At 64.0% G+C, this 57211-nt stretch carries 53 protein-coding genes (2 of these 53 running past the window's edge); 31 read left to right on the forward strand and 22 right to left on the reverse strand.

Features of this window, described 5'->3' with window-relative positions:
- On the reverse strand, positions 1-477 hold the 5' portion of the coding sequence (locus V5279_RS17010; RefSeq protein ID WP_338699219.1) for a hypothetical protein. It extends 330 nt beyond the left edge of the window; the window shows 477 of its 807 coding nt (coding positions 1-477); the start codon lies at positions 475-477; its stop codon lies beyond the left edge, outside the window.
- Positions 478-1351: 874 nt separating this feature from the next.
- Between V5279_RS17010 and V5279_RS17015 the strand changes: the two genes are divergently transcribed.
- A complete protein-coding gene (locus V5279_RS17015; RefSeq protein WP_338699221.1) occupies positions 1352-1888 on the forward strand; it encodes a cupin domain-containing protein in 537 nt (178 codons plus the stop codon).
- 646 nt (positions 1889-2534) lie between these two features.
- Here the strand turns inward: V5279_RS17015 and V5279_RS17020 are convergent.
- From V5279_RS17020 to V5279_RS17030, 3 genes are all read right to left on the reverse strand, one after another.
- Entirely contained in the window at positions 2535-3122 is a 588-nt protein-coding gene (locus V5279_RS17020) for a DUF6647 family protein (RefSeq protein WP_338699223.1), read from the reverse strand.
- A gap of 684 nt (positions 3123-3806) precedes the next feature.
- The gene (locus V5279_RS17025) at positions 3807-4874 is read right to left on the reverse strand and encodes a hypothetical protein (RefSeq protein WP_338699225.1); all 1068 of its coding nucleotides are present in this window, start codon (positions 4872-4874) and stop codon (positions 3807-3809) included.
- A gap of 240 nt (positions 4875-5114) precedes the next feature.
- Positions 5115-5240, reverse strand: a complete 126-nt coding sequence (locus tag V5279_RS17030; RefSeq protein WP_338699227.1) for a hypothetical protein — start codon at positions 5238-5240, stop codon at positions 5115-5117.
- A 15-nt stretch (positions 5241-5255) separates the two neighbouring features.
- Here V5279_RS17030 and dinB point away from each other — a divergent pair, with 15 nt between their 5' ends.
- The 6 genes from dinB to V5279_RS17060 all read left to right on the forward strand — a co-directional run bounded on the left by dinB (position 5256) and on the right by V5279_RS17060 (position 11637).
- The gene (gene dinB / locus V5279_RS17035) at positions 5256-6854 is read left to right on the forward strand and encodes a DNA polymerase IV (protein WP_338699229.1); all 1599 of its coding nucleotides are present in this window, start codon (positions 5256-5258) and stop codon (positions 6852-6854) included.
- Between the two features lie 112 nt (positions 6855-6966).
- Complete coding sequence (locus tag V5279_RS17040) at positions 6967-7176, forward strand: hypothetical protein (protein WP_165123139.1); 210 nt, start codon at positions 6967-6969, stop codon at positions 7174-7176.
- A 627-nt stretch (positions 7177-7803) separates the two neighbouring features.
- Positions 7804-8802, forward strand: coding sequence for a sugar ABC transporter ATP-binding protein (locus V5279_RS17045; RefSeq protein WP_338699235.1), 999 nt, complete (start codon positions 7804-7806; stop codon positions 8800-8802).
- Positions 8803-8826: 24 nt separating this feature from the next.
- Positions 8827-9393, forward strand: coding sequence for an ATP-binding cassette domain-containing protein (locus tag V5279_RS17050; protein ID WP_338701232.1), 567 nt, complete (start codon positions 8827-8829; stop codon positions 9391-9393).
- A complete protein-coding gene (locus tag V5279_RS17055) occupies positions 9390-10382 on the forward strand; it encodes an ABC transporter permease (RefSeq protein ID WP_338699237.1) in 993 nt (330 codons plus the stop codon). The genes V5279_RS17050 and V5279_RS17055 overlap by 4 nt, the downstream gene beginning before the upstream one ends.
- 103 nt (positions 10383-10485) lie before the next feature.
- Positions 10486-11637, forward strand: a complete 1152-nt coding sequence (locus V5279_RS17060; protein WP_338699239.1) for a substrate-binding domain-containing protein — start codon at positions 10486-10488, stop codon at positions 11635-11637.
- 80 nt (positions 11638-11717) lie between these two features.
- Here V5279_RS17060 and V5279_RS17065 read toward each other — a convergent pair whose 3' ends face one another.
- Positions 11718-12512 (reverse strand): DeoR/GlpR family DNA-binding transcription regulator, encoded by a 795-nt coding sequence (locus tag V5279_RS17065; protein ID WP_338699241.1) that lies wholly within the window; start codon positions 12510-12512, stop codon positions 11718-11720.
- Between the two features lie 348 nt (positions 12513-12860).
- On the opposite strand from V5279_RS17065, the gene deoC reads away from it, so the two are divergent.
- From deoC to V5279_RS17105, 8 genes are all read left to right on the forward strand, one after another.
- The gene (gene deoC / locus V5279_RS17070) at positions 12861-13778 is read left to right on the forward strand and encodes a deoxyribose-phosphate aldolase (protein WP_338701234.1); all 918 of its coding nucleotides are present in this window, start codon (positions 12861-12863) and stop codon (positions 13776-13778) included.
- Positions 13779-13780: 2 nt separating this feature from the next.
- Positions 13781-16168 (forward strand): aldehyde dehydrogenase family protein, encoded by a 2388-nt coding sequence (locus V5279_RS17075; protein ID WP_338699243.1) that lies wholly within the window; start codon positions 13781-13783, stop codon positions 16166-16168.
- An 81-nt stretch (positions 16169-16249) separates the two neighbouring features.
- Positions 16250-16705 carry an RbsD/FucU family protein gene (locus V5279_RS17080; RefSeq protein ID WP_338699245.1) on the forward strand — a complete coding sequence of 152 codons (456 nt, stop codon included), beginning with the start codon at positions 16250-16252 and terminating at the stop codon, positions 16703-16705.
- A 5-nt stretch (positions 16706-16710) separates the two neighbouring features.
- Positions 16711-17634, forward strand: coding sequence for a ribokinase (gene rbsK / locus V5279_RS17085; RefSeq protein ID WP_338699247.1), 924 nt, complete (start codon positions 16711-16713; stop codon positions 17632-17634).
- A gap of 7 nt (positions 17635-17641) precedes the next feature.
- Positions 17642-18517: a sugar ABC transporter permease gene (locus V5279_RS17090; protein ID WP_338699249.1), complete on the forward strand. Its 876-nt coding sequence runs from the start codon at positions 17642-17644 to the stop codon at positions 18515-18517.
- Positions 18514-19551: a carbohydrate ABC transporter permease gene (locus V5279_RS17095; protein WP_338699251.1), complete on the forward strand. Its 1038-nt coding sequence runs from the start codon at positions 18514-18516 to the stop codon at positions 19549-19551. The genes V5279_RS17090 and V5279_RS17095 overlap by 4 nt, the downstream gene beginning before the upstream one ends.
- 23 nt (positions 19552-19574) lie before the next feature.
- A complete protein-coding gene (locus tag V5279_RS17100; protein WP_166294530.1) occupies positions 19575-21035 on the forward strand; it encodes an extracellular solute-binding protein in 1461 nt (486 codons plus the stop codon).
- Positions 21036-21115: 80 nt separating this feature from the next.
- Positions 21116-22210, forward strand: coding sequence for a sn-glycerol-3-phosphate ABC transporter ATP-binding protein UgpC (locus tag V5279_RS17105; RefSeq protein ID WP_338699253.1), 1095 nt, complete (start codon positions 21116-21118; stop codon positions 22208-22210).
- 55 nt (positions 22211-22265) lie between these two features.
- Here the strand turns inward: V5279_RS17105 and V5279_RS17110 are convergent, their stop codons facing one another.
- The 3 genes from V5279_RS17110 to V5279_RS17120 are packed head-to-tail and all read right to left on the reverse strand — an operon-like array spanning position 22266 to position 25452.
- Entirely contained in the window at positions 22266-23294 is a 1029-nt protein-coding gene (locus tag V5279_RS17110) for a class II aldolase/adducin family protein (protein WP_338699255.1), read from the reverse strand.
- 11 nt (positions 23295-23305) lie between these two features.
- Positions 23306-24175, reverse strand: a complete 870-nt coding sequence (locus tag V5279_RS17115; protein WP_338699257.1) for a TIGR01459 family HAD-type hydrolase — start codon at positions 24173-24175, stop codon at positions 23306-23308.
- Positions 24172-25452 (reverse strand): FGGY-family carbohydrate kinase, encoded by a 1281-nt coding sequence (locus V5279_RS17120; RefSeq protein WP_338699259.1) that lies wholly within the window; start codon positions 25450-25452, stop codon positions 24172-24174. Before V5279_RS17120 ends, V5279_RS17115 begins: the two co-directional genes overlap by 4 nt.
- Positions 25453-25586: 134 nt before the next feature.
- On the opposite strand from V5279_RS17120, the gene V5279_RS17125 reads away from it, so the two are divergent.
- The 10 genes from V5279_RS17125 (at position 25587) to V5279_RS17170 (ending at position 37095) form a co-directional block, all read left to right on the forward strand.
- Positions 25587-26603, forward strand: a complete 1017-nt coding sequence (locus tag V5279_RS17125) for a sugar-binding transcriptional regulator (protein WP_338699261.1) — start codon at positions 25587-25589, stop codon at positions 26601-26603.
- 26 nt (positions 26604-26629) lie between these two features.
- Positions 26630-28069 carry an extracellular solute-binding protein gene (locus V5279_RS17130; RefSeq protein WP_338699263.1) on the forward strand — a complete coding sequence of 480 codons (1440 nt, stop codon included), beginning with the start codon at positions 26630-26632 and terminating at the stop codon, positions 28067-28069.
- A 120-nt stretch (positions 28070-28189) separates the two neighbouring features.
- Positions 28190-29119: a sugar ABC transporter permease gene (locus V5279_RS17135; protein ID WP_338701237.1), complete on the forward strand. Its 930-nt coding sequence runs from the start codon at positions 28190-28192 to the stop codon at positions 29117-29119.
- 14 nt (positions 29120-29133) lie between these two features.
- On the forward strand, positions 29134-29991 hold the full coding sequence (locus tag V5279_RS17140) for a carbohydrate ABC transporter permease (RefSeq protein WP_166294546.1): 858 nt from the start codon (positions 29134-29136) through the stop codon (positions 29989-29991).
- Between the two features lie 4 nt (positions 29992-29995).
- Positions 29996-31099, forward strand: coding sequence for an ABC transporter ATP-binding protein (locus V5279_RS17145; RefSeq protein WP_338699266.1), 1104 nt, complete (start codon positions 29996-29998; stop codon positions 31097-31099).
- Positions 31100-31111: 12 nt separating this feature from the next.
- Positions 31112-32227 (forward strand): ABC transporter ATP-binding protein, encoded by a 1116-nt coding sequence (locus V5279_RS17150; RefSeq protein WP_414645724.1) that lies wholly within the window; start codon positions 31112-31114, stop codon positions 32225-32227.
- A gap of 2 nt (positions 32228-32229) precedes the next feature.
- Positions 32230-33810: an FGGY-family carbohydrate kinase gene (locus V5279_RS17155; RefSeq protein ID WP_338699268.1), complete on the forward strand. Its 1581-nt coding sequence runs from the start codon at positions 32230-32232 to the stop codon at positions 33808-33810.
- Complete coding sequence (locus V5279_RS17160; protein WP_338699270.1) at positions 33803-34843, forward strand: 2-hydroxyacid dehydrogenase; 1041 nt, start codon at positions 33803-33805, stop codon at positions 34841-34843. Before V5279_RS17155 ends, V5279_RS17160 begins: the two co-directional genes overlap by 8 nt.
- Before the next feature lie 18 nt (positions 34844-34861).
- Positions 34862-35590, forward strand: coding sequence for a class II aldolase/adducin family protein (locus V5279_RS17165; RefSeq protein ID WP_338699272.1), 729 nt, complete (start codon positions 34862-34864; stop codon positions 35588-35590).
- On the forward strand, positions 35587-37095 hold the full coding sequence (locus V5279_RS17170) for a glycerol-3-phosphate dehydrogenase (RefSeq protein ID WP_338699274.1): 1509 nt from the start codon (positions 35587-35589) through the stop codon (positions 37093-37095). The genes V5279_RS17165 and V5279_RS17170 overlap by 4 nt, the downstream gene beginning before the upstream one ends.
- Before the next feature lie 52 nt (positions 37096-37147).
- Here V5279_RS17170 and V5279_RS17175 read toward each other — a convergent pair whose 3' ends face one another.
- The 5 genes from V5279_RS17175 to V5279_RS17195 all read right to left on the reverse strand — a co-directional run bounded on the left by V5279_RS17175 (position 37148) and on the right by V5279_RS17195 (position 41794).
- Entirely contained in the window at positions 37148-38032 is an 885-nt protein-coding gene (locus V5279_RS17175) for an ABC transporter ATP-binding protein (RefSeq protein WP_414645725.1), read from the reverse strand.
- The gene (locus V5279_RS17180; protein WP_338699277.1) at positions 38017-38919 is read right to left on the reverse strand and encodes an ABC transporter permease; all 903 of its coding nucleotides are present in this window, start codon (positions 38917-38919) and stop codon (positions 38017-38019) included. The genes V5279_RS17175 and V5279_RS17180 overlap by 16 nt, the downstream gene beginning before the upstream one ends.
- Positions 38916-40337 carry an ABC transporter substrate-binding protein gene (locus tag V5279_RS17185; RefSeq protein ID WP_338699279.1) on the reverse strand — a complete coding sequence of 474 codons (1422 nt, stop codon included), beginning with the start codon at positions 40335-40337 and terminating at the stop codon, positions 38916-38918. The genes V5279_RS17180 and V5279_RS17185 overlap by 4 nt, the downstream gene beginning before the upstream one ends.
- A 165-nt stretch (positions 40338-40502) precedes the next feature.
- Positions 40503-41279 carry a Crp/Fnr family transcriptional regulator gene (locus V5279_RS17190; protein ID WP_338699281.1) on the reverse strand — a complete coding sequence of 259 codons (777 nt, stop codon included), beginning with the start codon at positions 41277-41279 and terminating at the stop codon, positions 40503-40505.
- Between the two features lie 209 nt (positions 41280-41488).
- On the reverse strand, positions 41489-41794 hold the full coding sequence (locus V5279_RS17195; protein ID WP_338699283.1) for a gamma-butyrobetaine hydroxylase-like domain-containing protein: 306 nt from the start codon (positions 41792-41794) through the stop codon (positions 41489-41491).
- A 221-nt stretch (positions 41795-42015) separates the two neighbouring features.
- Here V5279_RS17195 and V5279_RS17200 point away from each other — a divergent pair, with 221 nt between their 5' ends.
- From V5279_RS17200 to V5279_RS17215, 4 genes are all read left to right on the forward strand, one after another.
- A complete protein-coding gene (locus V5279_RS17200; protein WP_338699285.1) occupies positions 42016-42789 on the forward strand; it encodes a ferredoxin--NADP reductase in 774 nt (257 codons plus the stop codon).
- Positions 42790-42893: 104 nt separating this feature from the next.
- Positions 42894-44636 (forward strand): fumarate reductase/succinate dehydrogenase flavoprotein subunit, encoded by a 1743-nt coding sequence (locus V5279_RS17205; protein ID WP_338699287.1) that lies wholly within the window; start codon positions 42894-42896, stop codon positions 44634-44636.
- Positions 44637-44722: 86 nt separating this feature from the next.
- On the forward strand, positions 44723-44956 hold the full coding sequence (locus V5279_RS17210) for a 4Fe-4S dicluster domain-containing protein (protein WP_029078433.1): 234 nt from the start codon (positions 44723-44725) through the stop codon (positions 44954-44956).
- A 2-nt stretch (positions 44957-44958) separates the two neighbouring features.
- Positions 44959-45936 (forward strand): HEAT repeat domain-containing protein, encoded by a 978-nt coding sequence (locus V5279_RS17215; protein WP_338699290.1) that lies wholly within the window; start codon positions 44959-44961, stop codon positions 45934-45936.
- Positions 45937-45954: 18 nt separating this feature from the next.
- Here V5279_RS17215 and V5279_RS17220 read toward each other — a convergent pair whose 3' ends face one another.
- The 8 genes from V5279_RS17220 to V5279_RS17255 form a co-directional block, all read right to left on the reverse strand.
- Complete coding sequence (locus V5279_RS17220; protein WP_338699292.1) at positions 45955-47229, reverse strand: aspartate aminotransferase family protein; 1275 nt, start codon at positions 47227-47229, stop codon at positions 45955-45957.
- 4 nt (positions 47230-47233) lie between these two features.
- On the reverse strand, positions 47234-48301 hold the full coding sequence (locus V5279_RS17225) for a phosphotransferase (protein ID WP_338699294.1): 1068 nt from the start codon (positions 48299-48301) through the stop codon (positions 47234-47236).
- A gap of 20 nt (positions 48302-48321) precedes the next feature.
- Positions 48322-49200, reverse strand: coding sequence for a glyoxylate/hydroxypyruvate reductase A (locus V5279_RS17230; protein WP_338699296.1), 879 nt, complete (start codon positions 49198-49200; stop codon positions 48322-48324).
- A 60-nt stretch (positions 49201-49260) separates the two neighbouring features.
- Positions 49261-50880, reverse strand: coding sequence for an ABC transporter ATP-binding protein (locus tag V5279_RS17235; protein WP_338699298.1), 1620 nt, complete (start codon positions 50878-50880; stop codon positions 49261-49263).
- A gap of 3 nt (positions 50881-50883) precedes the next feature.
- Complete coding sequence (locus tag V5279_RS17240; protein ID WP_338699300.1) at positions 50884-51723, reverse strand: ABC transporter permease; 840 nt, start codon at positions 51721-51723, stop codon at positions 50884-50886.
- Positions 51720-52691 carry an ABC transporter permease gene (locus V5279_RS17245; protein ID WP_338699302.1) on the reverse strand — a complete coding sequence of 324 codons (972 nt, stop codon included), beginning with the start codon at positions 52689-52691 and terminating at the stop codon, positions 51720-51722. The genes V5279_RS17240 and V5279_RS17245 overlap by 4 nt, the downstream gene beginning before the upstream one ends.
- 79 nt (positions 52692-52770) lie before the next feature.
- Positions 52771-54321, reverse strand: a complete 1551-nt coding sequence (locus V5279_RS17250) for an ABC transporter substrate-binding protein (protein WP_166204094.1) — start codon at positions 54319-54321, stop codon at positions 52771-52773.
- A gap of 59 nt (positions 54322-54380) precedes the next feature.
- Positions 54381-55154, reverse strand: a complete 774-nt coding sequence (locus tag V5279_RS17255) for a class II aldolase/adducin family protein (RefSeq protein WP_338699307.1) — start codon at positions 55152-55154, stop codon at positions 54381-54383.
- A gap of 157 nt (positions 55155-55311) precedes the next feature.
- On the opposite strand from V5279_RS17255, the gene V5279_RS17260 reads away from it, so the two are divergent.
- On the forward strand, positions 55312-56007 hold the full coding sequence (locus V5279_RS17260; protein WP_338699309.1) for a GntR family transcriptional regulator: 696 nt from the start codon (positions 55312-55314) through the stop codon (positions 56005-56007).
- 43 nt (positions 56008-56050) lie between these two features.
- The gene (locus V5279_RS17265; RefSeq protein ID WP_338699311.1) at positions 56051-57076 is read left to right on the forward strand and encodes a histone deacetylase family protein; all 1026 of its coding nucleotides are present in this window, start codon (positions 56051-56053) and stop codon (positions 57074-57076) included.
- A gap of 41 nt (positions 57077-57117) precedes the next feature.
- Here the strand turns inward: V5279_RS17265 and V5279_RS17270 are convergent, their stop codons facing one another.
- Positions 57118-57211, reverse strand: the 3' end of a protein-coding gene (locus V5279_RS17270; RefSeq protein WP_338699313.1) for a transglycosylase SLT domain-containing protein. Its footprint extends 620 nt past the window's final position; 94 of the gene's 714 nt are visible here — the last part of the coding sequence; its start codon lies off the right edge, out of view — the gene reads right to left on this strand; the stop codon is at positions 57118-57120.

Below are 57211 nucleotides of genomic sequence, written 5' to 3' on the forward strand. Positions count from 1 at the left end.
GACGGCGGCGCCAAAACCGCTGTCATCCCTGAACGGAGGATCGCGCGACCAGTTATCCGCCAACAGGGCGAGTCCTCGGAGCGTAAAGGCTTCTACCAGCGACTCCTCCAGCCATTGGCTGGGTGCTGCAGGTTTGGCATCCGGTCGCCATGAGTTGGATGTAACGTGTCCCAACTCGTGACCAAACTGATAGGCGAGCCTCGACCAATCCCGTTCCCCAATGTCGACGACAATCCAGGCAAAGTCGGTTGTGTCCTTGTGAAGCCAGATCGCGGGAGGGCCGCTGGTGCGCTCCTCAACGCGCAAGCGGTCGGGTTGGTCGTTTGAAACAAGCCGAAAACCATCAAGGCAAGCAGCACGCATCCGCTCAACAACTTGCAGAGCCGCATGCGGGATCATGCGACCCCAATCGCCCGCGAGTTCGATTGGAGCGGCGCGGAGGCCTGCACCTGCACCATGATCGGCTGTCGAAAACATGGAGCACTATCCTTCGGGCTATCACAACTTCAGCACCTGGCGCTGATTACACAATGATATTGTGATCAGAGCAATGCGCAATATCGTCCCGCTCGCGCGGCGGCGTGGAATCAGCGCCCAAGCCCGCGAGGCTGGCGCGGGTGCGTAATTTGAGGTCCGTCGACGCCTGCTTTTAGTGTTCGGCCTGTTCTCACGTTCAACCCATGTCCGCTATCCGGCGTATTGCAGACCCAAACCGGACTGGCCATGTGTGAAAGTCGGTTGTCGGCCTCGGCTTACTTCGTCTCTGGAGGGCAGGCCATATTGCTCGGCGCGTGCCTCTGCCAATTTCCTGTATGCCGCGGCCTGTTTTAGCAGCTCTGCTTTGAACGCTTCGTTGTGCTCCGAGGCCGCGAGTTTCTCAAACTCAACGGCGCGCTCCCGTCGGACCGGCAGCAATCGGGTCAGGTCAACCCTGGCAATCGGCCGATGATCCGCCTTCGGAGCCCGGTGTGTCAATTACATCGGCTGCACGTCGTGACGCGAATGATGGACAACGCGACATTCCGTTCTGAATCTGCCCAGGTGATTGCCAGGCGCGCCTTGGGATCGCAAATCGGTCCGGTCAGACCAGCCCGTTTGCGCGAATTAGCAGTGAGCCGATCATGTCGTCGGAGGGCCTTCGAAGTGCGCCAATCCGCTTAGCGAGATCAGCAGTTAGGACAACACCGTTGCCACTTAGTGCACAAAATGTCGCACGGACTGCGCATCGGGTGTAAACAGTGGCCCAGTACAAATGAGGTTGTGCTTAATGAACTAGACTAGAGGATCGCTCCGTGATTTGGGAGCGTTCTGATTGCGTTCGTACACCGTCACATATCCAGGTGAGGTTGCCATGCACGCCAAACTCTTGAAAGCGCGTTTCGGCCTTCTTTATTCCCTTATTGCCACCGTTGTTCTGCCCTCAACTCAAGTCTCCGCGGGTGACGAGGCATTCATCGTCCTGCCCGGCGAGCCGACTCGCTATAGCGGACAGCAAGGTCGAGAGGGGGATTTCACCGAACTATTGGCCACGGCTGATAAAACTGGGGGGCAGCTCGGCTATTTTCGTCAGACCATCGCACCCAAGAGCGGTCCCCCTACACACCTGCACGAAATGGAAGCTGAGTTTTGTTACGTTGTGAGCGGTCAGTTCAACTTTAAACTGGGCGAACGCATTGTGAGCGCGCCCGCCGGCGCCTTTGTGTTCATTCCTCATCACACTCCGCACACGTTCCAAAACGTCGGGACGGAGCCCGGTGTATTGCTGTTTGGTGTGACGCCCGGTGGATTCGAGAAGATGTTGGCGGAGCGGCAAGGTGTCGATGCCGAAACGAACCAAAAGCTGATGGCGATGCACCACATGAAAGTCGTGGGTCCGCCTCTTAGGTAAGCGCCCACCATTGAGTGTTCCCCCCGTGAGGCCGCAAGCCGCGTGGTTAGACCAGGGCGTTTGCGCATATCAGCAGTTGGTTGACCTGCTCGCGAAGAGATCGACGACCGCGATCATGTGCTCGACCAGCGGATCAGCTCGCCGGATCTCGGTCGTGAGATCCCATCCTCCTGGACGGCAGCGTCCGCGGCGATCTCGGCCTTGACCGCGGCCCAATTGCCGCGTCTCGTCAGAGGCGCGTTTAAGGCCGAGCGTGGTGGCGGCGAAATAGCCTCGGTGAGCGGGCGCTCACGCCCGCTCTGGCGTCGGCTAAGGGTGGTCAAAAGACGACATCGGCGTGCGCCGCGTTTGTCCTCTCTGGGCCACGAGCGGACCTGGGCGCCATCGGCTGAGTGGATGAATCCGTCACCTTGCGAGAACTCAGGGAACAAGCACCGCTGGCAGTGGTCCTGTTGGCTGCGGTACAAACTGATTCTGCTGCGCCCGAGCCACCGCCAGGATCGCCAATGCAATTGCGAGGACCGCCAAGAGTCTGGCCATCAATCAAATCCGCTGAAAATCTTGTTGGTACGTGCGAGATGATCGTAGCTTTGCGCTCCTTTGGAACGGCCATCGTTCGATGGCGACTAGGATCGACCGGTCCCAATCAATGCATACAGGCTGAAGAAATCAGCACTGTGAACATGTCGACGTCGAACTCGTTCTCCAAACTCTTTCCGAACCGCCTTAGCCATTTATCCTGGGCCAGGTAGGCCAACTTCTCGCGGGCCTGTGGGCAATCAAATTTGAGGTTTCCAAGATTCTGAAGGTGATGGACCATTTCGTGTACCAGGACCGATTGGTCCGCCGGCGAAGTGCCGCCCCAATCATCAGGAAGCAGGATCGTTCTCGTTTGGTTGTCGTACAGTGCGACAACCTCGCGCTGAGTTAGTTGCCCATCGTTCATGAAGCGTTGCGAAGAAGCACGGTCCGTTGCACGCAACCTCGCAAGTTCCATCTTCGACGCAAATTCAACAACGGGACGTTCTTTGATGGCAGGCAGATCGAAATTCGATGAGAGCCAACTCACAATGTCATCCAACAAGTCTTCCGTAGGTTGAGCTGCATCAGAATGCAACGAAGCCGAACGCGATTCGGTGGGCGCGCTGCGCTCCAAAGCATATTCGCAATGGGCTCTAGAGGATGTGGCTAACAGGGAGGCTATCGCCGCGACCAAGAGGAATTGTTTGAACATGACCCTCTCCTCGGAGGCTGTTCGAAAAACAAACTCTTCAAAAAATCAGTCGGCAGTTGAACGGCTGGAAACATAGCATTTCGCTTGGCGACGCCGTTGTGAGCTCATTCACACCCAAAGGAGGCACAACGCCGGTCACCGAATATGCTGGCGAGCGGCGTGCCTTGTACCTTACCGGGACACCGTCCGGCCGTTCAGCAGACGACGTAGCCGCCCACGCATTCCGGGAGCTTCGCCGCGCTACTTGGGAGGAATGGCGCCCAGAGGGTCCGATCGAAATTGATTGCGTGGAAACCATCATTCTTTGCCAATGGACGGCCTCATAGATCGTAATTTGCGTCGCTTGTTTTCGCTGCAGGCGCAGAAAAAGCTTGATCGCGAAGCGAAGGCGAAGGCGAAGGTCGCTAACACCAAGGTCACCTGAAGCAGTCTACTTTCGAACATGAGGGCGCGAGGCGAAATACAATCTAAGATAGAACACGAAAGGGACCTAACAAATTGCATTTTGTCCAGTTGCAACGAATGAGGGTGTTTTGACGAAATGAGTATATCAAGCGACTGAAATTGTTGTGATATCGACCGTCCCAGCGCGGCGCATTTGGACGCTGCCCGACTCTGATCAGATTATTTAACCGCTCGTTTCGGCAGGAATAGACGCGGCCCGCGCGTGCCTAAGCTATTCTTCTAGTTCGCCGTCAGCACTGCATCGACGCGGCGGCTGTTTCGTGCGCTGATGATGATCGCGCCGTTGCGGGTCGCAAATTTCGCACCGACGAGCCGCGGCACTTTCTCCGTCAGCGATGACGGCAGCGGAATCATTCCGCCGGTGATGGGATCGCCGACGTTGACCGGCGGCCCGCCAGCGCTGGCCGAAGGCGCCGCCTTGATGTACTCCCTGACCAACTGAATCTCTTCCCGCGAGAGGTTGAGCGCGGCCTGTTGGGCGGCGGCGTCAAGCGCCTTCCTTTCTGCCTCCGCCTTGTCTTGCGCGGCTTCCTGCTGGGCGGCGTCGCGCTTCGCGGTTTCGATCTGTTCGAGTCTTGCGAGCCGTTCCCGCAGCGGAACCAATTCCCGGCGCAGCGTGGCAACGTCCGACTTCAGGGTGGAGCTCTGACCGAGCGCAATCGCTGCGGCAACGCAGGCAACGACCGCGATTACGCTGAGACAGGCGACGGCGAACCCTGTCACGCCAACCCGATCGCCGGCCTTGCGATCTGCCATGCCGTCCGAGGAACGCCGACGCCGCCGGCGAGCGAACTTCGGCATGCTGCTGGCGAGCAATCCGACGAGTCGCGATAGCCGGGAATCGCTTCGGGTCGTCTCGTGAATCGAGCCAAAGGCCGGCTCGAATACGATTGGAACATCGGCGCGTGGTTCGGGTGCGGGATCAATGTCGTCGGTCCGGTCGACGACAGCACTGCTTAGCGCATCGTGCGTGTCGGCAACAACGGTGTCCGGGCGCTCTTGCCGTTCATTGGATTCTTGCTCGATGCGCTGCCGTTCGCCACGTGAAGCTTCGAGCGAGTGCCATAGCGAGAGGCCGGAGTCGGTGATCTGCAGACCGGCGTCATTGATCGAAGCCAATCCGGCTTCGAAGACGTCAGCGTCGCCCAGCTCGGACGATCGCCTCACCTGCGCAGCTCCATCGCCGCCTGCGATCATGCGCTTGACCTCGCGGCTGACCTCCTCAAGTGGGATCCGTTGCTCGGGCCTTGCGGCCAGCACGCTCAGGATCGCCAGATTGAACTTCATGCGGCGCCTCTCGATGCCTCATCAACCGGTCGCGCAGCCGTTGCTCTCCCGTGCGGGCGATTTGCGAGCGCCAGCGAACGTCGAAGCGGATAGTCAATGCCGGCATCGACGTCCATCAGTCAGAGAGTCGGGCGAGTGTAACGGCTCGCGCATAGGCAAACAATCCGCCGTCAAGCATGCAACAGACGGATAAGTCCGCCTAGGGAGGGGCGGGGCAGGTTCGCGTGGCCGAAGCACGCCTCAGAGAAATTCGCGCAGCCTGGAGAGCTCGAGCACATGCTCCGGCGACAGCACCTCGGGGACGAGGGGAGGCTGCGACTTGGTCCGGATCTCATAGAGGTGTCGCGTCTTCTCAGGCTTGTCCATGAAATCGCGAATGCATTGGTCGAGCGTCCCGTTGACGACCATATAGGGTACCCGATCCTCTCGCTTGGCATTGTTGAGAGACGGCCACTTGTAAAGCGAGGCCGTGGCCTGAAAGTCCACCTGATGAGCGTGATCGTTCATTTGAGGATATCAACCCCAAAGAGCTTGTCCGTCAATGAACGGAGGCCGACAGACGCGCCGATACGCGAACGATCGACAAGGCGCATTGACGGACTGACATCCGTCATGCCGCACGCCAGCACAATCATAAATTCCGGATACATATTGTTCTTGTTTTGTTCTGGTGTCAATCTTCGCATCTGGGGTCGACCAATTTCGGTCGGGGGCCGGGGTGAACGGCTTGAGATGGCAACGGCAGCGACGATCCTTCACGCCGACCTCGATGCATTTTACGCGTCGGTCGAGCAGCTGCTTGAGCCTATGCTGAGAGGCAGGCCGGTCGCCGTCGGGGGCGGGGTTGTGCTTGCCGCGTCCTACGAGGCCAAGGCCTTCGGCGTGCGTGGCGGCATGTCGGGACGGGAAGCGCGCGAACTGTGCCCGCAGCTCATTTTTGTCGGCGGGCATTTCAGCGACTACCAGCGGCTGGGTGATGCGGCCATCAAGGTGATCGGCGATTTCACACCGCTCGTCGAGCGCATTTCGATCGATGAGGCGTTCGCCGACGTTGCCGGCTGCACGCACCTGTTCGGAACGCCCGCCGAGATCGCCGCGGCGATCCGGCGGCGCGTACGCACTGAGCTCGGTTTGCCGATCTCGGTGGGCGTCGCACGCACCAAGCATCTGGCAAAGGTCGCCTCGCAAGTCGCAAAACCCGACGGGCTTGTCGTGGTTGATCCCGACGCCGAGCTGAAATTCCTTCACGAATTGCCGGTTGAACTGATGTGGGGTGTGGGGCCGGTCACCCGGACGCGGCTGGCGGCGATCGGTGTTTCGACAATCGGACAGCTTGCCAAATTGTCCGAACGGTCGTTGGCAAGGTTGCTCGGTCCCGCGGCGGGCGAGAAGCTCGCAGCCCTGGCCTGGAATCGCGATCCACGACAACTCAAGCCGCACCGCCGTGCGCGCTCGGCAGGAGCACAATCGGCGCTTGGCCGAAAGCCGGCGATCGAGCAAGTCATTCGGCCAACGCTGCTTCATCTCGCCGACCGCGTCGCCACGCGGCTTCGGGCAAAATCCCGGCCTGGACGTACCGTGACGGTGCGCGTTCGTTTCGCCGACCTGAAGTCGGTGACACGGTCGATGACGCTCGATGCGCCGGTGTGCACGACAATGATCCTCGCCCGCCTCGCCGGAAGTCTGGTACGCGCTGCGCTTGCTGACCACCCGGGCGAGAAGATCATCTCGCTTCTGGCTATCTCGGTGTCGCACCTCGAGGAACACTGGGATCTTGCTCTCGACCTCCCGCTCGGACTGGCCGATGAAGCACTTCGCCCTGGAAGTCCGCCGGGGATGGCCCGCTGGGCGGCAGACTGTGCCATCGACAGGATCCGCGATCGCTTTGGCTGGGACGCGATCGGATACGGTTCGGCGGCGCTGGAGGCTGTTCGTTCGGTCCCCGATGAATTTCGCAAGCTTGCCGAGAAAGACCTCTAGAATTCGTGATTCACTTTCTCGTCAGTCCATTAACAAAAGGCAATTTGGAATCGCGCCCTTGTGAGTGGTGACCTCGCGCACTCGGCCTATTCTGGGGATGCGGAGGACAGCCATGAAGCACAGCGCCGAACTGATCCAGACCATGCGCGATGCGTTGGACACGGTCATGGCCAGCGTTCCTGCGGATCAATCCGTTTTCGGTCTCAAGGCGGCCGTTGCTGAATGCATCCTGAGAGCCGCCGCTCACGGCCAGACGTCGTTCGACGGACTTGTCACCTCAGCGTCCAATCAGCTGCAATCGATCATCTCGATGCTGACCTAGGAGATCAGGTCGCGGCCAGGCCGTCCGGAGAAATAGCTCGAAGGGCAGGGGATCGCACCGCCGAGAAACTGATCTAGCTAGCCGCAAGCAGTCTACAACCTTGATGTCGACGCGGTGACTGAACCTGATCGGCTTTCGTCGCGGCCCGCGGTTGTGCTGCCTTGTAGCGATCGATATCGCGCTCAGCGTCGGGCACGCCTGGCCTGCGCCGTCGTTGTGCTGGCCGGGCGTGGCGGCCGAGCAGTCGTTCATCCGGCCCATCTGGATTCGTCGGCTCCCGGATGATCGCGTGACCTGCACCAGCATGTCGAGCGCGCGCCGGCCATGGCCCTGCCTTGGGGGGCGCTCGCCGTGAGGCCAAGCGGCCCGGCTCGTACGATCCACGACACGCGGCAGCAAGGCGTCGCGCGTGGCACTGCCCGGGATTCCGCTCCATTGCGCGGCCTCAGCCCCAAGCCCCATCGGGTCTCCGAGGAGCGGGGCACGTCCTGCGGAGCTGAAAACCCCCGTCCAACCGCGAAGCCATCCGTTGACAATCGACCCGGATGGTAGAATTATAACATAAATAGTTCGGAAAATAACACGATGTCACCATCGTAGCAGCGATGGGCGGAGTGGGAGGAGAAGGTGGAGCCGTCTGGTTCGGTTGCAGCACAACCGACGCCGCCGCTTGTGCTGGTCAACGGCATCAACAAGCGCTTTGGCGGCGTGCGCGCGCTGCGCGACGTCAGCCTCGAGGTGCGGGCCGGCGAGGTGCATGCGCTGCTGGGCGAGAACGGCGCCGGAAAATCCACGCTGATCAAGATTCTCAGCGGTGTTCATACCTTCGACAGCGGCTCAATCGAGATTGCGGGCCGGCGGGTGGCATTCGACAGTCCAGCAAAGTCGCGCGAGGCGGGGATCGCCGTCGTCTATCAGGACCTCAGCCTTGTTGAGTCCTTGAGCGTAGCCGACAATCTGCTGCTCGGTCGTGAACCACGCACCCGTTTCGGCTTCGTCAGGAAGCGCGAATTGATGGCACAGGCCGAGGCGTTCCTGACGCAGCTTGGCATCCCCCTCGATATCAAGGCCACCGTCGGCTCGCTGCCGTTTGCCTATCGCCAGATGACGGAGATCGCGAAGGCGCTGATGGGCGAGGTGCGGCTGCTCATTCTCGATGAGCCGACGTCCTCGCTGACATCGGACGAGGTCCGCATCCTGTTCGAAGCGATCGGCAAGGTGACGCGCCGCGGCGTCGGCGTGATCTATGTGACGCACCGGCTGAATGAAGTCTTCGAGATTTCGCAGCGCGTGACCGTGCTGCGCGACGGCGCCAATGCCGGCACCTTCGTCGCCGCCGATACTGACATGAAGCGGCTGGTCAATGCCATCGTCGGCATCGATCGGGCGTTGCCGGTGACGACGAGGACCGAGCCGCAAGCTGCCCGCGCCTTCGAAGCGGCTCCGGTTCTGTCGCTGTCGAATGTCTCCAATGACCGGATGCGTGCTGTCGACCTGTCGGTCCTGAAAGGCGAAATTCACGGGCTGGCCGGATTGATCGGCAGCGGGCGTACCGAGATTCTCGAGACGATCTTTGGGCTCCGTGCCGTCGAGCATGGCACGTTGCAGATCGACGGCCGCGATTGACTGCCAAAGAACCCGGCGGATGCGATCGATCGCGGAGTAGCCCTGGTGCCGGAGGATCGCCACGTCCAGGGCCTGGTGCTCGACCATTCGATCGAGCGCAACGTCACCCTGTCGCGGCTGCCTTACTTCTCGCGTTGGGGCTGGATGCAGCAGGCCGCAGCTTCCAGGCGCGTGGAGACCGCGATTAGCAGGCTTGCAGTGAAGGCGCCGGGCGCGTCGAGCCTGGTCAGGACGCTCTCCGGCGGCAATCAGCAGAAGGTGGTGTTCGGCAAGTGGAATGATCCGAGGCCGCGCATCCTGCTGCTGGACGAACCCACGGTCGGCGTCGACGTCGGCGCGCGCGAGGAGATCTATGCCGTGATCCGGCACGCCGCTCGCGACGGCACCGCTGTGCTGGTCGTGTCGTCCGATCTGGTCGAATTGATCGAGCTCTGCGACCGCACCTCGGTGATCGTTGACGGCTGCGTCGCCCGCACGCTTGTACGCGGCGAGATCGACGACGCCGAAGAGCTCCACCATCTGCTTCAACTGTACCAGGCGTCCGGCCAAGGCGTTTTTGACAAAGCCGCATTGCACGAGTTGCCCGCATGACCGAACTGACTGCCCCCAACGTCGTCGCATCGCCGACGAGATCCGACCGCCGCCGCAAGCTGCTGCAGAACCTGTTGCGCGGCGAGCGGCCCTACATGCTCTACATCGCCTTCGTGATCCTGCTGGTCGTGTTCAGCCTGTCATCGCCCTGGTTCCTGTCGGTCCAGAATTTCCTGAATATCGGACGGCAGACGACGCTGGTGTCGATTATCGCGGTCGGCATGACCTTCATCATCATCGCGCGCCAGATCGATCTGTCGGTGGCATCGACGCTGGCCCTGTCGGGGATGGCGGCTGCGCTCGCGATGAGCCAGATCAGCAACAGCTGGATCGTCGGCGCCGCCGCCGGGCTCGGCACCGGTGCGCTGGTCGGGTTGCTCAACGGCATCCTGACCACGCAGCTTCAGATCCCGTCCTTCCTGGTGACGCTTGGCACCCTGAGCATGGCGCGCGGACTGGCGATGATGGTCACCAACACCAAGCCGGTCATCATCACCAACGAGACCTATTTTGCGATCTTCGGCGAGGGGTCTTTTCTCGGCATCCCCGTGCCGATTGCCTGGACGCTGGCGGCGATGATCGTCGGCATCCTGCTGCTGCACTACAACGTGTTCGGGCGGAGGATCTACGCCGTCGGCGGCAACCCGACCGCGGCATTGTATTCCGGCATCAACACCAAATGGGTGACGACGGCGGCCTTTGTTCTCACCGGCACGCTGGCCGGCCTCGCAGCGCTGGTGCTCTCCGCGCGTTCGCATGCCGCGCGGCCCGATGTCGTGCAAGGCATGGAGCTCGACGTCATCGCAGCCGTCATCCTCGGCGGCTGCAGCCTGTTCGGCGGACGCGGCTACATCCTGGGGACGCTGTTCGGCAGCCTGATCATCGGCACGCTCAACAACGGTCTCGTGCTGCTCGGTGTCAGTTCGCCGATGCAGCTCGTGATCAAGGGCGCAATCATCGTGGCCGCGGTGGCCTTCACCAAACGCTAGTCGAGGTCGAACGCAGCGCATGAGGCTCGGAATCATCGCGATGCACGGGTAGGGGCAAGGTCGCCGGCCCTCGGTCAATCGGCGACCAAAATGGGAGGAAACAATGAAGCCAATCTTGCGACAAAGTGTGCCGCTGACCATGCTGATTGCTGCGACGGCCATCTCGATCGCTTCCTCGGCCCGCGCCGAAGTCCCCGCAACCTGCGTCAAGGGTGTTGACCTCGCGACGCTCGGGCCGAAATCGATCGTCGGCCAGGGACCGCATGGCGAGAAGGCCGCCTCACCCGAAGTGCTCGCGCTGTCGGACGCCGATGCTGCCAAGATCAAGGAGAAGCATTTCAAGGTCGGCATCTCCATGCAGACTGTCAACCTGGACTGGTCGCAGCTCCAGATTCAGGGCATCACCGACACGCTGAAGAAATACGGCGTGACGGTGACGGGCGTCGCCTCCGCCGAATATCAGGTCGACAAGCAGATCGCCGATATCGAGAATACGATCCAGCAGCATCCGGACGGCATCATCTCGATCCCGGTCGACTTCACCGCGACCGCGCCGACCTACAAGAAGATCGCCAAGGCCGGCATCAAGCTGGTGTTGATGGACAGCATCCCGACCGGCCTGAAACATCCCGAGGAATATGCCGCGATGGTCTCGGCAGACAGCCAGGGCAACGGGCTGATCGCAGCCCAGATCCTTGCGTCCTGCGTTGCGCAGGGCGGCACCATCGGCCTGGTCAATTTCGGTGTCGACTATTTCAGCACCAACGAGCGCACCAAGGGCGTGCGCGAGTGGATGAAGGCGAACCGGCCGGACATCAAGCTGAAGCAGGTCGATTTCACCGACCCGCCGAAGGTCTCGCAGATCGCCGGCGACTTCCTTACCGGCAACCCTGATATCAAGGGCCTGTTCGCGGTCTGGGATCAGCCGGCGCTGGATACGCTGAGTTCGATGCGCGCTCAGAGCATCAACATCCCGGTCACGACCGTTGACCTCGGCCTGCAATCGGCGATCGAGATCGCCAAGGGCGGTCCGTTGAAGGCGACCGGCTCGCAGCGTCCCTATGATCAGGGCGTCGCCGAGGCACTGGCGATGATGAATGCGCTGCTCGGCAAGGAAACGCCCGGCTGGATCGGCGTGCAGTCGCTGCCGGTGACGCAGTCGAACGTGCTGGAGTCCTACAAGACGGTGTTCAAGAAGGAGCCGCCGCCCGAACTGATGGATGCCTGCAACAAGGCCAAGCCTGCCTGCAACTGAGCCTTGACCCGCGATGCGCGGTTTTGCGAGGCCACGCATCGCCGACCAGCCTGATCCGGGCGAGCCAGCCCCCGTTCGGATCAGGTTGCGCTCGTCACATACTCGACAGGAAGGCTGCGGAAGTGCTTGCGCATGTCTGACGGCACCGAGCCGCCGACGATGATCCGCGAAAACGCGCTGACGTCCGAGAAGAAGGCGGGCTTGAGACTGCCGAGCTTGCTGGCATCGACGACCAGAATGCTTTCCATCGCGGTGGCGATCGCAGCCTGCTTGATCGCGACCTCGTGAAAATTGGAGCAGCTCGAGCCGCGGGTCCAGTGCAGGCCTCCGGCGGAGATGAAGGCCTTGTTGATCCCGAGCCGCCGCAGATAGGACAGCCCGTCGTCGGACGAGAACGACTGCGATGACGGATGATAGAGCCCGCCCATCAGCATCACCTGCGTGGCCGGTCGCCGCGTGACGATCGTCGCCACATTCATCGAATAGCAGATCACCGAGAGCGGCAGATCCTCGGGCAGGCAGTCCGCCAGCGACTGCATCGTGGTGCCGCAGTCGATGAAGATCGTGTCGCCTTCCTTGATCGATGCCGCCGCCGACCGGCAGGCGAGCAGCTTGTCCTGGGTGTGCTGATCGATCTCCTGCTCGAACGTGTACTTGATGCCGGTCGGAGACGCCGCGTTCACGACGTAGCCGCCGAGCAGGGCGAGCGCAGCCTCCGGTCCGGCGAGGTCGCGCCGCACCGTCATCTCGGACACCTTGAGCAGCTCCGCGGCATCCTTCAGGTGCAGCGCGCCGCTGCTTTCGACAGCGCGGCGCAGCCGCTGCAGGCGCTGAACGCGTGTCTCGCTGGGTCGTGCGTTCGGTGTTTCAGCCATTTTGCTCACCGAGCTTGCTTATCCGGTTGACAATGATCTTACAATGATGTGAGTTTAGCAACGACAATATGTTGCAATAATAACATCGAGGGCTGGCGGCCAATCCGCGGTCTGACGATGTCATGCATCGGCGGGCTGCGGCTCCGGCGGGCAAGGTCTGGGAGGATCCCATGTTGCAATGGACACATTCAGTCTATCTGCCGATCTGCTCGATTCGCTAGAACCGCGGGCGTTGCGATGGTGCAGAGCGTGCTCATGCCAAACCCTTCCGCGGTGCCGGTGCAGCCCCGTGCGCAGGGCGATGGCGATCTCTATCCGGTCGCGCGCAACAGCGGCCGACCGCTCGAGATGGATTGGGTCGACGACATCAGGATCAATCTGTCCGCCGCCGAGCGGCGCGTGGCGAGCTTGCCGGGCCGGCGTACTGTCAAGAAGGACGCGCAGGCCGCCTGGCTGCTCAAGGCGATCACCTGCATCGATCTGACGACGCTCAATGGCGACGACACCGCGGAGCGGGTGAAGCGACTCTGTGCCAAGGCGAAGGCGCCGGTCCGCAGCGACCTGCTCGAGGCGCTCGGCTTTGCCGGGCGCGATCTGCACACTGGCGCGATCTGCGTCTATCACCGTTTCGTCGCCACGGCGGTCGAGGCGCTCGACGGATCCCGTATCCCTGTCGCCGCGGTGTCGACCGGATTTCCGGCTGGCCTTGTGCCGCACGACATTAAGCTCAAGGAAATCGAGGCGTCGGTCCGCGACGGCGCGCAGGAGATCGACATCGTCATCACCCGCGAGCATGTGCTGACCGGCGATTGGCGTGCGCTTTATACGGAGGTCAGGGATTTTCGCGCGGCTTGCGGCGAGGCGCATCTGAAGACGATCCTGGCCACCGGCGACCTCAAGACATTGCGCAACGTCGCCAAGGCTTCGATGGTTTGCATGATGGCCGGCGCGGACTTCATCAAGACCTCCACCGGCAAGGAAGGCGTCAATGCAACGCTGCCCGTGACGCTCGCAATGCTGCGGATGATCCGCCTTTACCAGGAGCGCACCGGCTACAGGATCGGCTTCAAGCCGGCCGGGGGAATTTCGACCGCCAAGGACGTGCTCAACTATCAATTCCTGATGAAGGAGGAATTGGGCCGCGACTGGCTCGAGCCGGATCTTTTCCGCATCGGCGCCTCCAGCCTGCTCGCCGACATCGAGCGCCAGCTCGAGCATCACGTCACCGGCCGCTACTCGGCCTTCAACCGTCATCCCGTGGGCTGAGCATGAGCGTCGCACAATACTACGAGACCATGGACTATGGTCCCGCGCCCGAGGCCGACGGCGAGGCGCGCGCCTGGCTGAAGCGGCACGACGCGACTTTCGGACATTGCATCGGCGGCAAGTTTGTCGCGCCGCAATCCGGCAAGCACCTCACGACGATCGAGCCGGCCACCGGCAAGACATTGGCGAAGATCGCGCAGGGCGTTTCCGCCGATGTCGAGGCTGCGGTCGGCGCCGCGCGGTCAGCGCAACCACTTTGGGCCAAGCTCGGCGGCCACGGCCGCGCCCGCCATCTCTATGCACTGGCGCGCATGCTGCAGCGTCACGCGCGGTTGTTCGCGGTGCTGGAGGCGATCGACAATGGCAAGCCGATCCGGGAAACCCGCGATCTCGACCTGCCGCTCGCCGCGCGCCATTTCTTGTATCACGCCGGCTGGGCCCAGCTGCAGGAGCGCGAGTTCGCCGATCAGGTGCCGATCGGCGTGATCGGACAAATCATTCCCTGGAATTTCCCGCTGCTGATGCTGGCGTGGAAGATCGCGCCTGCGCTGGCCGCAGGCAATACGGTGGTGCTCAAGCCCGCGGAATTTACTTCGCTCACGGCACTTTTGTTCGCCGAGCTTGCGGCGGAGGCCGGTCTGCCGCCGGGCGTGCTGAACGTCGTGACCGGTGATGGCGCGACGGGTGCGTTGCTTGTCGAGAATCCGGGCGTCGACAAGATCGCATTCACAGGATCGACCGAGGTCGGCCGGCTGATCCGCCAGTCGACCGCGGGCACCGGGAAGTCGCTGACGCTCGAGCTCGGCGGCAAATCGCCCTTCATCGTCTTCGATGACGCCGACATCGACGGCGCCGTCGAGGGCGTGGTCGATGCGATCTGGTTCAACCAGGGGCAGGTCTGCTGCGCCGGTTCGCGGCTCTTGCTGCAGGAAGGTATCGCGGAGACGTTTCGCCGGCGGCTGATCCGGCGCATGGAGACGCTTCGCGTCGGCCCGCCGCTCGACAAGGCGATCGACATGGGGGCGGTGGTCGCGCCTGTGCAGCTTGAGCGGATCAAGTCGCTGGTCGAGACCGGGGTGAAGGAGGGCGCCGAGAAATATCAGGCGCCGGGCGCGCTGCCGGCGGAGGGCTGCTTCTATCCGCCGACCCTGCTCTGGAATGTGCATCCGGCTTCGACGGTGGCGATCGAGGAGATTTTTGGGCCGGTGCTGGTGGCGATGACATTCCGCACGCCCGACGAGGCGGTGATGCTCGCCAACAACACGCGCTATGGGCTTGCCGCAAGCATATGGAGCGAGACGATCGGGCTGGCGCTGGATATCGCGCCGAAGCTTTTGGCCGGCGTCGTCTGGATCAACGCGACCAATTTGTTCGATGCCAGCGTCGGCTTTGGCGGTTACCGCGAGTCCGGCTTCGGCCGCGAGGGCGGCCGCGAGGGCATGTACGAGTATCTGAAGCCGAAGGCGTGGAGCGGGCGCAAGGCGCGCGTGGAGGCGTTGCCGCCACCGGCGCCTGTCGCTGATGATGGCGGGTATGGCGTGCCGGCGATCGATCGCACGGCAAAACTGTTTGTCGGCGGCAAGCAGGTTCGTCCCGACGGCAATTATTCGCGCGCGGTGCTTTCGCCGAAGGGGCGGCATCTCGGCGAGGCCGGCGAGGGCAACCGCAAGGACATCCGCAATGCCGTGGCCGCGGCGCGCTCCGCCGAAGCCTGGGCGCGGGCGACGGCGCATAATCGCGCCCAAATCCTTTATTACCTTGCCGAGAATCTGTCCGCGCGCAGTGACGAATTCGCCAGGCGTATCACCGACATGACGGGCATAACGGCCGCCAAGGCGCGTGCCGAGGTCAACACGAGCATCGAGCGGCTGTTCAGCTATGGGGCCTGGGCCGACAAATTCGAAGGAACTGTCCACGCGCCGCCATTGCGCGGCGTGGCGCTCGCGATGCATGAGCCGATCGGAGTCGTCGGTGCGGCCTGCCCGGACGAGGCGCCGCTGCTCGGTTTCGTCAGTCTGGTGGCGCCGTTGATAGCAATGGGCAATCGCGTCGTCGTCGTGCCGAGCGAGCGGCATCCGCTCGCCGCGACCGATTTCTACCAGGTCCTGGAGACATCGGATGTGCCGGCGGGCGTCGTCAATATCGTCACGGGCGATCGCGACGGTTTGGTGAAGGTCCTCGCCGAGCACGATGATGTCGACGCGCTCTGGGCGTTCGGATCGCAGGAGGCGTCGGCGGCGGCGGAACGGCTGTCGATCGGCAATCTCAAGCGCACGCTCGTCGATCACGGTCTGTTGCTCGATTGGTACGACAGGGCTGCATGTGAAGGCACGATCCTGCTGCGCCACGCCGTGCAGGTGAAGAACATCTGGATCCCCTATGGTGACTAGGGGCGACGCGTCACCGTAGCGAACAGGGGATCCGAACCGCCAGAGTTCGGACGATTTCGAGGATCAAGGAGGGAAGGCAACATGCTGAAGGGCATCGATCCATTGCTCAATGCCGATGTGCTCTATGCGCTGCGCGTCATGGGGCATGGTGACCGTCTGGTCGTTTGCGATACCAACTTTCCAGCCGATTCCATCGCGCGCCAGACGGTGTTCGGCCGGCTGCTGCGTATCGACAATGTCAGCACCGCGAGGGCGATCGAGGCCATTCTCTCCGTCATGCCGCTCGATACCTTCGTCGACGATGCGGCCATCCGGATGGAGATCGTCGGCCAGCCGCAGGAGGTGCCGCCTGTGCAGCGCGAGGTGCAGGCCGCGATCGATCGCGCGGAAGGGCGATCCTGGCCGCTGGTCGGCGTCGAGCGCCACGCCTTCTATGAGAAAGCCAAGTCCGCCTATTGCGTGATCGCAACCGGCGAGCGCCGCTTCTACGGCTGCTTCCTGTTCAGCAAGGGCGTGGTCGCCCCGGACGGAGAATGATTCCCATGAGCAGGAATGGCGTCGCCGTCCTCGGCGTGTTCGTCGTTGATCTCGCGTTCCGTGCGGGCAATATGCCCGCGATCGGCGAGACGATCGCCGGGTCAGGATTTGCGATGGGACCCGGCGGCAAGGGCTCCAATCAGGCGGTCGCGGCCGCGCGTGCGGGCGCTGCCGTGACCTTTATCTCCAGGATCGGCAGCGACGCCTTCGGCGAACTTGCGATCAAGACCTGGGAGGCCGAGGGAATCCGGCCGCGTGTGGCCAGGACGGCGGAAGCGCCGACCGGCGCGGCGTTCATTTATGTCCACGAGACGCGCGGCGATAACGCGATCATCGTGGTGCCGGGTGCTGCGGGCGGTATCAGTCCAGCCGATATCGACGCGGTGGCGGGTGCCATTCGCGACAGCCGCGTGTTCGTGACGCAACTCGAGCAGCCGGTCGACGCGGCGTTCAGGGGGCTTGAAATTGCGCGCGCGGCCGGCAGCATCACGGTGTTCAATCCGGCACCGGCGATCAAGTTCGACAGCAGCCTGTTTGCGCTGTGCGACTATGTCGTCCCCAACGAGACTGAGGCCGAAGCGTTGACCGGGATCGCGGTGGGCGATCTCGACGGCGCTCGCCGCGCCGGCGACGCGCTGCTGGCCAAGGGGGCGGGGACCGCGCTGATCACGCTCGGCGAGCGCGGCGCCCTGTTCCATGCGCGGGACCGCTCGTTGCACGTGCCGCCCTTCGCGGCCGGCAAGGTGGTTGAGACCACCGGCGCGGGCGACGCCTTCGTCGGCGGCTTCGCGGCGGCGCTCGCGGATGGCGTCGATCCGCTGGAGGCTGCGCGCTTCGGTTCGGCCACGGCGGGAATCTCGGTGACGCGACCGGGGACGGCGCCGGCGATGCCGCGGCGTGCGGAGATCGAAGCGCTGCTGAAGGGCTGATCCTCCGATGATGCGGAATGATCCGATCAAGCACGTCTTCATCTGGCCAGCGGTGCTCGTCGTGCTGGCGATCTCGATCTTTCCGCTGATCTATTCGCTGACCACCAGCTTCCTCAGCTACCGCCTGATTCCGCCGATCCCGCCGCGGGTGGTCTGGCTGGGCAATTATGCCGCGCTGCTGCAGGAGCCGCGGTTCTGGAATGCGATCTTCACCACGACGCTGATCGCCTTCATCGCCGTGGGCCTGCAATATGCGATCGGATTTGGGGTGGCGCTCGCGCTCAATGCGCGCGTGCCGGGCGAACGGCTGTTTCGCGTCGCGTTGCTGCTGCCGATGCTGCTCGCGCCGGTCGCGGTTGCGCTGGTCGCGCGCATGATCTTCAACCCGACCATGGGACCGCTCAATCAGCTCTTGGGCAAGTTCGGCCTGGTCAATTTGCCGTTCCTCACCAATGGACACTGGGCGCTCGCCTGCATCATCGCGGTCGAGGTCTGGCAGTGGACGCCCTTTATCATCCTGATGATGCTGGCCGGCCTGCAGACGCTGCCCGAGGACGTTTACGAGGCCGCCGAGCTCGAGAACGCCAGCGCCTGGCAGCAGTTTTGGGGCATCACCTTTCCGATGCTGCTGCCGATCTCGGCCGCGGTGGTCTTCATTCGCCTGATCGAGAGCTACAAGATCATGGACACCGTGTTCGTGATGACGGGCGGCGGGCCTGGAGTCGATACCGAGACCCTGACCCTGTTCGCCTATCAGGAGGGCTTCAAGAAGTTCAATCTCGGCTACACGTCGGCGCTCAGCTTCCTGTTCTTGATCGCCATCACGATCATCGGCGTCACCTATCTGGCGCTGCTCCGGCCGCATCTGGAGAAGCGCCGATGAGCGGGCAGGGCTTGACCGGATTGTCGCCTTGGAGCCGCCGGCTGGTCGCCGCGGGTGTTCTCGTCTGGTGCCTGATCACGGTGTTTCCGCTCTATTGGGTGGTCGTGACCGCGTTCAAGACGCCGCCCGGCGTGGTCGGCGGCCCGACCTATCTGCCGTTCATCGACTTCACGCCGACCCTGCAGCCCTTCATCGACCTCTATCAGGGCATCCGCGGCGAGTTCTTCCGGACCTTCCTGAACTCGACCATCGTGGGCCTGTCGGCAGCCGCGATCGCCACCGCGATCGGCGCGATGGCCGCCTATGCGCTGGTGCGGTTCGAATTCAGGGTCCGGCTCGGTGCGGGCCTTGCCTTCTTCCTGCTCGCACTCGGCGGTTACCTCGTCTTCAATAATAATTTTGGATTCACCCGACCGCAGGCGCTGCTGCTCGCGTTCCCGATCGCGCTGGCCGTTGCGATCATTGCCAACCGCCTGCCGCTGCCCGGGCCGATCCTCGGTAACGAGGACATTCTGTTCTGGTTCGTCAGCCAGCGCATGTTCCCGCCGATCGTCACGGCCTTTGCACTCTATCTGCTCTACAGCGAGATCGGCCGGCTCGGCTTCCAGCTGATCGACAGCTATATCGGCCTGACGCTGTGTTACGTCGCCTTCTCGCTTCCGATCGTGGTCTGGCTGATGCGCGACTTCTTCGAGGCGATCCCGATCGAGGTCGAGGAAGCCGCGATGGTCGACAACGTGCCGAGCTGGCGCATCTTCGTCGGCATCGTGGTGCCGATGTCGATGAACGGGTTGCTCGCCACGTTCATGATCACGCTGGCCTTTGTCTGGAACGAGTTCCTGTTTGCGCTGTTCCTGACCAATTCGCGATGGCAGACGCTTCCGATCCTGGTGGCGGGGCAGAACAGCCAGCGCGGCGACGAATGGTGGGCGATCTCGGCGGCGGCGCTCGTCGCCATCGTTCCGATGATGATCATGGCAGGTTTGCTCAGCCGGATGATGCGGTCGGGCCTGCTGCTCGGAGCTATCAAGTAAGAAAACCTAGGGAGGACAAAATAATGTTGCGACGAACGTTCCTGATGCTTGCCACTTCGCTGGCGACAGTTTGCGGCGTGGGCGAGGCGAGCGCTGCCTGCAGCCCGGACTATACCGGCGTCACCCTGACGGTGGCGTCGCAGACCGGCCCCTATATCGCGTCCGCGCTCAAGCTCGGCGCCGACGAATGGGCGAAGAAGACTTGCGGCAAGGTCAACGTCGTCGAGTTTCCATGGTCGGAGCTCTATCCGAAGATCGCGACCTCGCTCACGGCATCGGACGCGACATTCGATCTCGTCAGCTTCGCGCCGGCCTGGCTGCCGGATTTCGTGCCCTATCTCAGCGAGATGCCGAAAGAGATGCAGTCCGGCAAGGACTGGGATGACATCGAGCCGGCCTACCGCGAGCGCCTGATGGTGTGGGAAGGCAAGATCTATTCGCAGTCGATGGACGGCGACGTCCACACCTACACCTACCGCACCGATCTGTTCAGCGATCCCAAGGAGAAGGAGGCGTTCAAGGCCAAATACGGCTATGACCTCGCGCCGCCAAAGACCTGGAAACAGTATCTCGACATCGCCGAGTTCTTCCAGCGCCCGGACAAGGGATTGTGGGGAACGGCGGAGGCATTCCGCCGCGGTGGCCAGCAGTTCTGGTTCTTCTTCAGCCATGCTGCGGCCTACACCAACAATCCGAACTATCCGGGCGCGATGTTCTTCGATCCCGAGACGATGGATGCGCAGATCAACAATCCGGGCTGGGTGAAGGGACTGGAGGAGTATATCCGGGCCTCCAAACTCGGTCCGCCCAACGCGCTGAACTTCTCGTTCGGCGAGGTGAACGCGGCGGTGGCCGGCGGTCAGGTGGCCGAGTCGATCGGCTGGGGCGACACCGGCGTCATCGCCGCCGATCCCAAGCAATCGAAGATCTCCGGCAAGGTCGGCTCGGCGATGCTGCCCGGTTCGGACGAGATCTGGAACGCCAAGACCAAGACCTGGGACAAGTTCCCGAGTGTTGTGCCGGGCCCGTTCATGGCATTCGGCGGCTGGCAGGTCGCGGTGCCGAAGGCCGGCAAGAACCAGCAGGCGGCCTGGGACTTCGTCAAGACGCTGACCAGTCCGGATGTGTCCGGCCAGGCGGCGATCACCGGCGGCAGCGGCGTCAATCCGTATCGCAAGTCGCACACCGCCAATCTGCAGCTCTGGAGCAAGATCTTCTCGCCTGAGGAGGCCAAGGAATATCTCGGCGCGCAGTCTGACTCCATCAACGCCAAGAATGTCGCGCTCGACATGCGTCTGCCCGGCTACTTCTCCTACACCGAGGTCGTGGAGATCGAGCTCGGCAAGGCGCTGGCGGGCCAGACCACGCCGAAGGCCGCGCTCGACGCGATCGCGAAGGAGTGGAATCGGCTGACCGACGAGTTCGGCCGTGCCAAGCAGCTCGCCGCCTATCGCGCGGCGATGGGCCTGCCGCCCAAGAACTAGCATGCCATTGAGATGGCCCCGGATGACGCGCGATCGTCATCTGGGGCTTCAATGATCTTCGGAGACGGAAACAGGACTTTATGGCGCACGTCGAGATCGAGAACGTCAGCAAGGCATACGGGCCCTACAAGATCATCGAAGGGCTTGATCTCAACGTGGCCGACAAGGAGTTTGTCGTGCTTGTCGGCCCATCCGGCTGCGGCAAGACGACAACTTTGCGCATGATCGCGGGACTTGAGACCGTCACCAGCGGCACCATCCGCATCGGAAACCGCGACGTCACCCAGTTGCGCCCGGGGTTGCGCAATTGCGCCATGGTGTTTCAGAACTACGCGCTCTATCCGCATATGACCGTCGGCGAGAACATTGCCTATGGCATGAAGGTGCGGGGCGAACCACGCGCCGGCATCGAGAAGGCGGTCAAGGATGTGGCGCGGGTACTCGACCTCGAACAGTATCTCGACCGGCGTCCCAAGCAGCTCTCGGGCGGCCAACGCCAGCGCGTGGCGATCGGCCGCGCCATCGTGCGCAGCCCCGATGTCTTTCTGTTCGACGAGCCGCTGTCGAATCTCGATGCCAAACTTCGGATCGAGATGCGGACCGAGATCAAGGCGCTGCATCGCCGGCTCGCCAAGACCATCGTCTATGTGACCCATGACCAGGTCGAAGCCATGACCATGGCCGATCGTGTCGTCGTGATGAACCGCGGCCGGATCGAGCAGGCGGCCGACCCGATCACGCTGTACGAGAAGCCGAGCAATCTCTTTGTGGCGGGCTTTATCGGCGCACCCAGCATGAATTTCATTCATGGCGAGATCGTCGCGCGCGACGGTGCGCTGCTCTTCACCGAGCCGTCGGGAACAGCGCTGAGATTGCCGAAATCACGCGAGGCTGCCTATGCGGGGAGCATCGAGAAGCCGGTCGTGCTTGGCGTGCGGCCGGACCACGTCCTTCCGCAGGGCGCTCCGGCCGGCAGCACAATCCGTATGATCGTGAAGGATGTGGAGCCGTTGGGGCCGCACACGCTGGTGATTGGCGCCGTCAGCGACTTTCCATTCACTGCGCAGGTGCAGGTCGGTACCACCGCGGAGCCGGATCGGCCCTTCGACGTAGGAATCGATCTCGATCGCGTGCATCTGTTCGACAAATCGTCGGGAAAGATCATTCCGACGTAAGGCGGACATGGCGCTTCGAAGATTGAGCGCCTTAAATCGTTCGGTCCTGGTCGGATCAGCGATCGGCAGTCAGTTGTTGGCGATATCGCTCGGCATCCCAATTCAGCAACGCATGCTCACTCTCTGCCGCTAGATAGTTGAGGCGTGCAGTCAGGGGGAGGCGACAGGTGACCAGTGCAAGACAGGTCAGCATGGCTTCCGCGCCGTCGCTGGCGTCCTCGCGGATGAGGCTGCCGACGTCCGGGACGAGAAGGGCAACCGGTGGCGCCAGCCCGTCCGCAATGGTCCGTGCGATCATGGCGCTCAGGTTCTCGCGATGTTCCAGGACCGGTAGTCCCGGGCCAAGGAAGACGACGTGATCAGGATAGAGCGAGCCGCTGGTTGCGATCGCGCGGCTGTAGCGGTCGGTGGCAATGTCGTGGCAGCGCGGATCCCGCGGCAGGCGATAGCCGGCGCCTGCGCAGATCGTTCGGAGCGCGTCGTGATCCGCGGTTGGCGCGCTGCGCGGCTCCAGCATGAGGCGCTCCTCGACGTCGGCCACCATGGCCGCCGCCGCGTCGCAGGTGGCTGCGCCAACCACCAGGCCGTGATTGCCGAGGACCAGGACGTCGACCGCATCCCGTGCAATCGCCTCGCTGACCGCGCGTGCGAGCGGCAGTCCCGGGTGGTGATAGTCGAGGTAACGCCAAGCCAATCCGTCCAATCGCCAGGCAAATTCGTCGCGGGCATCGGTTCGCACCGCCCATGCGATGGTGTTGACCGAATGGACATGCAGCACGACCTGGTGCGGCATCAGGGCATGGAGCGAGGTCTCGATCGAAGCGCGCAGCGTCGTCCCGGCGTTCGGAGCGAGCGGCACCCGTTCGTCGCCTTGCGCAAGCGCGGCGCGCGCAGCCGACAATGCGACCGGTACGAAAATGTCCTTGTCCTCGGCATCGGCGAGCCAAGTGCCCGACGCCTTCACCCACAGCACGTCGCCATCCTTGACCGACGAATTGCCGCCGGCACCCTGAACCAGCAGGATATTGGCGCCGACGCTAGCCGACATCTGGCGCAATTCGTTCAGTATTTGAGGCTGTCGCATCGGGGGTGTTCTCACCAGATCAGATGGTCCATCGTCCAGTGCGGCATCCGTGCCGCCGTGCCGGCTGCGATCCTGATCGCTTGCGGCAGATTGCTTGCCTGCGCCAGCGTCGCCCGGTGGGCGCCGGAGCCGATCAACAGGGTCAGCATGCCGGCGGCACGTCCACCGGCGATGTCGTGATCGAGCGAGTCGCCGATAACGAGGATCCGGTCCGGCGGCGGATGTCCCAATTGGTCGCGCGCGGCAGCAAACATCGGTGGATACGGTTTGCCCACGAACAGCACGGTACCGCCGAGTGATTGATAGAATGCGGCAAGCGCGCCAGGTGCCGGGATCAGCCCGGCGGCGCCGAACATCACGAGGTCAGGATTGGCGCACAGCATCGACAGTCGCCGCGCGGCGGCCGCCGTCAGCAGCGCACGCCAGCGCTCGGGCTCGGCCGTATCATCGTCGAGCCCGCCGAGCAGGATGAAATCAGCCTCGTACACGGTCGAAGCCATCGCGAGAGCGGTGCCGTCGACGATCGAGCGGTCTCCGTCGCGCGAGATCAGGAAGCATGCGCGTCCGAGCCCTGCAAAGGGAGGCTGCTCGCGTGCATGCAGGCCGCGCCAGGTGACCTCGCCCGAGGACAACACGCCGTCATAGGCTTCCGGCGGCAGGCCGAGCGCCGCGAGCCGTCGCTGATTGCTGCTGGCGCGTTTGCCGGAATTGGAGAGGATCAGGATGCGCTTGCCGGCCTCACGCAGCCTTGCCACGCAATCCAGCGCAGCAGGGAACACCGCCAGCCCCTCGTGCAGCGTGCCCCATTGGTCGAGCAGCACGTGATCGAAGCGGTCGACGATGGCGTGAAGGCCGGCGATCGCGGTCGCATCGGCCTTCATGGCGGACCGCCATTCAGCGCCAGCAGCGCGGCGCCGAAGCTTGCTTCGGTCTGCTCGGCGACCGAGACAGGAACGCCGAGAATGCGGTGTCTGATCCTGGTCCATGCGTCGTTCTTCGCGCCGCCGCCGATCCCGATGACGCGGCGCAGGCGCGGTGCGCCGAGCCGCGCCAGCTGCCGATAGGCGAGGGCTTCCACCGAGGCAATGCCCTCGAGCAGGCCCTGAAAGAAGCGATGATCTTCCGCCGGGCGCGGCGTGATCCGTGCGGCCAGCGCGGGATCGGCGATCGGAAAGCGTTCGCCGGGCTTGGGAAGCGGATAGTAGTCGAGCCCGGTCGGCTCGTTGGGCGTCACCTGCGGTGTCAGCCGCTCCATCTCGTCGGCGGTGAAATGCGCCAGAAGCGCGGCGCCGCCGGAGTTCGAGGCGCCGCCGGCGAGCCAGCGCTCCCCGAGCCGGTGCGAATAGACGCCCTGGTCGGCCGCGAAGATCGGCTGGGTCGCAAGTTGCTTCACCACCAGCGTGGTGCCGAGCGAGGTGACGGCATCGCCCGGCTGGTCGGCCCGCGTCGCGATGAAGGCCGCAACGCCATCGGTGGTGCCCGCCGCGACCTGTGCTGTGGGGGGCAGCCCCAGCGACCGCGCGATCTGCGGATCCATCTCGGCGAATGGCGTGCCCGGCACCAGCACCTCGGGAAGCAGATCGTCGCGCGCACCGAGCTGGTCAAGCCAGGGTGGCCAGGCGCGCGCGACCGGGTCGTAACCGAGCTTCAGCGCGTTGTTCTCGTCGCTGATGCCATGACAGCTGGTGAGCCGGCCCGCGATCCAGTCCGCCTGGTGCACGGCGTGGCGCGCATCGCCGATATAGCCGTGGGTCAGCAGATAGAGCAGCTTGGCGAGTGCGCTGCTCGCGCCATGCGCGCCGCTTTCGAGCGGTGCGATTGCCGCAACGCGCATCGCCTCGCGTGTGGCGCGCGCGTCATTGTACATCAGCCCCGGCGAGCAGGGGCGGCCGGCCGCATCGACCAGCAATAGCGTGCCCGATGTGCCGTCCACGACGATGCGCGTGATGTCGCCGAGACTGACGGTCTCGCCAAGCTTGCGGATTGCGGCCACCGCGGCCTGCCACCAGAGCTCCGGTGTCTGGTCGATCGCGTTGCCGTCGACGCGCGGTGCGGGCAGTGCGACCGAAGCAAAGCCGCGGATGCCGGCCTCGGTGTCGATTGCACAGGCGCGGACGCCTCCGGTTCCGACATCAATGCCGAGATACAAACCTCCCATCCGACTTCACCGCTGTTTGGTGCGCGCGCTTCAACATTGGTTGCGCTGCAGCACGTTTGGGGGATTGACGCCCCGTCCGGCCTCTGCAATTTTTTGCAGGACGTGAAGAAATTTGCAAGGGGACTTTTCAGGACATGGCTGCATCGCCCGACAGGCTGCCGGTGACCGACGGCGAGGCGTCACTCGCGACGCGTGCAGCGTGGCTGTATTTCGCGGCCGGGCTCACGCAGTCGGAGGTCGCTGACCGCCTCAACATCCAGAGCACCAAGGCGCACCGCCTGATCGCGCGCGCCAGCCGCGAGGGCATGATTCGCGTTTTCGTCGAGGGGCCGGTCGCCGAATGCGTCGCGCTGGAGAACGATCTCACGCAGCGCTTTGGTCTTTCCTTCTGCCGCGTCGCGCCCGATCTTGGTGAGGGCGATCTGCCCCTGAAGGCGCTGGCGCTGGAAGGTGCGAGCTTCCTGCGCCAGATCCTCGAGCGCGGCGACGACAAGGTGATCGGCGTCGGCCATGGCCGCACGCTCGCCGCCGTGGTCGAGCAGATGCCGCAAACGCAGGCGCGCGACGCGCAATTCGTGTCGCTGCTCGGCGGGCTGACGCGAAAATTTGCCGCCAATCCGTTCGACGTGATTCACAAGCTCGCCGAGCGCACCGGCGCGGAAGCCTATTTGTTGCCGGTGCCGGTGTTCGCCAATTCGGTCGCCGACCGCGCCGTGCTGATGCAGCAATTCGGCATCGCCGACGTGTTCGCACTGGCGCGCAAGGCCTCGCTGCTGTTCGTCGGCATCGGCCAGATCAGCCGCGACGGCTTTCTGGTGTCGAGCGGCATGATCAAGCCCGACGAGTTGGTCGAGCTGAAGCGTGTCGGCGCCTGCGCCGATCTGCTCGGACATTTCTTCAGCGCCGACGGAACCGTGCTGGACACCGATCTCTCGGCCCGCGCCACCTCCATGAGCATGCCCGATCTCAGGAAGCACCGGATCGTCGCCATCGGCGGCGGGCCGGCCAAGGTGACCGCGCTGCGCGGGGTGCTGCGCAGCGGCGTTCTGCACGGCCTTATCATCGACGAAGCGACTGCAAAGGCACTCGCAACAGACAAGCCGGAGACCACATCCGGCAAGACAAGAAGCAAGACCCGGAAGGACACATAACAAGCGTCAACAAGGAGAGGAAATACATGTTCGATCGCGAGAAGAATCTGTTCGACTCCTACGCTGCCAAACGCATCAGCCGCCGCGATCTCCTCGACGGCGCCGCCAAGCTCGGCATCGCGGGCATCGCTGCAAACGCCACCTTCGCCTCCTCGATGTCGAAGGCAATGGCCGCGGACTTCAACTGGCAGGCCCAGAGCGGCAAGAGCGTCAAGCTGCTGCTGAACAAGCACCCTTACGTCGACGCAATGATCGGCGACATTGAGGCGTTCAAGTCGCTGACCGGCATGAATGTCACCTACGACATCTTCCCGGAGGACGTCTATTTCGACAAGGTGACGGCGGCACTGTCGTCGAAGTCGGACCAGTACGATGCCTTCATGACCGGCGCCTACATGACCTGGACCTACGGTCCGGCGGGCTGGATCGAGGACCTCAACACCTACATCAAGGATCCCGCCAAGACCAACCCGGCCTTCGCTTGGGACGACGTCCTGCCCGGCCTGCGTGCCTCAACCGCATGGGACGGCGTCGCCGGCTCCGAACTCGGCTCGGGCAAGGCCAAGCAGTGGTGCATCCCCTGGGGCTATGAGCTCAACAACATCACCTACAACCGCAACATCTTCGACAAGGTCGGGGTCAAGCCGCCGAAGAACCTCGACGAGATGCTGGAGGTCGCGGCCAAGATCACCAAGGACGCCGGCGGGCCCTACGGCATCGGTGTGCGCGGCTCGCGTTCCTGGGCGAGCATCCATCCCGGCTTCCTGTCGGCCTATTCGAACTTCGGCCAGAAGGATTTTGTGATGGAGGGCGGCAAGCTGAAGGCCGCGATGAACACCAAGGCCTCGAAGGATTTCCACGAGAAATGGGTCAAGATGATCCAGACCTCGGGACCGAAGAACTGGTCGACCTACACCTGGTACCAGGTCGGCACTGACGTCGGCGCCGGCGCCTCCGGCATGATCTTCGATGCCGATATCCTCGGCTACTTCATGAATGGCGGCGACAACAAGGAGAAGGGGCATCTCGGCTACGCGCCGTTTGCCGCCAATCCGGCCGCCAAGGCGCCAACCCCGAACGTTTGGATCTGGTCGCTCGCGATGTCGACCTTCTCCAAGCAGAAGGACGCGGCGTGGCTGTTCATGCAGTGGGCCGCCTCCGTCGAGCACGACCTGTTCGGTGCGCGCAAGATGGATTTCGTCAATCCGGTCCGCGCATCGGTGTGGAAGGACAGTGAGTTCCGCGATCGCATCGCGAAATCCTATCCCGGCTACCTCGAGCAGCACGACGTCTCCGCGCCCGGCGCCAAGATCTACTTCACTGCGCAGCCGCTGTTCTTCGACCTGACGACCGAGTGGGCCGCCTCGCTGCAGAAGATGGTGGCGAAGGAGGTCAGCGTCGACGAGGGGCTGGACAAGCTCGCCGACAGCATCAACCGCCAGCTTAAGCAGGCCGGTCTCGGCTGACACATCAACTGCGTGGTGCCTGATCCTCCTCCGCACCACGCCCTTCCGCCGGCTCGGAGACTAGCCCCATTCCGAGCCGGCGGCGTTGCCAGCCGAACGCGATCTCGTATCATCATGAGCATGGTCCAACTTCTTCAAACGAACGCGCCGACGGCGCCGGCCAAGCCACGGCCGCGCGGCCGCCTGCTGCCATACCTGCTGAGCCTGCCGGCGCTGCTGATCTGCGTGGCGATCCTGGTTCCGTTCGTGACCGCGGCGATCTATTCGCTGCAGCGCTACCGGCTGAACCTGCCTTATCTGCGCGGTTTCATCGGCCTGGACAACTATATCGACTTTCTCTCCGACCCCGCGTTCTGGAACACGTTTCGCGTCTCGATCACCTACACCGCGTTGACGGTCGTGCTCGAGCTGCTGCTGGGCCTTGGCATTGCGCTGCTGCTGCGCCGGCCGACCCGCTTCCACAATGCGGTTTCGATCATGCTGCTGCTGCCGCTGATGACGGCGCCAGCGATCGCCGCGCTGATGTGGAAGCTGATGACCAATCCGAGCTTCGGCATCCTGTCCTATCTGGTCAGCCTGTTCGGCGTCACCGATTTCAAGTGGGCCTCCGATCCGTCGACGGCGCTGTTCACGGTCGTGCTGGTCGACATCTGGGTCTACACTCCCTTCATCATGATCCTGCTGCTGGCGGGGCTGCGCTCGCTGCCGCGGCAGCCGTTCGAGGCCGCCGCGCTCGACGGCGTGCCGGCGAGTTTTGTCTTCTTCCGCATCACGCTGCCGATGCTTGCGCCCTACATCATCACGGCGTCGCTGTTCCGCCTGCTCGACTCGATCCAGCAGTTCGACATCATCTATGCGATGACGCAGGGCGGCCCCGGCGACCGGCTGATGGTGTTCCAGGTGCAGGCCTATCTGGAATTTTTCCAGTACACCAATGTCGGCAGGTCAGCGGCGTTGTTGATGATCCTGTGGCTCATCACCAATATCCTTTCGAACATCTTCATCAAGAACTGGCTGCGGTTGCGCGCGCGTGCGCACGGCCACGCGTGACGGGGAGGGGCACGATGGAACATTCCAGCCTTGCCGGTCGCGTCTTCCGCGGCGTGGCGCTCACGCTGATCCTGATCTTCTTCATGTTTCCGATCGTCTGGATCTTCCTGATGTCGTTCCAGAGCAACGATCAGATCTTGCGGATTCCGCCGCGGATCCTGTTCGAGCCGACGCTTGCGAACTACGAGGCGCTGATCTCCGGCCAGCTGCGCACCGTGGCCGGCAATCTGCAAATCTCGTTCATGCGCAATCTTTTCAACAGCGTCGTGCTGTCGAGCGCGGCGGTGCTGCTGGCGCTGCTGCTCGGCGTGCCGGCAGCCTATGCCTTTGCGCGCTTCAAGTTCCGCCTCGGCGAGACCATCGCCTTCACGCTGCTGTCGTTCCGCTTCGCGCCGCCGCTGCTCGTGCTGCTGCCGCTGTCGCTGTACTACCAGGAGCTCGGCCTCAACGACACCTATATCGGTATCGTCTGGGTCTATCAGTTGATCGCGCTGCCTTTGATCCTGTGGATCGTGCGCGGCTATTTCGAGGATATCAGTCCTGATATCGAGCATGCCTACCGGCTGGCCGGGCATTCCTGGAGCGAGGCCTTCATCAAGATCGCGGTGCCGCTGGCGGGACCCGGAATTGCCGCGGCGGGGCTATTGTCGTTCATCTTCTGCTGGAACAATTTCGTCTTCGCCCTGATCCTGGCTTCCGCCGACAAGCAGCCGGTGACGGTCGGCGCGCTCGCCTTCGTCACCGCTTCCGGAATCCAGTATGGCCAGATCGCGTCGGCGATCGTGCTATCGGTGACGCCGACCCTGTTGCTGGCGCTCTATGCGCAGCGCTATCTGGTCGAAGGTCTCTCGCTCGGCGCGGTGAAAGGCTGACCTGATGGCGCGTCTCGAGATCAATTCGGTGAGCAAGGCTTTCGGTGCGGCACGGCCCGCCGACGGACTGTCGTTGGCGGTCGAGCCCGGCGAGATCGTTGCGGTGTTCGGACCGTCCGGCAGCGGCAAGACGGTGCTGTTGCGCATGATCGCGGGCATGTTCGAGCCTGACGACGGCGACATTCTGGTCGGCGGCCGCTCGATCGTCGGTGCTCCGCCCGAGCGGCGCGGTATCGGCATGGCGTTCCAGAACTTTGCCCTGTTCCCGCACATGACCGCCCGCGACAATATCGCAAGCGGGCTGCGCGCCAGGGCCGGCGGCAGCGATGTCGCGGGCCGTGTTGCCGCGATCAGCAAGCTGCTCAAGATCGAGCACGTGCTCGGCCACACGCCACGCGAATTGTCGAACGGACAGAAGCAGAGGACGGCGCTGGCGCGGGCGCTGATCGGCAATCCGGATGTGCTGCTGCTGGATGATCCCCTGCGCAACGTCGACGCCAAACTGCGCTACGAGATGCGGCTCGAGCTGCCGAACCTGCTGCGGCGCGGAACCGCCGCGGTGCTCTACGTGACCCAGGACTACCGCGAGGCGATGGCGATCGCCGACCGCATCGCGGTGCTGGTCGACGGCCGGCTCGCGCAGGTCGCGACGCCTGCCGATATCTATGCCCAGCCCGCGTCAGTTGCGGTGGCGCGGCTGTTCGGCGACCCGACCATCAACCTCGCCGAGGTTTCACCGATCGCGGAGCACGGCATGCTATCGGCCGCGGTCGCTGGCGCCAGGATGCGGCTCGGTGCTGCCGATGGCGTGGCACCCACCGGTCCGTGCTGGCTTGGCGTGCGGCCGGAGGATCTCGCGGTCTCGTCCGTGTCCACGGACGACGCCATTCCGGCGCGCATTCTCGCGATCACGCCGATGCACGAGAAGGCGGTGCTGCTGCTGCGTCTCGCTGACGGAACCGAATGGCTGGCGGCGCTGCCGCCGGATGCGTCGAAAGGTGCGGCCGACGATACCGTCTTCGTCCGCTTCGCGCCCGATGCCGCGATGCTGTTCGATCGCGCGACCGGGCTCCGGATCGGGCCGTCGCCGCGGCTCAAGGCGGCATAGGAGCAGATGGCCATGGACATGCTCGAGCTTCAAGGCATCGACAAGGTCTACCGTAGCCGCGGCAAGCCTCCGGTGCACGCGGTGCGGGCACTCGACATGGCGGTCGAGAAGGGCGAGATCGTCGCGCTGCTGGGATCGTCGGGCTGCGGCAAGACCTCGACACTGCGCATGATCGCGGGGTTCGAGGACGTCTCGGCCGGATCGATCGCGCTCGGCGGGCGGCGGATCCACGAGCTGCCGCCGGCGCGGCGCAAGGTGGCGATGGCCTTCGAGGGCTATTCGCTCTATCCGCCGCTCACAGTCCGCGAGAACATCGCGTTCGCGCTGAAATCCGCTCAACTGCCGCGCGGCGAGATGGCGCGTCGCGTCGACGAGATTGCCCGCCTAGTCGAAATCGAGGACATCCTCGACAGCTATCCGCGCGCGATCTCCGGCGGCCAGCAGCAGCGCGTGTCGCTGGCGCGTGCGTTGGTGCGCGACGCCGATCTCTATCTGCTCGATGAGCCGATGGGGCAGCTCGAACCGCAGCTGCGCGCGGTGCTGCGCGGCCGGATCAAGAGCCTGCTTGCCGAGCGTGGCATGACCGCGATCTTCGTCACCCACGACCAGACCGAAGCGAGTGCGCTGGCCGACCGTATCGCGGTGATGGAGGGCGGCGTGCTGCAGCAGTTCGCCAGCGAGAGGGAGCTGAAGGGCCGGCCCGCCAATTTGTTCGTTGCGAGCTTCATCGGCGAGCCGCCGATGAATCTGCTCGACGCCGAGGTAACGCGCTCGGATGGCGGCTTTCGCCTGTCGGTCGGAACAGACATGGGTTTCGAAATCAGCGGTGCCGGGCTCGACAGTGAGGCGGCGAAGGCGCTCACCAGCACGCGAGAGGTCCGGATCGGCATTCGTCCGCAGAAGATCGTGGTCGGGACCGGCGACGTCAGGGTCAAGGTCGTCTCCAACCAGTGGCTCGGCGATCAGTCGCATGTCGCAGGCGATTGCGGTGGTCGCATGCTGATCGCGGTCACCCCCGGCCGCGTCGCCGCGCGGCCGGGCGACATTGTCTCCTTCGCGCTGGAGCCGCGTCACCTGCACATCTTTGGAAGCGACGGAACCTGCATTCGCCATGCGGAGGGGTCCTGACGATGACAGTTTCGGCAAGCCGCGATGTCATCATTGGCATTGATGCCGGCACCTCGCTGATCAAGGCGGTGGCGTTCACACTGGCCGGCGAGCAGCTTGCTGATGTTTCGCGGCCGAATGTGTACAGCAGTCCGGCCGGCGGCCATGTCGTGCAGGACATGGCGCGGACCTGGAGCGACACGGTTGTGGTCATTCGCGCTCTCGCGAACGCCTTGCCGGACTTGTCGGCGCGGATCGCGGCAGTCGCGGTGACCGGGCAGGGCGACGGCACCTGGCTGATCGATGACGATGGCCGGCCGGTTGCGCCGGCGCTGCTGTGGCTGGACTCTCGCGCCGGGCGGCTGGTCGAGGAGATCCGCGGCAGCGAGCGCAACGCGCCGCTGTACCGGCGTACGGGCTCTGGGCTCATTGCCTGCCAGCAGGGGCCGCAACTGGCGTGGCTTCAGGCGCACGTGCCCGACACGATTGCGAGGGCGACCACTGCCTTCCATTGCAAGGACTGGCTCTATTTCCTGCTCACCGGCGAGCGCGCAACCGATCCATCGGAAGCCACCTTCTCCTGCGGCGATTACCGCAAGCGCGGCTTTGATGCGGAGACGGCGCGGTTGATCGGTATCGCCGACCTGACCCGCCTGTTCCCGCAAGTCGTTGACGGTGCGGTCGCAACGCATCCGCTCACCGCGGCGGCCGCGATCGAGACCGGCCTGCCGGAAGGCGTGCCGGTCTGCCTTGGCTATGTCGACGTGATCTGCAACGCGCTCGGTGCCGGGCTCTACGATCCGTCACCGGATGTCGGCTGCACCATCATCGGTTCGACCGGCATGCATATGCGGCTGGTCCGGAGCGCAGACGCGGTGACGCTGAACCGGGAGGCAACTGGCTACACCATGCCGTTCCCGGTGCCCGGTCACTATGCCCAGATGCAGTCGAACATGGCGGCGACGCTGAACATCGACTGGATGCTCGATCTCGCATGCGACATGCTGGCGGCGGAAGGCGTGACGCGCACGCGCGCCGACCTGATCGGACGGCTCGACGATCAGGTGCTGCAGGCCAAGCCCGGCGAGGTGCTGTTCCATCCGTTCATCTCCGATGCCGGCGAGCGTGGTCCGTTCGTCTCGCATGAGGCCAGCGCGCAATTCTTCGGCCTGCGCTCGCGCCACCGCTATGGAGATTTAATGCGTGGCGTGATGGAAGGTTTGGCCTTCGCCGCACGGGATTGCTACGCCGCGATGGGCGCGTTGCCGCGCGATGTCAGGATCACCGGTGGCGCGGCGAAGAGCCGCGCGCTTGGCGTGATCCTCGGCGCCGCACTGGACTGCGACGTCCGCGTCTGCAGCCGCGGCGAGGCCGGCGCCGCAGGTGCGGCGATGACCGCCGCCGTCGCGATCGATGCCTATCCCGACATGCGCGCCTGCGCCCAGCAGTGGGTTGCGCCGCATCTCAGTCCCCCGCAATCGCCCGACGCTGCGCTGGCGAAGCGCTACGCCAGCATCTTCCCGACTTATCTCGATGCGAGGCTGGCGTCGCGACCGGTCTGGAAGCAACTCGCCGCGCTGCGCGCCGGAGGCGATCATGTCTAAGCCCATCGCCATTGTCGGCGACCGATTCATGCTGCCCTCGGTGTTCGCCGATCACATCCGGACGGCCTGCGGCAATGGCGTCGATATCCGTACCCTGGAGCAGCCCTGGCCGGATGAGCCGATGGAGCACGGTTATGCCGGTTCGAAGCTCGATGGCCTGAAGGAGTTCATGGGACAGCCGGACGAGATCATGGCCTTTGTCGGCGATGCCGAGCTGCTCGTCACCCACCTCGCGCCGATCTCACGCGCGATGCTGGAACGGCTGCCGAAGCTGAAGTTTATCGCGGTGTCGCGGGGTGGGCCGGTGAACATCGACATGCAGGCGGCGCGAGACCACAATGTGCTGGTGGTCAATACGCCCGGCCGCAATGCGAGCGCAGTGGCGGAGTTCACCATCGGCGCCATTCTCGCCGAGACGCGCCTGATCCGCAGCGGCCACGAGGCGCTGCGGGGCGGAGAATGGCGCGGCGATCTCTATCGCGCCGACCGCACCGGGCGCGAGCTCGGCGAGATGACGGTCGGCATTGTCGGTTATGGCGCGATCGGTAGCCGCGTCGTGAAGCTGCTGAAAGCCTTCGGCTGCAAGATTCTGGTCGCCGATCCCTATGTCCAGCTCAGCGCCCAGGACCGCAACGACGGCGTCGAGCATGTCGCGCTCGGCGAATTGCTCGGCCGCGCCGATATCATCACGTTGCACGCGCGGGTTACGCCGGAGACCACCCGCTTTATCGGGCGCGACGCGCTGGCGCGGATCAAACAGGGCGCGTTCCTGATCAACACCGCGCGCGGTCCGCTGGTCGATTACGAGGCGCTGCACGATGCGCTGGCATCGGGACATCTCGGCGGCGCCATGCTCGACACCTTTGCGGTCGAGCCGGTCCCGGCGGACTGGCCGTTGCTGCAGCTTCCCAACGTCACGCTGACGCCGCATATCGCCGGAGCCTCCGTGCGTACCGTCACCGTGGCCGCCGAGCAGGCGGCCGAAGAGGTTCGCCGCTTCCTGGCCGGCGAACCGCCACTCCATCCGTGCTGAAGAGGAAAGGCAGTCCGTATGACCCGTGAGGAACGACAATTGCGCGAGGCGATCATTGCCAAGTGTCGATGGATGAATGCGTCGGGTCTCAACCAGGGGACATCTGGCAACATCTCCGCCCGCTACAAGGACCGGATGCTGATCACGCCGTCGGCGACCCCCTATGATTCGATGAAGCCGGAGATGATCGCGTCGATGCCGCTCGAAGGCGACCACGGCGCGTGGGAGGGGCCGCTGCAGCCGTCTACCGAATGGCGCTTCCATCTCGACATCACGCGCGCCCGGCCCGATGTCGGCGCCATCGTCCATACCCACTCGACCTACGCGACCGTGCTCGCGATCGCGCGCAAGCCGATCCCGGCCTGCCACTACATGATGGCGGCGTTCGGCGGCACCGACATCCGCTGCGCCGGCTATGCGCGCTACGGCACCAAGGAACTGTCCGACCATGCGATCGCCGCGCTGGAGGGCCGCAATGGCTGCCTACTTGCCAACCACGGCATGATTGCGCTCGGCGCCAATCTTGACAAGGCGATGTGGCTCGCAGTCGAGCTCGAGACCATCGCGCGGCAGTATTACCTCTCGCTTGCGCTCGAGTCGCGCGTGATCCTGAGCGACGAGGAGATTGCCGACACCGCGAAGGGCTTCTCCACCTATGGCTTGCAGGCGCCAAAGCCAAATAAGGCCCGCGCGACGGCAAAGGCCGCGCCGCGCCGTGCCGAGAAGCGGCGTAGCGGCAGGCGATGACAGGGACTGCGCCGGTCGCCGGCGGGGACTATGGACTGGTCGATCTCGCAATCGTTGGTGGCGGCATCAACGGCGCCGGCATCGCCCGCGACGCCGCCGGCCGCGGGCTGAAGGTCCTGCTCTGCGAGAAGGACGATTTCGCCGAGGGCACCTCGTCGCGCTCGGGCAAGCTGATCCATGGCGGGCTGCGCTATCTCGAATATTACGAGTTCCGCCTGGTGCGCGAGGCATTGATCGAGCGCGAGGTGCTGCTCGCCTCCGCGCCCCACATCATCTGGCCGATGCGCTTCGTGCTGCCGCATTCGCCGGAGCAGCGGCCGGCGTGGCTGATCCGCACCGGGCTGTTGCTCTACGACCATCTCGGCGGCCGCAAGCAACTTCCGGCGAGCCGCAGCCTGGATCTGTCGCGGGCCCCGGAAGGTGCGCCGCTGCAAGAGGAATTCCGCCAAGGCTTTGAATATTCCGACTGCTGGGTCGACGACGCCCGGCTGGTGATCCTCAATCTGATCGATGCGGCAGAGAACGGCGCCTGCATTCTGCCGCGCACGCGGGCAGTGCGCGCGCGCCGCGACGGCGAAGTCTGGCTGCTCGAGATGCAGAGCGAGGGCGGCGCGACGCAGGTTGTACGATCCCGCGCGCTGGTCAACGCCGCCGGACCATGGGTTCAGGACGTCATCCAGGGCGTGGCGGGACTGAACTCCGCCCAGAGCGTGCGGCTGGTCAAGGGCAGCCACATCGTGGTGCCGAAATTCTGGAATGGGCCGCAGGCCTATCTGCTGCAAAACAGCGACCGCCGGGTGATCTTCGTCAACCCCTATGAGGGCGATCTGGCGCTGATCGGCACCACCGACATTCCCTATCAAGGCCGCGCCGAGGACGTCGCGATCGACCAGGACGAGACCGATTATCTGTTGCAGGTGCTACGCCGCTATTTCCGGACACCGCCGCAACCGGGCGAGATCGTGCATGCCTTCTCCGGAGTCCGACCGCTCTATGACGACAATGCCGACAATCCGTCGGCCGTGACGCGCGACTATGTGTTCGAGATTCACGGCGCCGAGGGTGCGCCGCCGCTGCTCTCGATCTTCGGCGGCAAGATCACGACCTACCGCCGGCTGGCGGAGCAGGCGCTGCAGCGGCTCGCGCCGTGGTTTCCCAAGATGTCGTCGGCCTGGACCGCGGATCGGCCGCTGCCGGGCGGCGATATCGGCGGCAGCTTCGATGATTTCTCAAATGGGCTGGCGCGCGACTATCCCGATCTGCCGCAGAAGCTCGTTCAGCACTATGCGCGCCTTTACGGCACGCGCGCGCGTGAGCTCTTGAGTTCGGCTCGCATCTCCAGCGATCTGGGCCGCCATTTCGGCGGTGACTTCTATGAACGCGAAGCGGTGTATCTTCGCGAGAAGGAGTGGGCCAGACGGTCCGCCGACTTCCTGGATCGGCGTACCAAGCACGGCCTGCATTTGACGCCCGCGCAGCGGATAGCGTTTGAGAGCGTTATCTAGGACGGGATGCGCAGCCGGCTCGGGCTTCGAAGGTCGGCAGGGATGTTCGCGCTTAAAGTATCTCGGCTAGCGAATGGCCGTGCAGTTCGATGTTCAGGCCCTGCATGCCGAGATCATTGATCTCGCCGCCCATGGCCTTCAGGCTCTCCTCGCGGATCAGTGACATGAGTCCACGGCGCAGGGCCAGGAATTCCGAGGACATCATCATCGACTGCTGGCGCGGCCGCTCCAGCGGAATCGGGATTTCGGCCTTGATCGAACCAGGGCGGGCGGTCATGCAGTAGACGCGATCGGAAAGGAAGATTGCCTCATCAATGTCGTGCGTCACGAACAGCACCGAGATCTTCAGCCGCTGCCACATGTTGGTGAGGATCTGCTGCATGATGACGCGAGTCTGCGCGTCGAGCGCGCCGAAGGGTTCATCCAGCAGCAGCACCTTCGGGCCCGTGGCGAGCGCGCGCACGATGCCGACGCGCTGCTTCATGCCGCCGGAGAGCTTTTCCGGATAGTGCTTTTCGAAGGCCTCGAGCCCGGAGAGGCCGAGCAGGGTGCGCGCGGCGCGCTCGCGCTGTGAGCGCGGCATGCCGCGCATCTTCAGGCCGAACTCGACGTTTTCCCGCACCGTCTTCCAGGGGAACAGCGAGTATTGCTGGAACACCATGCCGCGCTCGGCGCTGGGGCCGCTCACGCGCTCGCCGTCGACCGTGATAGTGCCCGTGGTGGGCTTGAGAAAGCCCGCCACCGCATTGAGGAACGTGGACTTGCCGCAGCCCGAAGGTCCGACGATCGAGACGAACTCGCCCGGCTTCACATGGATGTAGGTGTCGGTGACGGCCTGGACAGCCCCATCGATGGTCTCATAGCTCAGCGAGAAGTTCTTGACCTCGATATGCCCCTTCGGCGAGCTGATCGTGTTCTCGCTCATTTTGATCTCCATGGCATCACAAGGTATCCCGTGCCGCGGATCAACAGGCTCGACCCGAGGCCGAGGACGCCGATCGCGATCATGCCGAGCGCGATGTCGGCATACTGGACCAGCGAATAGGCTTCCCAGGTGAAGTAGCCGATGCCGTACTGACCCGAGATCATCTCGGCTGCGATCAACGATACCCAGGCCACGCCCATACCGATCGTAAGGCCGGTAAAGATGTGCGGCAGCGATGCCGGGAAATACACCTCGCGGAAGATCGAGCGCTCGCGCGCCCCGAGACATTGCGCGGCGCGCACGAGTACGGGATCGACCAGCGACATGCCGTGCAGTGTGTTGACCAGGATCGGAAAGAACGAGCCGAGGAAGGTGATGAAGACGATGCTCTGTTCGTTGGTCGGCCACAGCATGATCGCCATCGGGACCCACGCGATCGCCGGAATTGGCCGTAGCACCTCCGCCACGGGAAAGATCACCTCATGGATCAGCTTGAAGCGGCCCATGATGAGGCCAAGCGGCACACCGACGATGGCGGCGAGCGAGAAGCCGATGAAGATGCGCCGGCAGCTCAGCAGGATGTGCACGAGGAACTTGGGGTCGTGGATCGCCTTGGTGAAGCTCGCATAGACCGCAAGCGGCGAGGGCACGTTGGTGAAGCGCACGAAGAACACCACACGGTAGGTCGTGAGCAGGTGCCAGACCAGGAGGAATGCGACCAGCGAGACGACACCGATCGCGGTTGCGCGCAACCGGTCCTGGTTGAGCCGGTACCAGCGCGCGGCCAGCGCGCCGGAGGAGGCGGGCGGCGCCGCGGTGGGTGGGGAGACCGTCTCCGTGACCGCAGGCACCGCTGGCACGTTGTCCTCGGGATGTCTGAGGAGGGCGGGAGTGCTCACGTCTTGCCTCCGCCGACCGCCGTCTTCAATGCATCATCGAAGCCGAGCACCTTGCCGCCGATCGTTGCGGCATAGGTCTCGGCGTCCTTCTTGAGCAGGAAGGGCGCCACGTCCCCGTTACCCACTGCGAAGAAGGCCTGGTCGGCGAACAGCTTGATGCCGCGCGTGGTATCGAAGACATAGGCGACGTTGATTTTCTTGCCCTTCGCCTTGTAATCGGCATAGGCGCCGAGCGTGCACGCCGCGGATGCAAACGGCAGGATGCCAATCCCGTCGACCCAAACCTCGCCGGCCTTGCGCGGATCGGAGATCGGCTTCTTGCAGAACGTATCCTCGCCTGAAATCTCGTAGTTCTTCGTGCTCGAAAGCTGGGCGTCATAGTCGAGCTTCATCTTGGCATAGGCCTTGCGGATGTAGCTGTCGTCGACCCATTTCTTCGGGTCGAACTCCTTCATGCGGCCGAGATTTTGCAGCACCTTGACGTCGGCCGTGGCCGCGTCGATCAGCGCCGGTTTGATCGTGGGATCGGTGGTCATGTTGCCACTCGGGCCCAGGAAGATATAGACGACCTCCTTGCTGATCCCGGTCCATTCCTGGATTTTCTCGGCGGCGAGCTTGGGATCGTCGCGCAGCCACTGATTGGCGGCGATCACGGCCTTCATGTAGGCGACGACGACTTCCGGATATTTTTCCGCGAGATCGGTGCGAACCACGATACCGTGGAAGGTCGGCAGGTTGGTCTCGACGCCGTCGAAAATCTTTCGCGCGAAGCCGCGGAAGGGAAGCAGCTCCGCGAAGGGCACGAAGTCGGCATCGGCGTCGATCTTCTTCTCCTGGAGGTTGGTCGAACCAACCTCGGGGCTCTGGCTGACGAGCTGGAAGAAACCCGGTGCATAGCCGCGGTCCTGCATTGCCTTCAGCACCATGCCATGCGCGGCGGAGCCAAAGGGAACGCTGACGAGCTTGCCCTTGAGATCGGCGAGATCGTAGTAGGGTGAGTCCTTGTGAACGACGATGCCATTGCCGGAGCCGGACAGGCTGTAGGCGGCAACGCCGATCAGGCGGCTCTTGCTCTCGGGGTTGCTCTCGAAGGTGAAGCCGTTCACGATCAGCGGATAGTCGCCCATTATGCCGATCTGAAGCTTGTTTGCCATCATCGCATTGGTGACGGGCGGACCGGACGTGAAATTCTGCCACTCCAGCTCGAACTTGATGTTGGCGTATTTGCCGTCTTTCGGCAGGTACTTTTCGAGGAGATGCAGCTGCCGGATGACGACGCCGGCCGTGACGGTGTTGGTCGTCGTGTCCTGCGTTCCGATGCCGAGCGTGACGGTTTCCGCCGAAGCTGGGTGCGCCAGAAACAGCGCCAGCGACGTCACCGACACCACTAGCGAGAACGTGGGAAGATGGCGGACCATTCTCATCCTCTTTCGGTTGGATGTGCTGTGGTTGCCATGATTGGATGGGGAGGCGGGCACGGCAAATCCGGATTTATCGCCGCTGTCGATTAGTTGCCGGGAAATGCCGGTTGCTCACTCCTTGTGCAGTTTTGCCGGTGAAAGCCAATTGCATGTGCATCGGTGTTAATCGGACGCCTGGCCCCGCATCTCCTCCAGGACCTCGGACCGGCAGACCACGATCTGTGAACGCTTGGTCACGACGATTCCCTTCTCCTGCATGCGCTTCAGGCTGATCGTCACCCATTGTCGGGTGGCGCCGACCATGTGGGCGATGTCCGCATGGGTGAATGCCGCCGCAATCACGGTGCCGTCGGCGTCCTGCACGCCGTAGAGCTCGACGAGGTGCAGCAACAGATGCGCCAGGCGCTGGGTAATCGACCGCGTTCCCAGCATCTGGGCGAGTGCGGAGTAGCATTTGCCCTTGAAGGTGAGGCCTTCGATCAGTCCGATCGCGAGGTTCGGGATCTCCGCCGCCAGTGCGCGCAGCTCCTTTCCAGGCAGGTGCACGACGCTGCAATTGCTGGAGGCGACGCCCGACCATTGATGAACGGTGCCTTCGAACACCTCGGGCCCGCCGACGAAATTGCCGACGTGCCAGTAGGCGAGCGTGATCTCGCGCCCCAGGGGCGAGATGTAGAAGACGCGGATCCGGCCGCTCTCGATCAGCCAGATGCCGTCGTGTCGGCCACCCTGGCTGAACAGCGTCTGGCCGCGATTGAGCACCTTCCGACGGCCCTGCTTCAATACCAGTTCCCGTTCGCGCGACGTGAGCTTGTCCATCAGCGGCGGCGGCCCGCCGATCCATTGCTGGTTCTCGGTCAACAGCAGCGAGGACCCGCCCGCAGGCCGGACTGTGACGGGAATGGTCCCGCGAGCCGCACTGGCCGCCAGTAGCAACATCGAGCCGCCTCCGAACCGTTCAAACCGTTCTAAAGAGGAGCAATGTCCGTGCCAGAGCAGGTTGGCAAGTGGGGGACGGCCGGCCGTTGACGCCGGCGTCATGTTGAGACAGCACCGAGAGTGCCGGCCCGGAAAGTTCATCACTGAAAACGAGGGATATATGGAATAGGGGTTCGCCCGTCGGGGCCCCGGATAGAAGGGAAGGTCGGTTAGTGCCCTGCCAGGCTCAACAGATAAATTTTTGGGTAGATTCCGCGATTGTGCCCATCGGAGAATGAGATGTTAAGCCCGTAGCCCAAATCGCCGATCCCGGTGATCGCGATGCCGGGAAATTGTTCGGGGAAGCGGCCGTCGAAACGGGCGCGGGTGCAGTGGGCGCATTTGCAGGCGAGGCGAAGCTGCTCCGCGCTGAGCGTCACCTCTTCATCGCGCGCAGTGCGCACAACAAGTGTCGCGAGATCGGCGCTGGCCTCGTAGCCGCTCACCGTCGGCGCCACCAGTGCGGTCATGGTCATGACGATCCTCCACCGTCTTGTCTGACACCGAAGCTACGGACGCAATAGCAACTAATTGCCGGATCCGGCCTGACGTCGCGGTTCTCGCGGATGCGGGTGCCTGCCTGGCGGTCATCGCTCGCGAAATGTGAAACTAATCGACCGGGAACGGCAGTTCGCCGTTGCCGGATCTGCCTCTCTCCGAAACCTTGCTCGACATCGGGCAGCATGGAGAAACGAGCGTGAGCGCTTTTCAGAAGGAAACGGTCCTCTCGGTCAGGCACTGGACCGAATCCCTGTTCAGCTTCACGGCGACACGCGATCCCGGCTTTCGCTTCCAGAACGGCCAGTTCGCCATGATCGGGCTCGAGGTCGATGGCCGCCCCTTGATGCGCGCCTACAGTTTGGCGAGCGCCAATCACGAGGAGGCGCTCGAGTTCTTCAGCATCAAGGTGCCGGATGGTCCTTTGACCTCGCGGCTGCAGAGGATCAGGGAGGGCGACATCATCCTGGTCGGCCGCAAGGCGACGGGAACGTTGATCGCCGGCAATCTCATCCCGGGCAAGCGGCTCTTGCTGCTGTCGACCGGCACGGGGCTCGCACCGTTCGCGAGCCTGATCAAGGACCCGGATGTCTATGAGAGCTACGAGACCATCGTACTCGCCCATGGCTGCCGCCAGGTTTCGGAGCTGGCTTATGGAGAGCACCTCGTCGAGAGCCTGTGCAACCACGAATTCCTTGGTCCGCTGATCAAGGATAAGCTGATCTATTACCCGACTGTCACCCGTGAGCCCTTCAGGAACCGCGGCCGCATCACCGACCTGATCACTTCCAACCAGCTCTTCGACGACATCGGGCAGCCCGCTCTCGACCGCGAGTCCGACCGCATCATGCTCTGCGGCAGCCCTGCGATGCTCGAAGAGCTCCGCGAGCTGTTCACGGCGCGTGGCTTTGTCGAGGGCAACCACAGTGAGCCGGGTCATTTCGTGATCGAGAAGGCCTTCGTGGAGCGGTGAAGGGCAAATCGCTCTCCGGCGACAACTAATTGCTATCGCCGTGGGACCACCCGGGCAAATCTCATGTAAAGGCGCCGGTCGCGCCGGCGAAACAGGGACAGACAATGGCACTAGATCAGATCGTCGACGGACTTTCGGAGGTTTCCTGTGATGTGCTGGTGATCGGTGGCGGCACGGCCGGACCGATGGCGGCGCTCAAGGCCAAGCTCAAAAATCCGAAGGCCGATGTCGTGCTGCTTGAAAAGGCCAACGTGAAGCGTTCCGGCGCGATCTCGATGGGCATGGACGGGCTCAACAACGCCGTCATTCCGGGTTATGCAACGCCAGAGCAGTACACCAAGGAGATCACGATCGCCAACGACGGTATCGTCGATCAGAAGGCGGTCTATAAATACGCCCAGAACTGCTACAAGATCATCGAGGAGCTCGACAGTTTCGGAATCCGCTTTCTGAAGAACGAGAACGGCGACTTCGCCGTCAAGAAGGTGCACCATATCGGGACCTACGTGCTCCCGATGCCGAATGGCGAGACCGTGAAGAAGGCGCTGTATCGCCAGCTGCGCCGCGCCCGCATCCTGATCTCAAACCGCTATATGGCGACGCGGTTGCTGAAGTCCGCCGATGGGCGCGTGGCCGGCGTCATCAGCGTCAATACGCGCACCGCCGAATTGCTGGTGATCAAGGCGAAAGCCGTGATCCTGTGCATGGGCGCCGCCGGCCGGCTCGGACTTCCGACCTCGGGCTACATGTTCGGGACCTACGAGAACGCCGCCAATTCCGGCGACGGCTATGCCATGGCCTATCATGCCGGCGCTGCGCTCGCGAACCTCGAGTGCTACCAGATCAATCCGCTGATCAAGGACTACAACGGTCCGGCCTGCGCCTATGTGGCCGGGCCTTTCGGGGCCTATACCGCGAACAACGAAGGCTCACGCTTCATTGAATGCGACTACTGGTCGGGCCAGATGATGCTCGAATTCTACAATGAACTGCTCTCGGGCAAGGGCCCGGTCTTCCTCCAGCTCAAGCACCTCCACGAGAAGACGATCGAGGAGATCGAGTCGACGCTGCACAAGGTGGAGCGGCCGACGCGCGGCCTGTTCCAGCAGGGGCGAGGGGTCGATTATCGCACGGACTCGATCGAGATGCACATCTCCGAGATCGGCCTCTGCTCTGGCCACAGCGCTTCCGGCGTATTCGTCGACGACAACGCGCGCACCACCGTGCCGGGCCTTTACGCCGCGGGCGACATGGCGAGCGTGCCGCATAATTACATGCTGGGCGCCTTCACTAACGGTTCCGTTGCCGGCACCGACGCGATGGAGTTCGCCGAGAGCCACGATCTCGCGGAATTTGACCCCGCTTCAGTCGCGCTTGAACGGGAGCGCATCCTGGCGCCGACCAGGCGTGAGGACGGCATTCCGCCGAACCAGATCGAGTACAAGACCCGCCGCCTGGTGAACGACTATCTCCAGCCCCCGAAGGTCACGCGCAAGTACGAGCTCGGCATGCGCCGTCTCGCCGAGGTCCGTGAAGACATGGAGACGCGCATGATCGCGCGGAACGCGCACGAACTGCTCCGTGCGCTCGAAGTGCAGTCGATCATGGATTGCGCCGACATGGCGGCCCACGCCTCGCTGTTCCGCGAAGAGAGCCGCTGGGGCCTCTATCATTGGCGCACGGATTTTCCGGAGAAGGACAACGAGAACTGGTTCTGCCACACGCTGTTGTCCAAGCAGAACGGCAGGATGACGAGCACGAAGCGCGCCGTGGAACCTTATGTCGTGCCGATCGCCGACGACGAGAAGGATCTCTACGACAAGCAGCGCATCCGCGCCAGCGCGTGATTCTTGTTTGACGCGTTTTCTTCGCGCGAACCGGTATCCACTTCGCTCGAAAACGCTTTCGCCGCACAACAACAGGAGATTGGACGATGCCTCTCGCTTCCTATCAGACGTCGGTCCCGGTGGTGGTCGACGAAGCCAAATGCATCGCGGACAAGGGCTGCACGGTGTGCGTCGACGTCTGCCCGCTCGATGTCTTGCGGATCAGCGACATGACCGGCAAGGCCTACATGGCCTATGACGAGTGCTGGTACTGCATGCCGTGCGAGGCGGATTGCCCGACCGGTGCGGTCACCGTCAATATTCCCTATCTGCTGAGGTGAACATGTCGAGCCCGTTCGAATCCTACGACGATCTCGAGGACGCCGACGAGCGGCTGCAAGCCGCAGACCCCGCCGAACGCCGCGTCGCCATCATCGCGCTCGGTCATTCCGGTGATTCCGCCGCGGTCGGTCATCTCGCCAGGATGGTGTCCGATCCTGATGCCGGCGTGCGCCAGCAGGTCGCGATGGCGCTTGGAGAGTTCGATGGGCCGGACGCGGCTGATGCCCTGGCGAAATTGCTCGTCGACCCCGAGAGCGTCGTGGCGTCGGCGGCAGCCGACAGCATGGCGGAGTTCAAGGATCCCGCCTGCGCGGACGTCATCCTGCCGCTGGTCAAACATGCCCATGCCTTCGTCCGTATGGGCGCATTGCGCGCGCTGAAGGAACTACGCCGCAAGGACACGCTGAAGCCGGCGCTGGAGGCGTTGCAAGACCAAGACGCCGCCGTGCGCGTGCAGGCGATCGGCGTCATCGGCTTCCTGAAGCTCGAGGAGTCCATTCCGGCGCTGACTGCGCTGATCCATGACCCTGACGCGCATGTGCGGCGCGCGGCGGTGAGCGCGCTCGCGTTTTCGCAGATGAAGCCGGCGGCAGAGACGATCACGCGTGCGCTCAAGGACGAGGACTGGATGGTGCGCGAGATGGCGGCCGAAACGCTCGGGCTCAACGCCAACGGTGCGCTGGCGGCGGATCAGCTGATCGCGTCGCTTGCGGACGGGTTTTGGCAAGTGCGCCTCAAGGCGGTCCGCAGCCTCGGCAAGATGAAGATGGAGGGCGCCGTGCGCCCCATAGGCAATTGTGTCAACCACGATCAGGCCAACCTGCGCAAGGAAGCCGCCGCGGCGTTGGGCGAGATCGCTCATCCCGATGGCGAGGCGTTCCTGGCGATCGTTGCCGACGATCCCGATCCCGATGTCAGAAAGAACGCGCGCTGGGCCCTTCAGCAGATCGTGGCGAAGAAGGCGAAAGCGAAATCGTAGGGCAGCACGTTTGTAGTGTCAGGCAGGCGAGATCTGCAGGAGCGCTTGATTCAGCGTGTCGACCAGCAGGTCCGCATGCTCGGTTCCGAACACCAGCGGCGGACGGATCTTCAACACATTGGCGCCGGGACCGGCGGCGCTGATCAGCACGTGCCGCGCGCGGAGCGCGTTGACGAGCTCCGCCGCTTCTTTGCCCGCGGGTGCACCATTACGGCGAAGCTCAACACCGAGGAACAGCCCGGCACCGCGAACCTCCGCGACCAAATCATGCCGGGAGCGCAACGCATCAAGCTTTTCGCGCAGATAAGCGCCGGTGCGCCTCGCGTTCTCGACCAGGCCCTCCTGTTGGATGATGTCGAGCACGGCGGTCGCCGCCGCTGCGGAGACGGGATTGCCGCCAAAGGTGTTGAAATAGCGCGAACGTGCGCCGAATTCCCTGAGCAGCGCCGGGCGCGCGGCCATTGCGGCAACCGGGTGGCCGTTGCCCATCGGCTTGCCCATCGTGACCATGTCGGGAATGACGCCATGACGGGCAAAGCCCCACAGGCCGTGGCCGCAGCGGCCGAAACCAGGCTGCACCTCGTCGGCGATGAACAGCGCGCCTGCGGCGTGTGTTGCTTCTACGGCCGGCGCCAGAAAGCTGGGCGGATCGGCGAACACGCCGTCGCTGGAGAAGATGGTGTCGACCAGGAGCGCGGCCGGGCGAATTCCGCTGCGTTTCATGTCGTCGAACGCGGCGCGTACATGGCCGGAAAAAATCTCGCCGGTGGCATCTCCGGCAGACTGCGGCGCCGGCACGAGCCGGACATGGGCCGCGGTCGGCTCCGGCAGGCCGAGCGACGGCGACAATTCGGCCAGTGCGCCGGTGACGCCATGATAGGCGGTCCTGGTCACGATGACGCCGGTGCCGCCGGTGCAGGTCCGCGCCACGCGTAGCGCGAGGTCGTTGGCCTCGCTGCCGGTGCAGGTGAACATCACATGGCCGATCTCGGCCGGGAAGCTGGCGAGCAACCGTTCCGCATAGTCGAGGATGGACTCGTGCAGATAGCGGGTGTGGGTGTTGAGCTCTGCCGCCTGCCGCGCGATCGCCTCGACCACGCGCGGATGGCAGTGCCCGACGCAGGCGACGTTGTTGTAGGCATCGAGATAGCGGTCGCCGGCCTGATCGTACAGCCAGACGCCGTCGCCACGCACGATCTGCACCGGCTGTTCGTAGAACAACCGGTAGGCCGGGCCGAGCAGGCGATTGCGCCGCGCGATCAGGTCTTGCGTCGAGGCATTCTCCACCGGCATCGCTTTACTCTCCCTGGCAGGCGCGTTCGATCTGTTGTCTGGCCTGGTCGCGCGAAAGACGAGCGATCCGCCCAAGCCGTGCCGAAGCCGCCTTGTTGTTGCGCAGAATATACTCCCGGTTCTCCGGATAGCGAGCCGCCCTTAGGTTGCTGATCACGACCGTCATCACCATGCGCGTCGCGATCAGGTCGAACAGCACCGTGCGCTCATCCGGCGCGAGGGGCATCACGGCGTGGTAGCCCGCGATCAGCTCGCAGGCTGGGGCCAGCGCATCGTCGCTGTCGGCGACCTGGTAGGCGCATGCGATTGCAAGGTCATTGATGCGGGCCGTGGAGGTGAGGTCGCCGAAATCGATGATGCCCGCGATGCGTTCGTGATCGGTTGGGACGACGACGATGTTGTGCGGGTTGAGGTCGTTGTGCACGGGCTGCGCCGGAAGCTGCGACAGGCGCGGCCGGGCGTGGGTCTCGAAGCCGTCGAGGAAGCGTTCCACGACGTCGCGCTGGGCAATCGGAACGCTGTCGAGCAGCGGGCGCAATTCGGCTGCGTGCTGGATGTCCCACAGCAGCTTGTGGCCGGCCCCGGGGTGGCGGAAGTCGTGCAACGCCCGGGCGAGGCGCGCCGCCCAATGGCCGATCTCGCGGCGCAAGGCGGTCGACGGCGGCGTCACCTGGTGCATCGGCGTGCCGGCAAGGAAGGACAACAGGCGCACCACGCGGGTCGAACCGTCGTCGAACGTGACCTCGAGCTCAACCGCGCCATTCAGCGCAGGGAAAACCCGTGGGATCGGCAGTGCCGAATCGTTGGCGGCAGCATGACGCAGCGCTTCGGTCTGCAGATTGGTGACGGCGCGGTCTTCCGCGGGATTGGCGATCTTCAACACATAGTCGCGCCCGTCGGGCGTGCGCAGCCTGAAATTCTGGTCGCGTTCGCTGTCGAGCCGGCGCACTGCCGCCGGCAGGCCATAATATTCCTCGGCCAGCGCCTGCGCGCGCGTCTCTGGGATCGGCGAGGCGGCCCGCAGCCCATCGAGCGGGTGCGCGGCAGCGATGGTCGGCGGGGAATTTGGCACTTGGCGTTCCTGTCCCGCAATCAATAACCGCGCGCACGGTCGATGGCGTGCGGCGGGCGCCGCCCGGCGCTGACGGCATCGGCCGTTGCCGCCAGCGTGGACGCGACGGCATGGACGCTGACGTCGCTGGCATCATGCGGCGTGATGGCGATCTGTGGATGGTGCCAGAACGGGTGTGCCTGGGCCAGCGGTTCGGCGGTGAACACATCGAGCGCTGCACCGGACAAATGGCCGCGGTCGATCGCCGCGAGTAAATCGTCTTCCACCAGATGCTCGCCGCGACCGACCTGGATCAAATAGCCACCGCGGCGCATTTGAGCGAAAAGCTCGCCGTTGAGGATGCCGCGCGTCTCCGACGTCAGGGGCAGCAGGTTCACCAGGACCTCGGTCTCGGCGAGCATGGCGACGAGGCCCGCCGGCCCGTGAAAGCTGCGGCTCGATGACGAGATCGCCTTGGCGGTGCGGCTCCACGACATCACGGGGAAGCCGAGATGCACGAGGTCGGCGGCGACGCGCTGGCCGATCTCGCCATTGCCGAGGATACCCACCGGGACGTCCTGCGCTCGCCGCTGGTCGCGGCGTTGCCAGATCCGGTCGCGCTGCTGGGCGCGAAAGGCGGCAAAGCCGCGCTGATGTCCGATCACGTGCCAGGCGATGAAGCCCGACATCAACTGCGCCTGTCCGGGATCGACCACGCGCACGACCTCGACGCCGGAGCGCAGGCTGGGGCAGGCGATGATGTTGTCGACGCCGGCCGCGATCGAGCACACGGCTTCCAGGTTCGGGTAACGCTCGAACGCATCGGGGGGCGGATGCCAGGCCAGCGCGAGCCGGACGTCTTCGGCCGGTGCATCGGCCGTATGGTCCACGACTTCGATGCGAGGCGCCGTGCGCGCCAACGCCGCGCCAATGTAGCTGCGCAGATCGAGGGTCTTGCTGACGAGAACGCAACGCATCGATCAGGCCGCCCGCGATGACGCGATCTGGCCGGGCACCGCGGCGAGCAGTTCACGGGTGTAGGCGTGCTCCGGCGCCGAGAACAGGGTTGCCGTCGGCTTCAGCTCGACGATGGCGCCGCGCTGCATCACCGCGATCCGGTCGCAGATTTGCGCCGCCACCCGCAGATCATGGGTGATGAACAGCATCGAAAGGCCGAGCCGCGCCTTGAGGTCCTCGAGCAGGTTCAGCACCTGGGCCTGCACCGAGACGTCGAGCGCCGAGACGGCTTCGTCGGCGACGATGATTTCCGGCTCGAGCGCAAGCGCGCGGGCAATGCCGATGCGCTGGCGCTGGCCGCCGGAGAATTCGTGCGGATAGCGTTCCATCGCGCTGGCGTTGAGCCCGACAAGGCCGAGCAGTTCGGCGGTGCGCTGGCGCGCGACCGCGGGATCGGTGCCGTGGGCGATCGGCCCATCGGCAATGATGTGGCCGACCTTGCGGCGCGGATTGAGCGAAGCGAACGGATCCTGGAAGATCATCTGGATGCGGCTGCGCTCCTTGCGCAGTGCGCGGCCGGCGATGCGGGTGAAATCGGTTTCGCCGAGGCGGACCGTGCCCTGGTCAGGTTCGATCAGGCGCATCACGAGCCGGGCGACGGAAGATTTGCCGGAGCCGGATTCACCGACCAGGCCGACGGTCTCGCCCTGCAGGATGTCGAAATTGACCTGCCTCGCGGCCGCGACGCGGCGTTCCGGCTGGAACCAGCCGCCGCCGCTGACATAGGTTTTGTCGAGACCGACAATTTCGACCGCTCTGGCGCGGCCGGTGAGCGGCGCGCGCTGTGGCGGCTGCATCGAGGGAACAGCCGCCAGCAGCGCGCGGGTGTAGGAATGCTGCGGACGCTGCAGGACGTCGTCGGCTGCGCCCTGTTCGACCACCTTGCCATGCTGAAGCACGACCACGCGATCGGCGATGTCGGCGACGACGCCAAAATCGTGGGTGATGAACATGACGGCCATGTTGCGGCGGCGCTGCAGGTCGCGGATCAGCTCGAGGATTTGTGCCTGCGTGGTAACGTCGAGCGCCGTGGTCGGCTCGTCGGCGACCAGCACGGCCGGCTCCAGCGCGAGCGCCATCGCGATCATGGCGCGCTGGCGCTGGCCGCCGGAGAGTTGATGTGGATAGGCCCGCATCGAGCGCTCGGGATCGGGCAGGCCGACCTCGCGCAGCAGCTGCAGCGCCTTCTGCTTCCGCGCCTTCGGCGTCAGCAGATTGTGGGCCTCGAACATTTCGGCAATCTGCTCGCCGATCCGCATCAGGGGATTGAGCGCCGTCATCGGTTCCTGAAACACCATGGCGATGTGGCGTCCGCGCAGCGCGAGCCATCCGGTATCGTCGAGGGTGAGCAGGTTCTGGCCGTCATAGGCGATCTCGCCGGCCTCGCGGGCGATGCTGTCGGGCAGCAGGCCCAGCAGCGCGTGCGCACACATCGATTTGCCGGAGCCGGACTCGCCCACCACGCAGAGGATCTTGCCGGGCGTCAGCTCGAACGAGACGCCGTCGACGGCGTAGGGGCGGTCGGAGCCGGGCGGCAGCGCAAGCTTGAGGTTTTTGATCGAGACGACAGGTGCGGCAGGCATGGGTTAGCGCCCTTCCTTGCTGAGGCGCGGATTGAGCGCGTCGTTGAGGCCTTCGCCGATCAGGTTCAGCGCCAGGACCGAGAGCAGGATCGCGATGCCGGGAAACAGCGTGATCCACCAGGCCTGGCGGATCACGGTGCGGCCGGCGCCGACCATGTACCCCCAGGACATCAGATTGGGATCGCCGAGGCCGAGGAAGGAGAGCGAGGATTCCAGCAGGATCGCGGTCGCGACCATCAGCGAGGCCAGCACGATCACCGGCGACAGCGCGTTCGGCAGGATCTCGCGCCAGATGATCCAGCTGTGCGACTGCCCGGTGACGACGGCGGCCTGGACATATTCGCGGGTGCGCAGCGAAAGCACCTCGCCGCGGACGAGCCGCGCCACCGGCGGCCAGCTCACGATCGCGATCGCCAGCACGATCGAGACGATCGAGGGCTGCAGGATCGCGACCAGCACGATCGCGAGCGCAAAGCTTGGCACGGTCTGGAAGAACTCGGTGAAACGCATCAGAGCGTCGCCGATCTTGCCGCCGAAATAGCCGGCGAGCGCGCCGACGGGTATGCCGACCGCGAGCGCCGCCATGGTCGAGACCAGGCCGACCAGCAGCGAGACGCGGGCGCCGTAGATGATGCCGGCGAGCACGTCGCGGCCGAGCGCGTCGGTGCCGAGCGGCAGGCCGGATATCGTGAACGGCGGCACGAAAGGCCGCTGCACCATGCGCCAGGGCGATGTCGGGAACAGCAGCGGGCCGAACACTGCAATTGCGATCGCAAGCAGCAGGATCACGAGGCCGATCACGCCGCCGGGGTTGCGCAGCATCGTTCGCGAGAATTTGCTCATGAGGCGAACTCGATGCGCGGGTCGACCGCGCGGTAGATCAGGTCGGTGATCAGGTTGAAGGCGAGCACCATCGCCGAGCAGACCACGAACACGCCGAGCAGCAGATTGTAGTCGCGCTGCAGCAGCGCCTCGTACATCAGGCGGCCGATGCCGGGCCAGGCGAACACGGTCTCGGTCAGCACGGCGCCGCCGACCAGCGTGCCCGCCTGCAGGCCGGCCAGCGTCACCACCGGCAGCAGCGCGTTGCGCAGCACGTGGCGCCGCTGGATCACGGCATCACGCAGGCCCTTGGCGCGCGCCGTTTTGACGAAATCATGCCGCTTCACCTCCAGCATCGAGGCGCGGGTCATGCGGGCGTAGGTCGCCATGAAAAACAGGCCCATCGTCGTCGCCGGCAAAATCAGATGCGCGCCGACGTCGAGCACATGGGCGAGGCCGGTGTAATTCGCGCCGACGGTCTCGTAGCCGAAGCTCGGCAGCCAATCCATCGCGACCGAGAAAAAGAGGATCGCCATCAGCGCGACCCAGAACAGCGGCGTGGCATAGAAGATCAGCGCCAGTATCGTGATCGCAGTATCGGCCCAGGTGCCGGCAAAGCGCGCGGCCAGCGTGCCGAACAGAACGCCGAGCAGCAGCGAAATCACGAAGGCCGTGACGGTCAGCAGCAGCGTCGCTGGCAGCCGCTCGGCGATCAGCTTGGCGACCGGCATCTGCTGGCGGAACGAGAAGCCGAGGTCGAGCGTCGCGATGCCCTTGACGTAGCGATAGAGCTGGACCGGCAGCGGCTGGTCGAGTCCGAATTTCTCGCGCAATTGCGTGACGAAGATCTTGTCGCTGGCGCCGGCCTCGCCTGCCATCACCATCGCCGGATCGCCCGGCGCCATGCGGATCAGCATGAAGTTGAGGACGACGATCGCGAGCAGGACGACAACGGCCTTGGCAAGTCTCTGGGCTATGAATGCGAGCATCGATGACTTCGGTTGCGTTCGGGGAGGAAGCGAAAAGTAGCCGCGGCGTCTTGTGCACGCCGCGGCCCGGTGATGAATCTTATTTGTCGAGCCAGGCGTCGCGGAAGCCGTCGTTGACGCCGATCGCGGTGGTGACCAGATTCTTGACGTTGCAGCGGGTGATGGTCGGGAACTGAAGCTCGAGCTGCCAGGCCACCGGCACGTCGTCAGTGAGGATCTTCTGCGCCTTGAGATAGATCTCTTCGCGCTTGGAATCCGGGAAGGCGGTGGCGCCGTCGGCGAACAGCTGGTCGATCTCGGGGTTCGAGTAACCTTCGACGTTGTTGAACGGCGAGCCCTTGGCAATCTGGCTCGAGACGTAGTTGCGGCCGACGCCGAGCGCCGGATCGCCATACTGATAGAGATAGGTGAAGGCGATGTCGTAGTCCCAGTCGGAGACCTTCTGATTCCAGCCGGGCACGTCGGTTGCGATCATCTCGGCATTGATGCCGACATCCTGCAGGTTCTGCTTCACGGCCTCGGCCCAGCGCTGCCAGGTTTCGCCATACGGCAGCGGCAGCAGGCGGACCTTCTCGCCATTGTAGCCGGCCTCCTTCAGCAGTGCTTTCGCCTTGGCCGGATCGTAGTCATAGGTGGTCACCTTGTCGGTGTAGTACTTGATGGTTGACGCCGACGGGCCGGTCGCAACCTTGGCGAGACCGTTCCAGATCACGTCCTTGGCGAAGTTGCGGTCGATCGCATACATCAGCGCCTGGCGGAATTTCTTGTTCGCGGTCGGGCCCTGGCGGTTGTTGAGCCACAGCCAGGAATGCGGGCTGAAGAATTCCCAGCCGGCGCCGGTGACGCAGACATTCTTCAGCTTGGACAGGCGCGGCACGTCGAAATTCTCCACCGAGCCGCCAGGCAGGATGTCGATCTTGCCGGTCTCGAACGCCACCGCGCGCGCGGCAGCGTCGGGAATAACGTGCCAGTAGATCTCATCGAGATAGGGCTTGCCCTTGATGTAGTAGCTCGGGTTCTTGACCAGGCGAATGAACGAGCCCTTCTGCCATTCCTTGAACATGAAGGGGCCGGTACCAATCGGCGTGTTGTTGGCCGGATTGGTCTTGTAGTCGGTGCCTTCGTAGATGTGCTTGGGGATCATCGGCAGCGAGCCGACCTCGAAGATGCCGAGAAACGGACCGAACGGCTGCTTCAGCGTGAACACAACGGTCGAGTCATCGGGCGTCTCGACCTTGTCGAGTTGGGCGAGGTTGCCGCGGGCGCGTGGATGGGTCTGCTTGAGGAAGTCGATCGAGAACGCGACGTCGGCCGAGGTGAACGGCTTGCCGTCATGCCAGGTGACGCCCTTGCGCAGCTTGAACGTATAGATCTTGCCATCCTCGCTGACGCTCCAGCTTTCGGCGAGACCGGGCAGGGGCTCGAGCTTCGGCGAGTAGCGCAGCAGGCCTTCGTAGATGTTGCCGGCGACCATCTGGGTCGGGCCGTTCTGCACCAGGCCGACCATCAGGCCGGGCGGCTCCGGCTGGATCACCGCGTTGACCACGCCGCCGGATTTCGGCTCCTGGGCGAATGCCGCGGTGCTCAGGGCACTCGCGACCAGAAGGCTCAGCAATACTCGCTTCAACATGTGCAATCTCTCTTGTTGTTCGTTTCGCCCGGCCACGGCTCCGGGAAGCGGGCTGACGACTAGTTCATGAAATCGGGATCGGTGCGCTCCAGCATGCGCTTGAAGGCTGCCCACTCGGTGTCGGGCACGCCCTTCGTCTCGATGCTGTCGTAGAAGGTTGCGTATTGGCCGGCGGTCTTGTGCGCGACCGCATCCGACAGCGGCGCGATGGCGGCGCCGGCGGCCTGGATCGCGAGCTGCGCGCGGCACGAGCGCTCGAGGTTGTGCATCAGCTTGAACGCCTCGGCGACCGAGCGGCCGCAGGTCAGCATGCCGTGATTGCGCAGCACCATCACGAACTTGTCGCCGAGATCGGCGATCAGGCGCTGACGCTCGTCGAGATCGAGCGCGATGCCCTCGTAGTCGTGATAGGCGAGGCAGCCGGTGAACTGCATCGACCATTGATTGAGCGGCAACAGGCCCTGCTTTTGGCAGGACACCGCGACACCGGCCACGGTGTGGGTGTGCAGTACGCAGGCGACGTCCGGCCGCGCCGCATGCACGGCGCTATGGATGGTGAAGCCGGCAGGATTGATGCCGAGCCCGAGCGGATCGTCGATGACGACGCCGTCGAGATCGACAGTGACGAGTTTGGAAGCCGTGACCTCCTCGAAGCGCAGGCCGTAGGGATTGATCAAAAAGCGGTCATGCCGGCCGGGCAGCCGCACCGAGATGTGCGTGTAGATGCTGTCATCGAGCCCAAGCCGATGGATCAGCCGGTAGGCCGCGGCGAGGTCGATACGGAATTGCTGGTTCTGGTCCTTCACGGCCTCGGGCCGCACATGCGTCGTCATCGTTGTGGCTAGTCCCTGTCCGCGGGCCGTTTCTGTTGCGTTGCAATACCCGCGCCACTAAACTGTCGACAATCTAAGAATTGATCAAGTCTAAACTGTCGACAATCGGCGATTAAATAATGTACAAGGGTCAAAACGGACCCTTTTGATGCGCACAATGTCCCCTCCGGTTGGCTTGCCGGCCCTCAATGAGACCGATCTGGTCGGCCAGGTCGCACGTCGGCTGACCGAAGCCATTGTCCAGGGGCGGCTGCCGCCGGGGTCAAAGGTCGTCGAAGCGGGAGTGGCACGCGAGCTGGGTGTGAGCCGGGCGCCGGTGCGCGAGGCCGCGCGATTGCTGGAGCAGCAGGGGCTGCTCGTCGCCCATCCGCGCCGCGGCTTCTTCGTTCGTCAGTTTGCCGCCGACGATATCGACGAGATCTACGATCTGCGTCTCTGCGTCGAACGGCACGCCGCAGTGCTTGCCGCGCGCAATTTGACGCCGGAGACCCGCGACATGCTCCGCCGGCAGATCGAGGTGCTGCACGAGATGGCCGATCTCGACGATCCGGCGCGGCAGGTCGAGGAAGACTACCGGTTTCACCGCCTGATCTGCGAGATCGCCGGCAACAAGCGCATGCTGCGGCTGTTCGATGATCTCGCCTCCGAGCTGCGCATGGTGATCGGCCTGATCGGTCGGCTCTACGACGATCCGCACGAGATCGCGCGCACCCACGAGCCGGTGCTCGCCGCGATCGAGGCCGGTCATCCCGAGCGCATTGTCGCCCATATCGATCACCACCTCGGCCATGCCTGGCGCGAAGTCGGCCGGCTGGTGCGCGAGATTCCGCCGTGGCCCGCCGCGGCGAAGTGACTGCGCACCTCGCGCAATCGGATTCAGCGAACAGGAGTAGCTTGTGAAGGCCGTCTATACCGAACTGCACCGCAGCCACGATCCGCAATTCTTCCTCGTGCGCGGTGTGGTCACGCGCACCACGGAGCAGCCCGAACGCGCCGATCGTTTGCTGGCAGGATTGAGGGCAGGCGAGCACACGCTGGTCGCGCCGACCGCATTCGGACAGGGGCCGCGCGCCCGCGTGCACAGTCCCGAATATCTGAGCTTCCTTGCCGAAGCTTGGGACGCCTGGTCCGCGCTCGGTGATTCCGGGCCGGAGATGATCGCGAACATGCATCCGGTTCGTAACGCCGGTACCTATCCGACGCACATCGTCGGCAAGCTCGGCTGGCACACCATCGACACCTCATGCCCGATCGGGCCGGGCACGTGGGCCGCCGCATGCTCGGCAACCGACGTTGCGACGACCGCCGCGCAGATGGTGATGGAGGGCGAGGATGCGGTTTACGCGCTGTGCCGTCCGCCCGGCCATCATGCCTATCGCGATCTCGCCAGCGGCTTCTGCTTTCTCAACAACAGCGCGATCGCGGCCGCGCATCTCCGCCTCAAGCACGAGCGCGTCGCGATCCTCGATGTCGACGTGCATCACGGCAACGGCACGCAGGGCATCTTCTACGAACGGTCCGACGTGCTGACCGTTTCGATCCATGCCGATCCGACCTTCTTCAACCCGTTCGTCTGGGGCTACGCGCATGAGCGCGGCGCGGGATCGGGGCTTGGCACCAATCTGAACATTCCCCTCGCGATCGGCACCGGGGATGACGGCTATATCCAGGCGCTTGCCACTGCGGAAAAGATGATCCGCGCCTTCGAGCCGGGTGCGCTGGTTGTCGCGCTCGGCCTTGATGCGTCCGAGCACGACCCTCTCGCGGGTCTTGCCGTCACCACCGGCGGATTTGGACGCATCGGCAGCGCCATTGCACGGCTTGGACTTCCGACCGTGTTGGTGCAGGAGGGCGGATATCTGTCCGACATACTTGGGAAGAACCTGACGTCGGTTCTCGGCGGATTCGAAGCCGTTCGCTAGCTGAATCCGTCGCGCGCTGTCCGGGGTAGACTACTGCGGGCTTAGTTCCGGTCGTTCGCGGCAAGGTTCACAAATTGACGTCTCATCCGGTTGACCTTGGCAAGGTACGCCGCGACGAGGTGATCGCCGCAGTGT

It is taken from the genome of Bradyrhizobium sp. 26S5 (genome assembly GCF_036923295.1).
In the GTDB taxonomy this organism is placed as follows: domain Bacteria; phylum Pseudomonadota; class Alphaproteobacteria; order Rhizobiales; family Xanthobacteraceae; genus Bradyrhizobium; species Bradyrhizobium septentrionale.

What these genes read in the sequence shown, in the direction of transcription:
- V5279_RS17015 (WP_338699221.1), top strand. Translation starts at nt 1,352, where the DNA reads ATGCACGCCAAACTCTTGAAAGCGCGTTTCGGCCTTCTTTATTCCCTT.
- V5279_RS17020 (WP_338699223.1), bottom strand. Translation starts at nt 3,122, where the DNA reads ATGTTCAAACAATTCCTCTTGGTCGCGGCGATAGCCTCCCTGTTAGCC.
- V5279_RS17025 (WP_338699225.1), bottom strand. Translation starts at nt 4,874, where the DNA reads ATGAAGTTCAATCTGGCGATCCTGAGCGTGCTGGCCGCAAGGCCCGAG.
- V5279_RS17030 (WP_338699227.1), bottom strand. Translation starts at nt 5,240, where the DNA reads ATGGACAAGCCTGAGAAGACGCGACACCTCTATGAGATCCGGACCAAG.
- V5279_RS17040 (WP_165123139.1), top strand. Translation starts at nt 6,967, where the DNA reads ATGAAGCACAGCGCCGAACTGATCCAGACCATGCGCGATGCGTTGGAC.
- V5279_RS17055 (WP_338699237.1), top strand. Translation starts at nt 9,390, where the DNA reads ATGACCGAACTGACTGCCCCCAACGTCGTCGCATCGCCGACGAGATCC.
- V5279_RS17060 (WP_338699239.1), top strand. Translation starts at nt 10,486, where the DNA reads ATGAAGCCAATCTTGCGACAAAGTGTGCCGCTGACCATGCTGATTGCT.
- V5279_RS17065 (WP_338699241.1), bottom strand. Translation starts at nt 12,512, where the DNA reads ATGGCTGAAACACCGAACGCACGACCCAGCGAGACACGCGTTCAGCGC.
- deoC (WP_338701234.1), top strand. Translation starts at nt 12,861, where the DNA reads ATGGATTGGGTCGACGACATCAGGATCAATCTGTCCGCCGCCGAGCGG.
- V5279_RS17075 (WP_338699243.1), top strand. Translation starts at nt 13,781, where the DNA reads ATGAGCGTCGCACAATACTACGAGACCATGGACTATGGTCCCGCGCCC.
- V5279_RS17080 (WP_338699245.1), top strand. Translation starts at nt 16,250, where the DNA reads ATGCTGAAGGGCATCGATCCATTGCTCAATGCCGATGTGCTCTATGCG.
- rbsK (WP_338699247.1), top strand. Translation starts at nt 16,711, where the DNA reads ATGAGCAGGAATGGCGTCGCCGTCCTCGGCGTGTTCGTCGTTGATCTC.
- V5279_RS17090 (WP_338699249.1), top strand. Translation starts at nt 17,642, where the DNA reads ATGATGCGGAATGATCCGATCAAGCACGTCTTCATCTGGCCAGCGGTG.
- V5279_RS17095 (WP_338699251.1), top strand. Translation starts at nt 18,514, where the DNA reads ATGAGCGGGCAGGGCTTGACCGGATTGTCGCCTTGGAGCCGCCGGCTG.
- V5279_RS17100 (WP_166294530.1), top strand. Translation starts at nt 19,575, where the DNA reads ATGTTGCGACGAACGTTCCTGATGCTTGCCACTTCGCTGGCGACAGTT.
- V5279_RS17105 (WP_338699253.1), top strand. Translation starts at nt 21,116, where the DNA reads ATGGCGCACGTCGAGATCGAGAACGTCAGCAAGGCATACGGGCCCTAC.
- V5279_RS17110 (WP_338699255.1), bottom strand. Translation starts at nt 23,294, where the DNA reads ATGCGACAGCCTCAAATACTGAACGAATTGCGCCAGATGTCGGCTAGC.
- V5279_RS17115 (WP_338699257.1), bottom strand. Translation starts at nt 24,175, where the DNA reads ATGAAGGCCGATGCGACCGCGATCGCCGGCCTTCACGCCATCGTCGAC.
- V5279_RS17120 (WP_338699259.1), bottom strand. Translation starts at nt 25,452, where the DNA reads ATGGGAGGTTTGTATCTCGGCATTGATGTCGGAACCGGAGGCGTCCGC.
- V5279_RS17125 (WP_338699261.1), top strand. Translation starts at nt 25,587, where the DNA reads ATGGCTGCATCGCCCGACAGGCTGCCGGTGACCGACGGCGAGGCGTCA.
- V5279_RS17130 (WP_338699263.1), top strand. Translation starts at nt 26,630, where the DNA reads ATGTTCGATCGCGAGAAGAATCTGTTCGACTCCTACGCTGCCAAACGC.
- V5279_RS17135 (WP_338701237.1), top strand. Translation starts at nt 28,190, where the DNA reads ATGGTCCAACTTCTTCAAACGAACGCGCCGACGGCGCCGGCCAAGCCA.
- V5279_RS17140 (WP_166294546.1), top strand. Translation starts at nt 29,134, where the DNA reads ATGGAACATTCCAGCCTTGCCGGTCGCGTCTTCCGCGGCGTGGCGCTC.
- V5279_RS17145 (WP_338699266.1), top strand. Translation starts at nt 29,996, where the DNA reads ATGGCGCGTCTCGAGATCAATTCGGTGAGCAAGGCTTTCGGTGCGGCA.
- V5279_RS17150 (WP_414645724.1), top strand. Translation starts at nt 31,112, where the DNA reads ATGGACATGCTCGAGCTTCAAGGCATCGACAAGGTCTACCGTAGCCGC.
- V5279_RS17155 (WP_338699268.1), top strand. Translation starts at nt 32,230, where the DNA reads ATGACAGTTTCGGCAAGCCGCGATGTCATCATTGGCATTGATGCCGGC.
- V5279_RS17160 (WP_338699270.1), top strand. Translation starts at nt 33,803, where the DNA reads ATGTCTAAGCCCATCGCCATTGTCGGCGACCGATTCATGCTGCCCTCG.
- V5279_RS17165 (WP_338699272.1), top strand. Translation starts at nt 34,862, where the DNA reads ATGACCCGTGAGGAACGACAATTGCGCGAGGCGATCATTGCCAAGTGT.
- V5279_RS17170 (WP_338699274.1), top strand. Translation starts at nt 35,587, where the DNA reads ATGACAGGGACTGCGCCGGTCGCCGGCGGGGACTATGGACTGGTCGAT.
- V5279_RS17175 (WP_414645725.1), bottom strand. Translation starts at nt 38,032, where the DNA reads ATGGAGATCAAAATGAGCGAGAACACGATCAGCTCGCCGAAGGGGCAT.
- V5279_RS17185 (WP_338699279.1), bottom strand. Translation starts at nt 40,337, where the DNA reads ATGGTCCGCCATCTTCCCACGTTCTCGCTAGTGGTGTCGGTGACGTCG.
- V5279_RS17190 (WP_338699281.1), bottom strand. Translation starts at nt 41,279, where the DNA reads ATGTTGCTACTGGCGGCCAGTGCGGCTCGCGGGACCATTCCCGTCACA.
- V5279_RS17195 (WP_338699283.1), bottom strand. Translation starts at nt 41,794, where the DNA reads ATGACCATGACCGCACTGGTGGCGCCGACGGTGAGCGGCTACGAGGCC.
- V5279_RS17205 (WP_338699287.1), top strand. Translation starts at nt 42,894, where the DNA reads ATGGCACTAGATCAGATCGTCGACGGACTTTCGGAGGTTTCCTGTGAT.
- V5279_RS17210 (WP_029078433.1), top strand. Translation starts at nt 44,723, where the DNA reads ATGCCTCTCGCTTCCTATCAGACGTCGGTCCCGGTGGTGGTCGACGAA.
- V5279_RS17215 (WP_338699290.1), top strand. Translation starts at nt 44,959, where the DNA reads ATGTCGAGCCCGTTCGAATCCTACGACGATCTCGAGGACGCCGACGAG.
- V5279_RS17220 (WP_338699292.1), bottom strand. Translation starts at nt 47,229, where the DNA reads ATGCCGGTGGAGAATGCCTCGACGCAAGACCTGATCGCGCGGCGCAAT.
- V5279_RS17235 (WP_338699298.1), bottom strand. Translation starts at nt 50,880, where the DNA reads ATGCCTGCCGCACCTGTCGTCTCGATCAAAAACCTCAAGCTTGCGCTG.
- V5279_RS17240 (WP_338699300.1), bottom strand. Translation starts at nt 51,723, where the DNA reads ATGAGCAAATTCTCGCGAACGATGCTGCGCAACCCCGGCGGCGTGATC.
- V5279_RS17245 (WP_338699302.1), bottom strand. Translation starts at nt 52,691, where the DNA reads ATGCTCGCATTCATAGCCCAGAGACTTGCCAAGGCCGTTGTCGTCCTG.
- V5279_RS17250 (WP_166204094.1), bottom strand. Translation starts at nt 54,321, where the DNA reads ATGTTGAAGCGAGTATTGCTGAGCCTTCTGGTCGCGAGTGCCCTGAGC.
- V5279_RS17255 (WP_338699307.1), bottom strand. Translation starts at nt 55,154, where the DNA reads ATGACGACGCATGTGCGGCCCGAGGCCGTGAAGGACCAGAACCAGCAA.
- V5279_RS17260 (WP_338699309.1), top strand. Translation starts at nt 55,312, where the DNA reads ATGTCCCCTCCGGTTGGCTTGCCGGCCCTCAATGAGACCGATCTGGTC.